This is a genomic window from Mesorhizobium sp. B2-4-12 (assembly GCF_006441575.1).
GTDB lineage: Bacteria > Pseudomonadota > Alphaproteobacteria > Rhizobiales > Rhizobiaceae > Mesorhizobium.
In genome coordinates this window covers 1-57,671 of the sequence record NZ_VFVC01000021.1, presented here as the reverse complement: position 1 = coordinate 57,671, position 57,671 = coordinate 1, and the positions used below count along the sequence as shown (strand labels likewise).

46 protein-coding genes, 2 tRNA genes and 1 pseudogene (1 of these 49 running past the window's edge) are annotated in these 57,671 nt (G+C 63.0%); 24 read left to right on the top strand and 25 right to left on the bottom strand.

The annotated features are described in order from the left end of the window. The 4 genes from hisD to FJ934_RS14645 all read right to left on the bottom strand — a co-directional run. On the bottom strand, positions 1-975 hold the 5' portion of the coding sequence (hisD, locus tag FJ934_RS14660; protein WP_140610321.1) for a histidinol dehydrogenase. It extends 318 nt beyond the left edge of the window; only the first 975 of its 1,293 coding nucleotides appear in the window; it begins with the start codon at positions 973-975; its stop codon lies off the left edge, out of view. Between the two features lie 7 nt (positions 976-982). Then, positions 983-1,417 carry a DUF2948 family protein gene (locus FJ934_RS14655; protein WP_140610320.1) on the bottom strand — a complete coding sequence of 145 codons (435 nt, stop codon included), beginning with the start codon at positions 1,415-1,417 and terminating at the stop codon, positions 983-985. 327 nt (positions 1,418-1,744) lie between these two features. Then, positions 1,745-3,037, bottom strand: coding sequence for a UDP-N-acetylglucosamine 1-carboxyvinyltransferase (murA, locus tag FJ934_RS14650; protein ID WP_140610319.1), 1,293 nt, complete (start codon positions 3,035-3,037; stop codon positions 1,745-1,747). A 128-nt stretch (positions 3,038-3,165) separates the two neighbouring features. Then, entirely contained in the window at positions 3,166-3,342 is a 177-nt protein-coding gene (locus tag FJ934_RS14645; protein ID WP_140610318.1) for a hypothetical protein, read from the bottom strand. Positions 3,343-3,503: 161 nt separating this feature from the next. On the opposite strand from FJ934_RS14645, the gene FJ934_RS14640 reads away from it, so the two are divergent. The 4 genes from FJ934_RS14640 (at position 3,504) to FJ934_RS14625 (ending at position 8,383) form a co-directional block, all read left to right on the top strand. Continuing rightward, positions 3,504-3,578, top strand: a tRNA-Thr gene (locus FJ934_RS14640). 181 nt (positions 3,579-3,759) lie between these two features. Further along, a complete protein-coding gene (locus tag FJ934_RS14635) occupies positions 3,760-4,902 on the top strand; it encodes a hypothetical protein (protein WP_140610317.1) in 1,143 nt (380 codons plus the stop codon). 209 nt (positions 4,903-5,111) lie between these two features. Then, positions 5,112-6,791: a DUF882 domain-containing protein gene (locus tag FJ934_RS14630; RefSeq protein ID WP_140610316.1), complete on the top strand. Its 1,680-nt coding sequence runs from the start codon at positions 5,112-5,114 to the stop codon at positions 6,789-6,791. 197 nt (positions 6,792-6,988) lie between these two features. After that, positions 6,989-8,383: a multicopper oxidase family protein gene (locus tag FJ934_RS14625; protein WP_140610315.1), complete on the top strand. Its 1,395-nt coding sequence runs from the start codon at positions 6,989-6,991 to the stop codon at positions 8,381-8,383. Positions 8,384-8,419: 36 nt separating this feature from the next. Here the strand turns inward: FJ934_RS14625 and FJ934_RS14620 are convergent, their stop codons facing one another. Then, a complete protein-coding gene (locus FJ934_RS14620) occupies positions 8,420-8,668 on the bottom strand; it encodes a PTS galactitol transporter subunit IIB (RefSeq protein ID WP_246671514.1) in 249 nt (82 codons plus the stop codon). A gap of 83 nt (positions 8,669-8,751) precedes the next feature. Here FJ934_RS14620 and FJ934_RS14615 point away from each other — a divergent pair, with 83 nt between their 5' ends. Further along, entirely contained in the window at positions 8,752-10,068 is a 1,317-nt protein-coding gene (locus tag FJ934_RS14615) for an NAD(P)H-dependent oxidoreductase (protein WP_140610314.1), read from the top strand. 3 nt (positions 10,069-10,071) lie between these two features. On the opposite strand, the gene proC is transcribed toward FJ934_RS14615, so the two are convergent. Next, a complete protein-coding gene (proC, locus tag FJ934_RS14610; RefSeq protein WP_140610313.1) occupies positions 10,072-10,887 on the bottom strand; it encodes a pyrroline-5-carboxylate reductase in 816 nt (271 codons plus the stop codon). 293 nt (positions 10,888-11,180) lie between these two features. Here proC and FJ934_RS14605 point away from each other — a divergent pair, with 293 nt between their 5' ends. From FJ934_RS14605 to FJ934_RS14590, 4 genes are all read left to right on the top strand, one after another. Then, positions 11,181-12,257, top strand: a complete 1,077-nt coding sequence (locus tag FJ934_RS14605) for a GNVR domain-containing protein (RefSeq protein ID WP_140610312.1) — start codon at positions 11,181-11,183, stop codon at positions 12,255-12,257. A 180-nt stretch (positions 12,258-12,437) separates the two neighbouring features. Further along, on the top strand, positions 12,438-13,337 hold the full coding sequence (folD, locus tag FJ934_RS14600; protein WP_140610311.1) for a bifunctional methylenetetrahydrofolate dehydrogenase/methenyltetrahydrofolate cyclohydrolase FolD: 900 nt from the start codon (positions 12,438-12,440) through the stop codon (positions 13,335-13,337). 27 nt (positions 13,338-13,364) lie between these two features. Continuing rightward, positions 13,365-14,363, top strand: coding sequence for a GlxA family transcriptional regulator (locus FJ934_RS14595; RefSeq protein WP_115144991.1), 999 nt, complete (start codon positions 13,365-13,367; stop codon positions 14,361-14,363). A 128-nt stretch (positions 14,364-14,491) separates the two neighbouring features. Beyond that, a complete protein-coding gene (locus FJ934_RS14590; RefSeq protein WP_140610310.1) occupies positions 14,492-16,150 on the top strand; it encodes a VWA domain-containing protein in 1,659 nt (552 codons plus the stop codon). Positions 16,151-16,219: 69 nt separating this feature from the next. On the opposite strand, the gene edd is transcribed toward FJ934_RS14590, so the two are convergent. The 3 genes from edd to zwf form a co-directional block, all read right to left on the bottom strand. After that, a complete protein-coding gene (edd, locus tag FJ934_RS14585; RefSeq protein ID WP_140610309.1) occupies positions 16,220-18,043 on the bottom strand; it encodes a phosphogluconate dehydratase in 1,824 nt (607 codons plus the stop codon). 73 nt (positions 18,044-18,116) lie between these two features. Next, positions 18,117-18,833, bottom strand: coding sequence for a 6-phosphogluconolactonase (gene pgl / locus FJ934_RS14580; RefSeq protein WP_140610308.1), 717 nt, complete (start codon positions 18,831-18,833; stop codon positions 18,117-18,119). After that, positions 18,815-20,284: a glucose-6-phosphate dehydrogenase gene (zwf, locus tag FJ934_RS14575; protein ID WP_140610307.1), complete on the bottom strand. Its 1,470-nt coding sequence runs from the start codon at positions 20,282-20,284 to the stop codon at positions 18,815-18,817. The genes pgl and zwf overlap by 19 nt, the downstream gene beginning before the upstream one ends. Before the next feature lie 310 nt (positions 20,285-20,594). Between zwf and FJ934_RS14570 the strand changes: the two genes are divergently transcribed. Both FJ934_RS14570 and FJ934_RS14565 read left to right on the top strand, forming a co-directional pair. Then, positions 20,595-21,341, top strand: coding sequence for an SDR family oxidoreductase (locus FJ934_RS14570; protein WP_140610355.1), 747 nt, complete (start codon positions 20,595-20,597; stop codon positions 21,339-21,341). A 113-nt stretch (positions 21,342-21,454) separates the two neighbouring features. Continuing rightward, positions 21,455-22,759: a Mur ligase family protein gene (locus FJ934_RS14565; protein ID WP_140610306.1), complete on the top strand. Its 1,305-nt coding sequence runs from the start codon at positions 21,455-21,457 to the stop codon at positions 22,757-22,759. Positions 22,760-22,809: 50 nt separating this feature from the next. Here the strand turns inward: FJ934_RS14565 and FJ934_RS14560 are convergent, their stop codons facing one another. The 8 genes from FJ934_RS14560 to FJ934_RS14525 all read right to left on the bottom strand — a co-directional run bounded on the left by FJ934_RS14560 (position 22,810) and on the right by FJ934_RS14525 (position 29,087). Next, positions 22,810-23,682 (bottom strand): SH3 domain-containing protein, encoded by an 873-nt coding sequence (locus FJ934_RS14560; RefSeq protein ID WP_181165624.1) that lies wholly within the window; start codon positions 23,680-23,682, stop codon positions 22,810-22,812. A gap of 377 nt (positions 23,683-24,059) precedes the next feature. Then, positions 24,060-25,346, bottom strand: a complete 1,287-nt coding sequence (locus tag FJ934_RS14555; protein WP_140610304.1) for an FAD-binding oxidoreductase — start codon at positions 25,344-25,346, stop codon at positions 24,060-24,062. Between the two features lie 36 nt (positions 25,347-25,382). Beyond that, a complete protein-coding gene (locus tag FJ934_RS14550) occupies positions 25,383-25,748 on the bottom strand; it encodes a four helix bundle protein (protein WP_140610303.1) in 366 nt (121 codons plus the stop codon). 40 nt (positions 25,749-25,788) lie between these two features. Continuing rightward, a complete protein-coding gene (locus tag FJ934_RS14545) occupies positions 25,789-27,225 on the bottom strand; it encodes a glutamine synthetase family protein (protein ID WP_181165623.1) in 1,437 nt (478 codons plus the stop codon). Positions 27,226-27,320: 95 nt separating this feature from the next. Then, positions 27,321-27,701 (bottom strand): hypothetical protein, encoded by a 381-nt coding sequence (locus FJ934_RS14540; protein WP_140610302.1) that lies wholly within the window; start codon positions 27,699-27,701, stop codon positions 27,321-27,323. Then, positions 27,667-28,263: an ATP-grasp fold amidoligase family protein gene (locus FJ934_RS14535; RefSeq protein WP_348642490.1), complete on the bottom strand. Its 597-nt coding sequence runs from the start codon at positions 28,261-28,263 to the stop codon at positions 27,667-27,669. Before FJ934_RS14535 ends, FJ934_RS14540 begins: the two co-directional genes overlap by 35 nt. Positions 28,264-28,280: 17 nt before the next feature. Then, positions 28,281-28,802, bottom strand: coding sequence for a hypothetical protein (locus tag FJ934_RS14530; protein WP_140610300.1), 522 nt, complete (start codon positions 28,800-28,802; stop codon positions 28,281-28,283). 15 nt (positions 28,803-28,817) lie between these two features. After that, positions 28,818-29,087, bottom strand: a complete 270-nt coding sequence (locus FJ934_RS14525) for a hypothetical protein (protein ID WP_140610299.1) — start codon at positions 29,085-29,087, stop codon at positions 28,818-28,820. An 88-nt stretch (positions 29,088-29,175) separates the two neighbouring features. Here FJ934_RS14525 and FJ934_RS14520 point away from each other — a divergent pair, with 88 nt between their 5' ends. Further along, positions 29,176-29,883 carry an HAD family hydrolase gene (locus FJ934_RS14520; protein WP_140610298.1) on the top strand — a complete coding sequence of 236 codons (708 nt, stop codon included), beginning with the start codon at positions 29,176-29,178 and terminating at the stop codon, positions 29,881-29,883. Positions 29,884-29,954: 71 nt separating this feature from the next. On the opposite strand, the gene FJ934_RS14515 is transcribed toward FJ934_RS14520, so the two are convergent. From FJ934_RS14515 to aceA, 3 genes are all read right to left on the bottom strand, one after another. Continuing rightward, on the bottom strand, positions 29,955-30,359 hold the full coding sequence (locus FJ934_RS14515) for a response regulator (protein ID WP_226890701.1): 405 nt from the start codon (positions 30,357-30,359) through the stop codon (positions 29,955-29,957). A 276-nt stretch (positions 30,360-30,635) separates the two neighbouring features. Next, positions 30,636-30,878, bottom strand: coding sequence for a hypothetical protein (locus tag FJ934_RS14510; RefSeq protein ID WP_006202762.1), 243 nt, complete (start codon positions 30,876-30,878; stop codon positions 30,636-30,638). A gap of 57 nt (positions 30,879-30,935) precedes the next feature. Continuing rightward, entirely contained in the window at positions 30,936-32,225 is a 1,290-nt protein-coding gene (aceA, locus tag FJ934_RS14505; protein WP_140610296.1) for an isocitrate lyase, read from the bottom strand. Positions 32,226-32,460: 235 nt separating this feature from the next. Between aceA and FJ934_RS14500 the strand changes: the two genes are divergently transcribed. The 6 genes from FJ934_RS14500 to FJ934_RS14475 all read left to right on the top strand — a co-directional run bounded on the left by FJ934_RS14500 (position 32,461) and on the right by FJ934_RS14475 (position 39,430). Beyond that, a complete protein-coding gene (locus FJ934_RS14500; RefSeq protein ID WP_140610295.1) occupies positions 32,461-33,906 on the top strand; it encodes an XRE family transcriptional regulator in 1,446 nt (481 codons plus the stop codon). Positions 33,907-34,058: 152 nt separating this feature from the next. Further along, positions 34,059-35,012, top strand: coding sequence for a DMT family transporter (locus FJ934_RS14495; RefSeq protein WP_140610294.1), 954 nt, complete (start codon positions 34,059-34,061; stop codon positions 35,010-35,012). A gap of 312 nt (positions 35,013-35,324) precedes the next feature. After that, positions 35,325-36,422, top strand: a complete 1,098-nt coding sequence (locus FJ934_RS14490; protein WP_140610293.1) for a polyamine ABC transporter substrate-binding protein — start codon at positions 35,325-35,327, stop codon at positions 36,420-36,422. A 74-nt stretch (positions 36,423-36,496) separates the two neighbouring features. After that, positions 36,497-37,636: an ABC transporter ATP-binding protein gene (locus FJ934_RS14485; RefSeq protein ID WP_140610292.1), complete on the top strand. Its 1,140-nt coding sequence runs from the start codon at positions 36,497-36,499 to the stop codon at positions 37,634-37,636. A gap of 10 nt (positions 37,637-37,646) precedes the next feature. Further along, entirely contained in the window at positions 37,647-38,615 is a 969-nt protein-coding gene (locus tag FJ934_RS14480; protein ID WP_140610291.1) for an ABC transporter permease subunit, read from the top strand. Beyond that, the gene (locus tag FJ934_RS14475; RefSeq protein ID WP_140610290.1) at positions 38,612-39,430 is read left to right on the top strand and encodes an ABC transporter permease subunit; all 819 of its coding nucleotides are present in this window, start codon (positions 38,612-38,614) and stop codon (positions 39,428-39,430) included. The genes FJ934_RS14480 and FJ934_RS14475 overlap by 4 nt, the downstream gene beginning before the upstream one ends. 120 nt (positions 39,431-39,550) lie before the next feature. On the opposite strand, the gene FJ934_RS14470 is transcribed toward FJ934_RS14475, so the two are convergent. Further along, positions 39,551-41,401: an AsmA family protein gene (locus FJ934_RS14470; RefSeq protein WP_140610289.1), complete on the bottom strand. Its 1,851-nt coding sequence runs from the start codon at positions 41,399-41,401 to the stop codon at positions 39,551-39,553. Positions 41,402-41,678: 277 nt separating this feature from the next. On the opposite strand from FJ934_RS14470, the gene FJ934_RS14465 reads away from it, so the two are divergent. Next, positions 41,679-43,649 carry an acetoacetate--CoA ligase gene (locus FJ934_RS14465; protein WP_140610288.1) on the top strand — a complete coding sequence of 657 codons (1,971 nt, stop codon included), beginning with the start codon at positions 41,679-41,681 and terminating at the stop codon, positions 43,647-43,649. A gap of 245 nt (positions 43,650-43,894) precedes the next feature. Here the strand turns inward: FJ934_RS14465 and FJ934_RS14460 are convergent, their stop codons facing one another. After that, positions 43,895-47,782, bottom strand: a complete 3,888-nt coding sequence (locus tag FJ934_RS14460) for a PAS domain S-box protein (protein WP_140610287.1) — start codon at positions 47,780-47,782, stop codon at positions 43,895-43,897. A 249-nt stretch (positions 47,783-48,031) separates the two neighbouring features. On the opposite strand from FJ934_RS14460, the gene FJ934_RS14455 reads away from it, so the two are divergent. The 5 genes and pseudogenes from FJ934_RS14455 to FJ934_RS14435 all read left to right on the top strand — a co-directional run bounded on the left by FJ934_RS14455 (position 48,032) and on the right by FJ934_RS14435 (position 51,004). Continuing rightward, on the top strand, positions 48,032-48,490 hold the full coding sequence (locus FJ934_RS14455) for a phasin (RefSeq protein ID WP_140610286.1): 459 nt from the start codon (positions 48,032-48,034) through the stop codon (positions 48,488-48,490). A 344-nt stretch (positions 48,491-48,834) separates the two neighbouring features. Continuing rightward, a tRNA-His gene (locus FJ934_RS14450) sits at positions 48,835-48,911 on the top strand. Positions 48,912-49,062: 151 nt separating this feature from the next. Continuing rightward, positions 49,063-49,305 (top strand): annotated as a pseudogene (locus FJ934_RS28395) (integrase); the annotation flags it as partial. A gap of 174 nt (positions 49,306-49,479) precedes the next feature. After that, positions 49,480-50,196: a CDP-diacylglycerol diphosphatase gene (locus FJ934_RS14440; RefSeq protein WP_181165622.1), complete on the top strand. Its 717-nt coding sequence runs from the start codon at positions 49,480-49,482 to the stop codon at positions 50,194-50,196. Between the two features lie 88 nt (positions 50,197-50,284). Further along, positions 50,285-51,004 (top strand): DUF3363 domain-containing protein, encoded by a 720-nt coding sequence (locus FJ934_RS14435; RefSeq protein WP_181165621.1) that lies wholly within the window; start codon positions 50,285-50,287, stop codon positions 51,002-51,004. Here the strand turns inward: FJ934_RS14435 and FJ934_RS14430 are convergent. From FJ934_RS14430 to FJ934_RS14420, 3 genes are all read right to left on the bottom strand, one after another. Then, a complete protein-coding gene (locus FJ934_RS14430) occupies positions 50,980-52,317 on the bottom strand; it encodes an HlyD family type I secretion periplasmic adaptor subunit (protein WP_140610283.1) in 1,338 nt (445 codons plus the stop codon). The two genes, FJ934_RS14435 and FJ934_RS14430, sit on opposite strands and share 25 nt — an antisense overlap. A gap of 19 nt (positions 52,318-52,336) precedes the next feature. Next, on the bottom strand, positions 52,337-54,031 hold the full coding sequence (locus FJ934_RS14425; protein ID WP_140610353.1) for a type I secretion system permease/ATPase: 1,695 nt from the start codon (positions 54,029-54,031) through the stop codon (positions 52,337-52,339). Positions 54,032-54,214: 183 nt separating this feature from the next. Then, positions 54,215-57,649 (bottom strand): Ig-like domain-containing protein, encoded by a 3,435-nt coding sequence (locus tag FJ934_RS14420; RefSeq protein ID WP_181165620.1) that lies wholly within the window; start codon positions 57,647-57,649, stop codon positions 54,215-54,217. Positions 57,650-57,671 lie beyond the last annotated feature (22 nt).

Sequence of the window (57,671 nt, the reverse complement as noted above, 5' to 3'; positions counted from 1 at the left end):
CGCGATGCGGTCGACCAGCGGCAGTGCGGCCTCGATGGTCGGAACTTCGATCACCGCGCCGAAATCACGCCAGCTCGCCGCGGCCGTCTCGCCGCGCGGCAGGCTCTGCAACTGGCGTTCGACGGCCCGTTCGACCGCCTTGCCGAAGGCCGGATCGTCGGTGATCAGGATCGATTGCGCCGATACATCGTGTTCTGCCTGGGCCAGCAGATCGGCGGCGATCCAGTCCGGATCGTTGTCGCCGTCGGCCACCACGAGCACCTCCGAGGGGCCGGCGATCATGTCGATACCGACCGTGCCGAAAACCTGCCGCTTGGCCGCCGCCACATAGGCATTGCCGGGGCCGACGACCTTGGCCACCGGACGGATCGTTTCGGTGCCATAGGCAAGGGCCGCGATCGCCTGCGCTCCGCCGACCCGGTAGATTTCGGAAACGCCTGATATGTCGGCCGCCACCAGCACCAGCGGCGGTATGGCGCCGCCGGAGGCAGGCACGCAGATGGCGATGCGTTCGACGCCGGCAACCTTGGCCGGTATGGCATTCATCAGCACGGAGCTTGGATAGCTTGCGGTGCCGCCCGGCACATAGAGGCCGACGGCTTCGATCGCCGTCCAGCGCCAGCCGAGCTCGACGCCCGCGCCATCCGTGTAGCGATTGTCCTTCGGAAGTTGCTGCTCATGATAGGCGTGGATCCGGTCGCGCGCGAATTCCAGCGCCTTTATCGTCCCCCTATCGGCGCCCTCATAGGCGCTGGCGATTTCTTCCTTCGTTACGGCAATGCCGATGCTTTTGAGGTCGGCGCGGTCGAATCGGCTGGAATAGTCGATCAGCGCCGCGTCGCCCTCGGCGCGTACCCGCGCGATGATCTCGCGCACCGCGGCCTCGACGTCGGCGGACACTTCCCGCTTGGTGGTGAGGAAGGCGGCGAAACGCTGCTCGAAATCGGCGTCGGAGTGGCGAAGCGTGATGGCCATGAGACGCTCAAGCCCTGTGCACGGGACGTGACGTGGCTTCCCACGCGCCGCCGATGTCGGCAAGGCGGGCCTCGATGCACTCGACATCGAGCATGATGGTGCCGCCGCCTGAAAAGATCAGCTCGACGATGCCCGCGGGCTTGCTGATCTCGATGAAGCTGATGGCCAGCAGGGACAGCACCTCGGCCGGCTTGTCGCGGGCAATGCCGTTGGTCTTGGCGCCCAGCACCCGGTCGAAATGCAGCACCGCCTGGCGCCGCTCGTTATGCTGGCGAAACAGGCCTGACTTCGCCTCCCAGACGAAGCGGTTCATGGTCAGCACGAAACGCTTGGCCGACGGCAGATATTGGAGGTCGGAAACTTTCATCACGGCATCCTGGACATGGGCCGAGACGATGCCCAGGTCCTGGTCGTCGAGCGCGATAAGCTTGAGGGCATTCATGCGGATTTCGCACCTGAAAGTTGACTGTTCAGCCTTCTGTTAGAGCATGATCCCAAAAAGTGGAAATCGGTTTTTGGCAAAGATCATGCTCAGACAAAACAGGCTCTAGGCGGTCTTTTCGAAGCACGCAACCGCGATAGGGGTTCTGCGCCAGGACAATCGCCTCAGCTTTGCATTGCCCCTCATCGTCCTGCCGGGCACTTCTCCCCCGTATAGAGACGGGGAGAAGGACGCATCTCGATCGCGGATGCCGACAGGCAAATGAGGGCGGCGCCGACGCGACAATTGCCCATTAGACGCCGCCTTGAAGCGGCTGCCTTGGGCTCCCTAAGCGGAAATCCGCTCGATCACCGCGCCGCAATTGGACAGCTTTTCCTCCAGCCGCTCGAAGCCGCGGTCGAGATGGTAGACCCGGTTGACCGTGGTCTCGCCTTCGGCCGCCAGGCCGGCGATGACCAGCGACACCGAGGCGCGAAGATCGGTCGCCATCACCGGTGCGCCTTTCAGCTTGGCCACGCCGTCGACGATCGCCGTCTGGCCGGAAAGCGTGATGTGGGCGCCGAGCCGGGCCAGTTCCTGGACATGCATGAAGCGGTTCTCGAAGATGGTCTCGGTGATGCGCGACTTGCCTTTGGCCATGGTCATCAGGCCCATGAACTGCGCCTGCAGGTCGGTCGGGAAGGCCGGGAAGGGCGCCGTCGTCACGTCGACAGGCGAAATGCCGGCGCCATTGCGCTTAACGCGGATGCCGGAATTGGTCTGCGTGATCTCGGCGCCGGTCTGCGAAATCACGTCCAGCGCGGTCTGCAAAAGCTCGGGGCGCGCGCCTTCGAGCACGACGTCGCCGCCGGTCATGGCGACCGCCATGGCATAGGTGCCGGTCTCGATGCGGTCGGGAATGACGCGCACGCGGGCGCCCGACAACGCTTCGACGCCATCGATGGTGATAACAGGCGTGCCGGCGCCGGAAATTTTCGCGCCCATGGCGTTGAGGCATTCGGCGAGGTTAACGATCTCGGGTTCGCAGGCGGCGTTTTCAAGCACCGTTTCGCCCATGGCCAGCGATGCCGCCATCATCAGCACATGGGTGGCGCCGACCGACACCTTCGGGAACACATAGCGGTTGCCGACAAGGCGGCCATTGCGGGTCTTGGCGATGACATAGCCGGTGTCGACGTCGATGTCCGCGCCCAGCGCCTGCAGGCCTTCGAGGAACAGGTCGACCGGGCGCGTGCCGATGGCGCAGCCGCCCGGCAGCGACACCTTGGCCTCGCCCATGCGGGCCAGCAGCGGCCCGATCACCCAGAACGACGCCCGCATCTTCGACACCAGCTCGTAAGGCGCCGTGGTGTCGACGATGTTGCGGGCCGAGAAGTTGATGGTGCGCGAATAGCCCTCATTCTGCTTCTCGCGGCGGCCATTGACGGAATAGTCGACGCCGTGATTGCCGAGGATGCGGATCAGCTGCTCGACATCGGCCAGATGCGGCACGTTTTCCAAGGTCAGCGTGTCGTCGGTCAAAAGCGAGGCGATCATCAGCGGCAGGGCTGCGTTTTTCGCGCCCGATATCGGAATGCTTCCGGCAAGCTCGTTGCCGCCGACAATTCTGATGCGATCCATTGGAGAACGTCCCTCTCGGCCAAAAAGGCCGCTTCAATCGTTTGAGTGTCGGCCCGTCTAGACCATCGGCCGGTCTGGTTCAAGAAATAGGATTTCGCCCGCTGCGCCCCAAGAATGGCCGATTTGAGTTAATCTTTTTGCATTTCCTTGGAAGCGGTGAGCCCGTCCGGCCGCTGGTCGGCCTCGCCGGTGCGGCGCGAGCGCGACTGCGCTTTGCGCTTCTGCAGATTGGCGCGCAACTGCTCGGCAAGCCTGGTTTTGCGGTCCGTGCCGCTGTTTTTCGGTGGAATTGTCTTGCCGCTCATCGTCCCGTCCCGGCCGGCGACCGGCCAAACCGATATTCAGGGATAGCCAAGATTGTGGCGCCGCCATGTCATTGAAAGCTATCCGGCAAAGGCTTTCACAGAAGCGTTGTTCTTGGCCTTGCGCTTGTCGGTTCGATATGGCAGAAGCCCCGCCATCGGCGGCTGCGGTAGCTCAGTGGTAGAGCACTCCCTTGGTAAGGGAGAGGTCGAGAGTTCAATCCTCTCTCGCAGCACCAGTCTATCTCCGAATCCCGAATTTACCCGCTTTGACGCCGGCGTGCGTCGCACCAGCGCTGTTTGGCGCCCGCGATCCTGCCCGTCTGCCTTCCTCGCGCCAGCAAACCGATCTTTCACGCGCCAACGGCTTGTCGCGCGCGCCCGTCGATGGCTAAATAAACGCTCACAGGGGAAGGGAGCATGGCACTTCACCTTTCGGCGGATGCCCCGGCTTTAGTCGCAGCCGCGCCGCAAAAACATCTCTTTGGCCCGTTCATCGACTTTTTCATGCTTGGCGGAAGCGCGCTTCTGATCCTGCCGGTCCTGTATTTTGTGCCGCTCAGATACGAAGCTGCCGTGACGCTGACGATGTTCTTGCTTTCCCATCTCATAAACCAGCCGCACTTTGGTCATTCATACCAGATCTTCTATCGCAATTTCGCGCGCAAGGTGTGCGGCGACGGCTACAGCCGCAATCTGCAGATCCGCTATATTTTGGCGGGCATCGTCGTCCCGCTGGCGATGATTGCCTTCTTTGCCTATGGCTCATTGACGGGGAACACCCGGCTGCTCGGCTATGCGACCAACGCGATGGGCTTTTTCGTGGGCTGGCACTACGTCAAGCAGGGCTACGGCATGCTGATGGTGGATGCCGTGCTGAAGCGCAAATTCTTCGGCGATCAGGACAAGAAGGTGTTGCTGGTCAACGGCTATGCCGTGTGGCTGTTCGCATGGCTTCAGACAAACGTGGTCATCACCCAGAGGCAGTTCTGGGGTTTGGACTACTACACCTTCGCGGTCCCGCCGTGGCTCATCACCATCGCCATGTCGATCGCCGCCGCCTCCTCGGCGGCAACCGCCGTGATGTTCATCAATCGCTGGCGCAAGCACGGTGGCGCGCTGCCCTATAATGGCGTTGTCGCCTATGTCGTGTCCCTCTATGCCTGGATCCTGTTCGTGACATTGAACCCGCTCTGGCTGCTCGTCGTGCCGGCGATGCATTCCTTGCAATATCTGGCGGTGGTCTGGCGCTATCAGACCAATGTCGAGCGCGACCGTGCCGATGCCGTCGAGAAGCCGGCATTGAAGCTCCTGTCCATTTTTGGGCCGCTATACAGGCTGCGCGTGCTGGCGTTCATCATCGTGGGCGCAATTCTGGGAGCGCTCGGTTTCTGGCTGGTGCCGATGGCGCTGGCCGACCTCATTCCTTACGACAAGGCAGTGCTCGGCTCGTCGCTTTTCCTCTTCATCGCCTGGATATTCATCAACGTGCACCACTATTTCCTGGACAATGTGATGTGGCGGCGCGGCAATCCGGAAGTCTCGAAATATCTGTTTCGCTGAAGCAGGTTCATTGCGGGCATCCGCTCCTGCGGGACAGCCATTCCGGGCACGAACACGATTCGTTAACCAAGATGCTGTTCATCGGCGTGGTGTGGGACGGATGGCCCATCTGCGTGGTCAAGCCTGCTTGTCAGGTCGAGAGCTTCGAAAGAAGGCTCCGCATCAGGGGAAGACGTTAAATCGCCCGAAACAAGAACAATGTGCAAGGCATGAACGTGATTGAAAGCGAACAGAATGGCGCCTCCCATCGTTGGACATGGCTGCCGGCCATTGCAGTCGCGTTCCTTTGCATGTGCGTCACCACTGCATTCGCGGAGACGCGCGCCCTGAAGATCCAACATCTCCATACGTGCGAGAAGGCCGAGATCGTCTTCAAGCGCAACGGGCGCTACGATCAGGCGGGATTGAAGAAGATCAATTTCATGCTGCGCGACTGGCGCCGAAACGAGCCGACCAGGATGGATCCGCGCCTGCTCGACCTTGTCTGGCAGGCCTATCGGGCCAGCGGCTCGACGGCCTACATCCATGTCGTCAGCGCCTATCGTTCGCCGGCGACCAACGCCATGCTGCGCGGCCGCTCGAAGGGCGTGGCCCGGGAAAGCCAGCACATGGTCGGCCGCGCGATGGACTTCTTCCTGCCGGATGTGCCGCTGAAGAAGCTGCGCGACATCAGCCTCAGGATGCAGGGCGGCGGTGTCGGTTATTATCCGACCTCCGGTTCGCCTTTCATCCATATGGATGTCGGCAATGTGCGGCATTGGCCGGGCATCAGCCGTCAGGAACTCGCCAGGGTTTTCCCGAACGGCAACACGCTGCATGTGCCGAGCGACGGCAAGCCGCTGCCCGGCTACGAGCAGGCGTTTGCCGCCTACAAATCGCGCAAGGCAGCCGGCACGCCCAACATCGAGCTGGCAAGCGCCGACAGCGGCGAGCGCAGGCCGGCACGTGGCCTGCTGGCGACGCTTTTGGGTCGCGGCGCGGACGAGGCGGATGATGTCGCGGAAGCGGTGCCGGCGCCACGCAAGCCGGCCAAATCCGTTGAGCCGAAGTCCATTGAACCGAAGTCCGTTGAAACCAGGCCGGCCGGACAGGGTATCACCATCGTGCCGCCGCAGGCGGCCCAGCGGGCGGATATCCAGACGGCTTCCGCCGCTCCGGCTGAAGAACCGCCAGTCGAGCAGCAGGCGAAAACGCCTGAAGCGATCGTCATGGCGATGGCGCCCAGCGCGGTGCCTCTGCCGGCCTTCGCACGGCGCGCCACTTCTATCGCGAGTGTTCCGGTCCCCGAAACGCCGACCCGCGAAACCGTACCGTTCGTGACAGCCAGCGCTTCCGCGGCTCGGGCTGAACTATCGGCTGCCAAGCCGGCGGCAGCCGATGCCGAAATTTCCTTGGGCAACACGAATGCCGCTGCCGCAACCGCCGCGCCGGACGTGGTGTCGCTCAATATCCCCTTGCCGACATGGCGGCCGCGGACAAGCGCCGGGCCTCGGCCGGAGGCCGGATCCGGCGATGTCATCGCTGCCTTGCTGGCAAGGCATCATGCCGGCCCCGATGGACTGGCCGGCCAGCGGCTACCGGTCTCCGCGTCGAAACCCGAAGATCGCGTCGGGGCGAGCCCCAAGGCCGACCGTGTCCAGCCACGCGGTGGCGCCAAAGCCCCGCCTGTCATTGTGCCCGCTGCGTCGGCCGGCCGGCCGTTCGGGGCGGGTCGCGAGATCGCCGGCAAGGTGGGTTCGGCAGCGGCGCCTGTCATTGCCGCCAATTTCATCCGTACGGCGCCCGAGCACGTCTATCTCGACGGGTTCCAGCCGCGAGGAAAGACGTCCGACCACCGCCGCTTCACCGGCTCCGCGGTGAAGTTCCTGCCCATCGCCAGCTTCAAATAGGTCGACGAACGCACGCGTTGGACGTGGCATGCATATGTATGTGCGCGATACCGGACCGCTTCGATCCGATCTTCGCCTGCTTCGAAACGATGGCTCAGGCAATCGCCATGTGCAATGTGTCGGCATTTGCGCCGGTGGCTCGCCTGTGATCCAAGGCGGCACTGGATGCGGGTTCACCCCTGTGGTTGGAGCGCTGAATGACTCTACTCACACGTCGCGGGCTTCTCAAAACGGCCGCGGTTGCCGGTGCGAGCGGTGTCGGGCTTGCCGCCATCGGCAGGCTCGACGGCTGGGCCGCCGCGGCGCCTGAACCGGTGGTGCTGCAGACGGCGAAAATCCAGGCGCAGCTGATGGGCATTGGCCCGACGAGGAATGTGCTGACCTATGGCAGCGCCGGCATGCCGCCGGTGCTCAGGATGAAAAAGGGCGAGCCCTTCGCCGCGCGCCTGGTCAACGCCATCGACGATCCGACAACCATCCACTGGCACGGCATCCGCCTGCCGAACAAGATGGATGGCGTGCCGTTCCTGGTCCAGCCCTACGTCTACACCGGCGATCATTTCGACTACGCCTTCACGCCTCCCGACGCCGGCACCTTCTGGTACCACCCGCATTGCAACACGCTGGAGCAGATGGGCCAGGGCCTGACCGGCGTGATCGTGGTCGAGAACCCGAACGATCCGAAATTCGACGCCGAATTTGTCCTCAACCTGCGCGACTGGCGGCTCGGCGACGATGGCCAGTTCATCGACCAGTTCCGGCCGCGCGATGCCGCCAGAACCGGCACCTACGGCACGGTGCGCACCGCCAACTGGCACGACCAGCCGCAATATGACGCGCCGGCCGGCGGGCTGGTGCGGCTGCGCGTCGCCATCACCGATGTCACCCGCATCTACGCCTTCCGAGTCGATGGAGCGGAGGCTGACGTCATGGCACTCGACGGCAACCCGGTGCCTGAGCGTTTTTTGCCCGATGCCCTGCTGCTTGGCCCGGGACAGCGCATGGAACTCGCCATCCGCATGCCGGACGAGGAGGGCGCTGTCGTCAGCCTGCGGGATGTCAGGGGCACGAAGCCCAAAATCCTGACGACCCTGCGCGCGGCGGGCAGCTCGCTCAGGCGAGACATCCGCGATATTGCGCCGCTGGAGGTCAATCCGGTGGCGGATGTCGATCTGACCAGCGCGCAGCATATTTCCCTGGCGCTCAGCGCCACGGCGGAAAACATTCCGAGCAACGGTATCTGCGGTTCGCTCGGCTACGGTTTCTGGGCGATCAACAAGGTGCCGTGGCCAGGCGACACGCCGGACCCGACCGCGCCGCTGGCCGAACTGAAGCTCGGCAAAAGCTATGTCATCGACATGGAGAACCTGACGCCGCAATCGCATCCGATGCATCTGCACGGCATGAGCTTCAAGGTGCTGTCGTCGTCGACACGACCGGTTCAACCGCTGATTTCGGATACTTATCTCATCCAGCCCAACGAGAAGGTGAGCCTGGGCTTCGTCGCCGACAATCTGGGCGACTGGCTGCTGCACTGCCACATCATTGAGCACCAGAAATCGGGCATGACGAGCTACGTCAGGGTGGTTTGAGGCCAAGCCCGTCGCCAGGACCGCGTCGTCGGCGCCCTACTTGCGCAGCTCCGCTTCGATCTCGTCGAGCACCTTGTCCTTGCCGATGCCGGTGAGGAAGGCGAGGCCCTTGATGACCGGCTTGGTCACCGAAGCCGAGATCGGCGTGGTGGCGACGATGAAGTCGACGCCGTCCGCCAGCCCCGGTACTTCGGTCGCCTTTGCCTGCTGGGCGTTGAAGGTCAGGCCCTTTGGGCCAATCGACCAAAGCGAAGGCGCGTTTTCTCGGTCAATTTCGGCTGAAATGCCGGGCGAGGCCGGTTTCGTTGGCACAGATGGCCGGCCCCTGCTAATCCGGCGAGCAATCAAGAAGCTGTGGACATCCCTGCATGACCAACGTCGCCTTGACCGGGCTTGCCCGTGATCTCGCCAGCCGTGCCGCCGAGGATCGCCCGGTGCGCATCGGCGTCATCGGCTCGGGCGAAATGGGCACCGACCTAGTCACGCAAGGCATGCTGATGCCTGGCATCTCCGTTTGCGCCGTCTCCACCCGCCGTCCGCACACGGCGCGTGACGCCATCCGCATCGCCTATGGCGACGAGGCGATGGCGGTCGAGGCCGACACCGCATCGAAAGTCACCGGCGCCATCGAGAGCGGCAGGATCGCCATCACCTCCAACGAGATGCTGGTCACCAATCCCCTGATCGATGTCGTCATCGACGCCACCGGCAAGCCTGGCGTCGCCGCCGATTTCGACCTGATGGCGATGGAGCATGGCAAGCATCTGGTGATGATGAATGTCGAGGCCGACGTCACCATCGGCTGCTACCTCAAGCAGCAGGCCGACCGGCTTGGCGTCGTCTATTCGGTCGGCGCCGGCGACGAGCCGTCGAGTTGCATGGAGTTGATCGAGTTCGCCTCCGCCCTTGGCCTGACGATCGTCTCGGCCGGCAAGGGCAAGAACAACCCACTCAACCGCGACGCCGTGCCCGACGACTATCGCGAGGAAGCGATCCGTCGCAACATGAACCCGCGCATGCTGGTCGAGTTCGTCGACGGCTCCAAGACCATGGTCGAGATGTGCGCGATCGCCAACGCCACCGGCCTGGTGCCTGATGTGCCCGGCATGCACGGCCCCAAGGCCGACCGCGACGACCTCGCCAAAGTGCTGATCCCGCGCCAGGATGGCGGGCTCCTCACCAAAAAGGGCGTCGTCGACTACACCATCGGCAAGGGCGTGGCGCCCGGTGTCTTCGTCATTGTCGAGGCGACGCATCCGCGCATTATCGAGCGCATGGACGATTTGCATATCGGCCATGGCCCCTACTACAGCCTGTTCCGGCCCTATCATCTGACGTCGCTGGAAGTGCCGCTGACCGCCGCCCGCATCGTGCTTTCCGGCAAGCCAGACATGGTGCCGCTGCCAAGGCCCGTCGCCGAAGTCTGTGCCGTCGCCAAGCGGGACCTGACCCCCGGCGAGACCTTCGATGCGATCGGCGAGACCTGCTACCGGTCCTGGACCATGACCGTCGGCGAAGCCCGCGCCCGGTGCGCCGTGCCGGTCGGCCTGCTCGAGGGTGGCAAGGTGTTGAAGCCGGTCGGCAAAGGCGAATTGCTGACCACTGACAATGCCGCCCCCGACCAGACGACGAAGCTGTTCGCCTTGCGCCGGCTGCAGGATGAGATGCTTTACGGCGCGGGTTGAGGGTTACTTCCCCAGTTCGATCGACCGCAGCCGCGCCGCCTCGACGGCCTCTATCAGCAGGTTGGTCAGCCGGTCTTCGCCCATCAGCACAGCCAGCGCTGCCGCTGTCGTCCCGTTCGGGCTGGTCACCTGCTGGCGCAGCACGCCCGGTTCCTCGTTGCTTTCGGCGGCGAGCGAGGCGGCGCCATGGACGGTCTGCATGGCGAGCAGCCTGGCGGTTGCCGGGGGCAAGCCGGCCTTCTCGGCGGCCACGGTCAGCGCCTCGATGAAATGGAAGATATAGGCCGGACCCGATCCGGAGACGGCGGTCACTGCGTCCATCAGGCCTTCATCATCGATGGTGGCCACTTCGCCGCTGGCCGACAGCAGGTCGACGACGAAACGCTTGGCATCGTCGGATACCAGGGGGTTGGAAAACACCACCATCATGCCCTTGCCGATCGCCGCCGGCGTGTTGGGCATGCAGCGCACGATCGGCGCGCGGCTGCCCAGGATCTCCTCGAAGGTGGCGACCGGCGTGCCGGCGGCGATGCTGACGAAAGTCGTGCGGCCGTCGCCGAAACGCTTGTAGGCGGCGGTGACGTCGCGGATCACCTGCGGCTTCACCGCGACGACGACGAGATCAGGCACGGCGTCGGCTGGAATGCCGCCGGCATCCGCTGCCGTGCCGCAGCCGAGTGCGGCGGCGCGGTTGCGCAAATCGGCATTGGGCTCGACCACGAAAACCGTCGACGGCGAAAGCTTGCCGGATTTCAGCCAGCCCGAGAGCATCGCGTAACCCATATTGCCGCAGCCGGCGAGAATGAGCCTGATCGTCATGGAACCCTCCCAAGGAAGGCTCTGCATAGACGTTCGCGCCTCAGCGGGAAAGCCCTGTCAGCACGGACGCGATGATCGCGCATCGCGATCGTTCGTGTGCTGGGAGCGATAGGCGGGAAAGCTTAGCGTGCCATTCCGAGGACCGAATGCACTGCCATCCAGTGCTTGAGGTTATGAAAAGCTTATGCACTGGCCTGCCAAAGTTAACCTTTTGTTTCCTATGCTTGTTTAGCGTGGCTTAACGAATGGCCGACCGCCGCCGCCAGGCGGCCAAAGAGTGAAGCTCCAAGATAATGGTCGACAGGGAAAACCGTGAAGACTGGAGGCGCGAGCGTTCATTGCTGGCGCTCGGCCAGGCCATACGCGGTGAGGACGGCAAGGACGCGTCCCTGGTCTCGATAGGGGACCGAGCGGATCCGGCATGGCGCGAAGACGCCGCCACGCGCCATCGCCTGGCCCGTTCACGGCGGGAGGCGCGGACGGACCCGACACTGCCGGCCGTCGAAACAGAGCGTCTCCGGCCGGACGGACAGCCGGGAGCGACTGCACAGCACGACGACCTCGTGTCGATGCGCCAACTGGAGCGTGAGGCCGCCGCCAAGCGCACCGTCTATGAACAGTTCCTGCTGCGCGCCAAGGAAACCGGCGAACAGAAGGACATCAACACCGCCAACATGAATGTGATCTCCAAGGCGTTCGCGCCGCTCGAGGCGAAGGGCCCTTCGCGTGCCTTGATTGCGCTAGCCGGCCTGCTCCCGGGTGTTGCCTCCGGTGTCGGCCGTGCGTTGATGGCGAGGCTGCGCAATGCCCTGTCCCGCAAGCCATCCGACGAGGCTGACGACGGCATTTCCAGCGCGTTAGCCGGCTTTGGTGAAAACGCGCGGGGGGCGGATGCCGCCATGCCCTCCGGCCACCCGAATCCGGATTCAGTCTTCATGCCTCGGCCAGTGGTGTCGGACTATCCGCGGCCGTTTCCCCCAGGCTTCGATACGACTTATTCCAGGCCGATGGGGCCGCCGTCGCGGTCACCCCTGCTGCCGCTGCAATCGGTCTATCCGACTCCGCCGCCCTATCCCCATGCACAGCAGGCGGGGTATCCGCGGATGCGGCCGTGGCAGGCGCGATCGCCGGTAGGCTACCCCTACACTCAGGCCATGGCAGCACCCTATGCCGGGCACATACCGTATCCACCGCAGCCCCCCGCATCGCCGCAACCGTCGGCCTACCCCGTGCAGCCGCCGGTAGAACCCTCGCAAGTCGAGGAAGGTGCCGAACAGGCGCCGATCGACGAAATTCGCGCCAGCCTGCGGGAGTTCCGCGAAGCGGTCCGCGAACTCGCCGAGAGCCGCGCCCGCCGCCGCTACTTCTGAGCCACAAGATAGGTTGCCGAGGCCGAACAAAACCATTCCGGTTTCGCGTAAACGGCATGGGACGGCGCTTTGACGGGATTGCGTGCCCGAATTTTCGTGACAATGCCGCGCTGCATATTGCCGGCGCCGCATTGTGTTTTCTGAACGTGGCGTTGGGCGAAACGGTGTTGAGGGTGGTTCATGGCTGAAGTGATCGACGGAAAAAGCGTTGCCGAAGACGTGGTGCGGACGGTGAAGACCCTGACCGCCGAGCTGGTCGCCAAAGGCAATGCCAAACCCGGTCTGGCCGTGGTCATCGTTGGCGAGGATCCGGCGAGCCAGGTCTATGTCGCATCCAAATCCCGCACCGCCAAGGAATGCGGCTTTCATTCGCTGCAACACACGCTGCCGGCCGAGACCTCCGAGCAAGCGCTGCTTGAGATCATCGGGGAGCTCAACGCCGATCCTGAGATCAACGGCATCCTGGTGCAGCTTCCGCTGCCTGCCCATATCGACGCCGGCAAGATCATCCAGGCCATCGCGCCACAGAAGGACGTCGACGGCTTCCATTTCATCAATGTCGGCAAGCTCGGCACCGGCGAACTCGACACGGCTTTTGTTCCCTGCACGCCCGCGGGCTCGATGCTTCTGATCGAGCGCGTGCGCGGCAAGGATTTGTCCGGCCTCAACGCCGTCGTCGTCGGCCGTTCCAACATCGTCGGCAAGCCGATGGCCAATCTGCTGCTTGCCGCCAACTGCACCGTCACCATCGCCCACAGCCGCACCAAGGACCTGCCGGCGCTCGCCCGCACGGCCGATATCCTTGTCGCCGCCGTCGGTCGCCCGGAGATGATCAAGGGGCATTGGGTGAAGCCCGGCGCCACCGTCATTGATGTCGGCATCAACCGCGTTCCCGCGCCCGAGAAAGGCGAGGGCAAGTCGCGCCTCGTCGGCGATGTCGCCTATGCCGAAGCGGCCAAGATGGCAGGCGCCATCACGCCGGTGCCAGGTGGAGTCGGGCCGATGACCATTGCCATGCTGATGGCCAATACGTTAGCTTCGGCCTACCTTGCGGCCGGGTTGAAACGGCCCTCCTTCTGAGCCGGGTTGACCCTGAAAGCCGCAGCTTTGCCTAACCCCACCATTTCCCCGGAACGGCCGGTCACGACTGATCCTGTTCAGGGCGGCCGGCAGTTCGCCTTCCTGCTGGTCGACAAGTTTTCCATGTTCTCGCTGGCGGCCGCGATCGACACGTTCCGCTCGGCGAACCGTCTGCTTGGTCGCGATTTCTATGGCTGGACCACGGTGTCGGCCGACGGCGATCCGGTGATGGCGTCCAACGGCCTGCCGCTGAAGATCGACTACAGCGTCGCCGACCTGCCGCCGGTCGACATCCTCTTCGTCTCGGTCGGCCTGACGACGGAATTCCCCGGCAAGAGCAAGGTTCTGGCGGCGTTGCGCAGTTGGGGCCGGCGCGGCAATGCGCTTGGCGCGCTGTCAGTCGGATCCTACCTGCTGGCCGAGGCCGGCCAGCTCGACGGTTATCGCTGCACCATCCATTGGGAAAACCGCGCCGGCTTCATGGAGCGTTTCCCCGATATCAATTGCACCGGCAATGTCTTCGAGATCGACCGCAAGCGCTACACCTGCGCCGGCGGCACCACCTCGATCGACCTGATGCTCGAGATCGTGCGCGGCGATTTCGGCTCGAACCTCGCCAATGGCGTTGCCAACCAATTCCAGCATGAGCGCATCCGCTCGGCTGGCGACCGGCAGCGCGTCGGGCCGGAGCGCGACCTGACCGGCAAGTCGGAGAAGCTGCGGCGCATCGTCGAACTGATGGCCGATCACCTCGACGAGCCGCTCTCGGCGGTGCAGCTTGCCAAGTCGGCCGGCCTTTCGGTGCGCCAGGTGGAGCGCCTGTTCCTGCGCCACCTCAATGTCACCCCCGGCCGCTACTACATGCGGTTGCGGCTGGAGCGGGCACGCGAATTGCTGCGCCAGACCAACATGCCGATCCTAGATGTGGCGATCGCGACCGGCTTCACCTCGCATTCCTATTTTGCCCAGAGCTACCGGCTGCAGTTTGGCCGGCCGCCTTCCGAAGAGCGCCGCACCACCTACTGAGCCGCTTCGCGGCGATGCCCCACCCGACGCCGGGCGCATGAGCGACTTGGCGCGTGCCGGGCTTGTGTCCGGACGCGGTGTCCAATAGCTTCCCGGTGCGGACGAGGGGGCTAACTCAGGAGATTTCGATGGCGGTATTTGCGCGAGGCGTCGCTGCGGCGATCCTCCTGTTTGTCATGACGACGGCCGGCTTCACCGCCAACCGCGTCATCATCATCCTCGATGCTTCCGGCTCGATGTGGGCGCAAATCGGCGGCAAGCCCAAGCTCGAAATCGCTCGTGAATCGCTGAGGACCGTGCTTCAATCGGTTCCCGCCGACGAAGAAATCGGCTTCATGGCCTATGGCCATCGCGAGAAGGGCAGCTGCGAGGACATCCAGCTGATCGTGCCGCCTCAGGCAGGCTCGGCAAGCGCCATCACCGACGCTGCCGACAGTCTGAAATTTCTCGGCAAGACGCCGTTGACGGCTGCCGTCAAGCAAGCGGCCGAAGCCCTGAAATACACCGAGGACAAGGCGACCGTCGTCCTCATCACCGATGGGCTCGAGACTTGCGGCGGCGACCCCTGCGCGCTCGGCAAGGAGTTGAAGGCATCCGGCGTCGATTTCACCGCCGACGTCGTCGGCTTCGGCCTGACCGCTGACGAAGGCAAGCAGATTGCTTGCCTCGCCGACAACACGGGCGGCAAGTACATCCAGGCCTCCGACGGGAAGGCGCTGCAGGAAGCCCTGGTCCAAACCGTCGCCGCACCGGCGCCGGCACCCGCGCCTGAGCCAGCGCCAGCTCCCGCGCCGGCACCCGCGAAATCCGAGTTCAATTTTCAGCCGAGCGTGGTGATGGCCGAAGGTGGCGAGCCGATCACCGACGGCAACGCCTGGGAGATCTACAAGGCGAAGTCGGACGGTTCACGCGGCGATTCCGTCACCACCGAATATGGCGCCTACAACGGCAATCTCGACCCCGGTGACTATGTTGTCGTGGCGCGTGATGACGAAGCCAAGGTGGAGCAGAAGATCAAGATCGAGGCCGGCCAGATCTACAAGCCGCTCTTCACCTTGAACGCGGGCACCGTGTTCATCCATCCCAAGGCCTATCAAGGCGCCGATATCAGCAGCGAAGCCCGTCTGGATTTTGCCTATCCGGGCGGCAGCACCACCCACTATGGCGACTCAAAGGTCGTTGTCCCGGCGGGTGAACAGAAGGTCACGGTTCAGATCGGCAGCGGCTCGGTGACGGAGACCATTCAGCTGGCCGCCGGACGGACAATTGAAAAGGATGTCGTGGTCGGCGTCGGCCATGCCGTCCTCAATGCCTACTACACGTCAGGCGGCGACAAGGCCGGCAACTCAGGCATCGGCTTCGAGATCGTCAAGGCGAAGAAGAAGATCGATGGCAGCCGCGACAGCGTCGAACATTCCTATGGCCCCGACAGCAAGTTCTGGCTGCCGCCCGATGACTATGTGGCGGTCACCACGCTTGATCTTGCCGTCGTCGAGCAGCCCTTCAGCATCAAGACCGGCGACAATCAGGACGTCAAGGTGATGCTCGATGCGGGCGTGCTGGCCATGTCCGCGCCTGGTGCCTATTCGATCGAGGTGCTGTCGTCGAAAAAGGATATCGAGGGCAAGCGCAAGTCACTCGGCCTGAGTTATGGCGACACCTGGCAGCAGACCGTTCCAGCCGGCGACTATGTGGTTGTCCGTCACATGTCCGACGAAGGCCACGACAAGGAAATGCCGGTGACAGTGAAAGCCGGCGAACGCGCCGAGATCACGGCCCAGCCGTAATCGCCTCCACTGGCAGGAAAAAGGGCGGCCTGGAGCCGCGCTTTTTCCTTGAAGGGACGGAACCGGAGCTCAGGCCGTTCCGAACGCGCTGGCGCCGTGATCGGCGCGGCCCACCAACTGCCGGAAGCCCGCGAACAACTGGCGGCCGAAGCCGAATTCGTTGCCGATGAGATCGGCTTCGGCGGCACGGCGCAGCGCGAATTCCGTCCCCGGCACCAGCACCTCCAGCGTTCCGGCATCGGCGTCGAGGCGGATGATGTCGCCGTCATGGATCCTGGCGATCGGCCCGTCCTCGACCGCTTCCGGCGTCACATGGATCGCCGCCGGCACCTTGCCGGAAGCGCCTGACATCCGTCCGTCGGTCACCAGCGCGACGCGCTGGCCGCGATCCTGCAGGATGCCGAGCACGGTGGTCAGCTTGTGCAGTTCCGGCATGCCGTTGGCCTTCGGCCCCTGGAAGCGGATGACGGCAATAAAGTCGCCGGTCAGCGTGCCCGCCTTGAACGCTTCGTTCAGGCCCTGCTGGCTGTCGAACACCTTGGCCGGCGCCTCGATGATGCGCCGTTCCGGCTTGACCGCGGAGGTCTTGATCACGGCGTGGCCGAGATTGCCCGAAAGCACCTTCAGGCCGCCCGTCGGCTGGAATGCCTTCTTGAACGGCGCAAGCACTTTTTCGTCGCCGCTGGCACGGGGTGCGGCTTCACGCACCACGCTGCCGTCGGCGCCGAGTTTCGCCTCGATCGCATAGGGCCGCAGGCCCTCGCCCCACACGGTCTGCACATCCTCGTGCAGGATGCCCTCGTCGAGCAGTTCGCGGATCAGGAAGCCGAGCCCGCCGGCGGCATGGAAATGGTTCACGTCGGCAAGGCCGTTCGGATAGACGCGTGCCAAAAGCGGCACTGCTTCCGAGAGGTCTGAAATATCCTGCCACGTCAGCGCGATGCCGGCTGCAGCCGCCATCGCGATCAGGTGGATCGTGTGATTGGTCGAGCCGCCGGTGGCGTGCAGGCCGACGACGCCGTTGACGACGGAACGCTCGTCGATCATGCGCCCGACCGGCGTATAGGCATTGCCGAGCGCGGTGATCGCCAGCGCCCGCTTCGTCGCCTCACGGGTCAACGCCTCGCGCAGCGGCGTGCCGGGATTGACGAAGGAGGCGCCGGGCGTGTGCAGGCCCATGATCTCCATCAGCATCTGGTTGGAATTCGCCGTGCCGTAGAAAGTGCAGGTGCCCGGCCCATGATAGGATTTGGATTCCGCCTCGAGCAGTTCGGGCCGTCCGACCTTGCCTTCGGCATAGAGTTGGCGGACCTTGGCTTTCTCGTCATTGGGCAACCCAGTCGTCATCGGCCCCGCCGGAATGAAAACCGCCGGCAAATGGCCGAAGGTCAGTGCCGCGATAACCAGTCCGGGCACGATCTTGTCGCAGACGCCGAGATAGACGGCGGCATCGAACATGTTGTGCGACAGGCCGATCGCGGCGGCCATGGCAATCACGTCGCGCGAAAACAGCGACAACTCCATGCCGGGCTGGCCTTGTGTGACGCCATCGCACATTGCCGGCACGCCGCCGGCCACCTGGGCGATGCCGCCGGCCTCGCGCGCGGCCTCCTTGATCAGGGCAGGGTAGGTCTCGAACGGCTGATGCGCCGACAGCATGTCGTTGTAGGAGGTGATGATGCCGAGATTGGGCACCTTGTCGGCGCCGAGCGCCAGCTTTTCCGAAGGGCTGCAGACCGCAAAGCCATGGGCAAGGTTGCCGCAGGACAGCACCGACCGGTTGGCGGTCTGGTTCGATGCGCCGGCGATGCGGCCGAGATAGGCCTCGCGGCCTGCTTTCGAACGTTGGCGGATGCGCTCGGTGATGGCTTCGATGTCGCGTCTTGCGGTCATGGCATCAGGTCCTTTCAGGCGAGGTCCCGGAAACATCCTCCCGCCGTTTGCCGGGACCACTTCAAACGTGAAATCAGGGCGCCCAGAAAACCTCTACGGGTCTGGGAGCGGCATCGAGTACGGCGCGTATCGGCTTGCGCGGCTCGGTCGCGACTGCGCCGTCGAAAGCGGTGCGTTTGTCCTCGTCCTCTATGTGCAGCGCGATGAAGCCGGCATCGATGATGCGTGCCAGCGAGAGCGTCAGCCGTGGCTCGCCGGCGCTTGCCGCGTGAACCGGCAGGATGATCCTGTCGGTAGCCGGGTCGAGCAACTTCGGCAGATCGTCGGCATCGGGAAAGAACGAGGCGGTGTGGCCGTCCGGCCCCATGCCAAGCACCACGACATCGAGCGGCCAGGGCAGGGACCGCAATGCCGCATCGTCGGATGCCGCCGCAGCCTCGATGCCGGCGGCCTCATGATAGAGCGGCACGAAACGGGCCGCTTTGGCCGCGTTCTGCAGCAGATTGGCGGCCACCAGCCCGGCATTGGAGCGGGGCGAGGAGGCCGGCACGAAACGCTCGTCGACCAGCGTCACGATCACCTTGTCCCAGGCGATCGGCGCCGCCGAGAGCGCGGCAAAGAATTTTGCCGGCGTCGTGCCGCCGGAGACAGCCAGCAGCGCAGTGCCGCGCTCGTCGAGCGCCTTGGTCAGGCGATCGGCAACGCGTCCGGCCAGTGCCGCCGCCAGTGCCGGGCGGTCGGGAAAGGCGTTCCAGTTGTAGCTGGTGCTGTTCAATTGCTCTCGTGCCATGTCCGCCCGTCACGTTCGATCAGTGCTATCGAGGCCGACGGGCCCCAGGTGCCTGCCGTATAGCCTTGCGCCTCCTGCCTGGCGCTTTCCCAGGCATTCTGGATCGGGTCGATCCACTTCCAGGCGGCCTCCACTTCGTCGCGGCGCATGAACAGCGTCTGGTTGCCACGGATGACATCCATGATCAGCCGCTCATAGGCGTCGGGCGCGCGGCCGTCGAAAGATTGCGCGAAGCTCATGTCGAGCGAGATCTGGCGCAGCCGCATGCCGCCCGGGCCCGGATCCTTGATCATGATGAACTGCTTGACGCCTTCGTCCGGCTGCAGCCGGATGACCAGCTGGTTGGCGAAGATGGGGCCGGCACTGTCGCCGAAGATCGAATAGGGGATCGGCTTGAATTCGATGACGATTTCCGAGACGCGGGTCGCCAGCCGCTTGCCGGTCCTGAGGTAGAAGGGAACGCCGGCCCATCGCCAGTTGCCGATTTCGGCCCTGATGGCGACGAAGGTCTCGGTGGTGCTGTCCTTGCCGAGTTCCTCGACATATCCCTTGACCGGACCGCCGGCGGACGCACCGGCGCGATACTGGCCGCGTACCGTGTGCTTCGGCGCTTCGTTGCCGTTGATGCGTTTGAGCGCCCTCAGCACCTTCAGCTTCTCGTCGCGCACGGCGTCCGCGTCCATCGAGGACGGCGTTTCCATGGCAACCAGGCACAGGAGCTGCAGCATGTGGTTCTGCACCATGTCGCGCAGCGCGCCGGCCTTGTCGTAGTAGGTGACGCGGTCCTCCAGTCCCACGGTCTCGGCGACGGTGATCTGCACATGGTCGATCTGAGCGGAATTCCACAAAGGCTCGTACAGAGCATTGGCAAAGCGCAGCGCCATCAGGTTCTGCACCGTCTCCTTGCCGAGATAGTGATCGATGCGGAAGATCTGGCTTTCGTGGAAATCGTCGCCCACGGCGTCGTTGAGCGCGCGCGCCGAGGCAAGGTCGCGGCCGATCGGCTTCTCCAGCACGATGCGCGAGTTCGGCGTGATCAGCTTGTGCTCCTTGAGCTGGTGCGAGATATCGCCGAACAGCGCCGGCGCCACCGCCAGATAGAAGGCACGGATGCGATCGCTGTCGCCGATCGCCTTTTTCAACTTGTCGAAGCCGGCGCCGTTGGTCGCGTCCGCCGCGACGTAGGTTAGCCTGGCCAGGAATGTTGCCAGTTCCTTCGGGTCGATGTCTGCTGGCTTCACATGGTCCGAGATCGCCTGCTTGGCAAAGGCCCGGAATTCCTCGTCGCTCATCTTCGAGCGCGACGTGCCGATGATGCGCGTCGGCTCCGAGAATTGATGGTCGCGCTGGCGATAGTAGAGCGACGGCAGAAGCTTGCGCTCCGACAGGTCGCCGGTACCGCCGAAGATGATGAAGTCGAAAGGGTCGACGGGGATGATCTGGCTGGTCATGGTCTGTCCGCTTTGACGCCGCTCGCGAGTACGCGGCTGGTATATTCTAATCGATTTAAATTTTCCAGTGCCATGGTGTCACATCAAGGACCAATCGCTGGATAATGCGTGGGTCCACATGTGCGCTTGACACTGGCGACAGCCGGAGTCTTGTCGGTGAACGAAGACTCCAGAAGCTTTCGCAGTTGCAGCATAGAACGTGAATGTGACGAAAGCTAAGGGAGAAATCTCGCGGTGTGGACCGCATCGGCCGTCAGCCTATTGTGCAAGCTGGGGAATGATCTCGAGGACATCAATGAGCGGGAAAAGCATGCGTCTGGAAAACAAGGTTGCCGTCATCACCGGCGCGGCCTCGGGCTTTGGCGAAGGCATGGCCAGGCGCTTTGCCGAGGAGGGCGCCAGGGTCGTTGTCGCCGATCTCAACGCCAAGGGCGCGGAGCGCGTCGCCGGCGAGATCGGCGAGGCGGCGATCTGGACGCAGACCGACGTTTCGCTGCGCTCTGAATTCGACGAGATGGTCTATGCCGCCAGAAGCGCCTTCGGCCGCATCGACATCATGGTCAACAATGCAGGATTCACGCATCGCAACGGCGACATGCTCAAGGTCGACGAGGAAACCTTCGACCTGATCACGGCCGTCAACATGAAGGCGATCTACCATGCCGCCCTTGCGGTCGTGCCGATCATGGAGCGGCAAGGTGGCGGCGTCATCCTGACCACGGCCTCCACCGCGGGGCTGCGGCCACGGCCTGGTCTCACCTGGTACAATGCCTCGAAGGGCTGGGCGATCACCGCCACCAAGTCTATGGCGGTGGAACTGGCGCCGAAGAACATCCGCGTCAACTGCCTCTGCCCGGTCGCCGGCGAGACGGGCATGCTGGAGAAGTTCATGGGCGTCGATACGCCCGAAATCCGCGAGACATTCCGCGCCTCGATTCCGCTCGGCCGGCTGTCGACGCCGCTCGATATCGCCAATGCGGCACTGTGGTTGGCATCGGACGAAGCCGCTTTCATCACCGGCGTGGCGCTGGAGGTCGATGGCGGCCGCTGCATCTGAAGCGCATCTTCGACAAGCCAGGCAATGGCATCGTCGATTCGACCGCAACCGGCTTCGATTTGACTTGAGGTTCCCACCGCTTAGAGTTCTTTCGGAGGCTAGGGGCCGATGCGATGAACGCGAGATTGCGGAAAGTTCGCGAAAACCTGCGGCAGCGCGTCAGGACCTACAGGGCAAGGCGCGCCCGCGCGAAAAGCAAGGCGACCTTCATCGGCGTCACCGGCAGTTCGGGAAAATCGACCGTCACGGCGCTGCTTGGGCATATATTGGCCGCCCATGGACCGACCTATGCGCGAGTTCTCGCCAACACCATCAAGTCGCTGGTCAGCACGCTCTACAAACGCATGAAGCGAGCGGGCGAGGTCGACTATGTCGTTTTCGAAGCCGGGGCCTTTGGCATCGATACGATCCGGCCAATGGCGGAAATGCTGCAGCCGCATGTGGCTATCGTCACCATGGTTCGCCTTGAGCATTTTGCCAGTTTCAGGACCGTGGAAAACATTGCCGTCGAAAAACGTGCAATGGTCGAGGCGTTGCGGCCGGATGGCCTTGCCGTCCTCAATGCCGACGACCCCCTGGTGGCTGGCATGGCTGAAGGCGCCAGATGCCGCGTCGTCACCTTCGGCACGTCGCAATTGGCCGATTATCGTGTGACGGATATCCACGCCGCCTACCCGGATCGGCTGACGCTTTCGATCCATTGGCGGGGAGGCGTACTTGGACTTAAAACGCCATTTCCAGCCGAACACTTCTGGTTGCCGACCGCTGCTGCCGTAGCGACGGCGCTCGAACTCGGCGTTCCGCCGGACAAGGTTGCCGCCCAGGTGGCGACTTTCCAGCCATTGGCAAATCGCTGTGCCGTGCTTGTCACCGAAAGCGGTCCGCAATTCGTTGTCGATGCCGCCAAGGCACCCTGGCACTCGATCAATCTTGCCTTGGATTTGATGGCCAAGGCGAGTGCTGGCCGAAAACGCATCGTGCTTGGCCAGATTTCGGATTACTCCGGCTCGACCAAGAAATACGCCTACGCCTACCAAACCGCGCGGGAAATCGCCGATCAGGTGATCTATAGCGGTGACAATGCCCATCGCTCGGGGGCGGGGCAGGCTGACCGCGACAGCGGCCGATTTGTCGAGCTTCGCACGGCGAAGGAAGTCTCTGACCACATCAAGCGCACGGCGGTGCCGGGTGAGCTTATACTCCTCAAAAGCTCTTCAAACCTTCACCTGGAGCGCGTGGCGCTCGCCTGGACGCATGATGTCAAATGCTGGATTCCCGTCTGCGGCAAGCGGGAGGGCTGCGACACTTGCGGCCTGTACGAAGTTCCTTTCGAGCAGCATGGCGACTATGTCAGGCAACGTAGGCGCGCCAAAAGATGGCAGCGCTTGCGACGCATGTTCGGCGGCAGGGCGCGATAGGGCCTATCCCCGGTAGCGGGCCGGCCGTGCTCACCGGACGTTCAGCAACGTCAGGCGCCAGTCTTGATATAGCTCTTGTAGACCCAGCCGGTCTTGCCGTTATAGACGATCTGGCACCACTTCTTGCAGCTCATCACCTGCACCGAGGTCTTGGCGGGCACCGTGACGATAGCGGCTGCATTCTTCTTCGGACTGCTGCGCATGGTCACCGGCCGGAGAATTCGCCCGGTGCCGGCCGCAGCTGCCTTGTGCGGCTTGGCCTTGTCCTTGCCGCCATTGTCCTCGGCGGCCGCCGGCTGCTGTTCCGGTATTTGCGGCTGAACCTCCGGAATGGCGGCAGTCTGTGCGCCATCGGGATTGCTGGCTGCTGCCGGTGCCGGCGCGGCAACCTTGGCCAGCTCGGTGGCGGCATCCTTATCGGCCGACGGTTGAGCAAACGCCGCCACGGCGGCGGTTTTGTCCGTCGGCTGTTCGGTCTTGCCTGCGGTCGGACCGGTGGAAGCCGGGGCGGGAGCCGATACGGTTTTTGCCTGCGAGCCGGTCCAGCGAGGGTCATTGGCCGCGAGCGCGGGAATGGCGGCCTCGGCGACAGCCACGGCCCGCGAAACCTGATCGGCCTTGTGCGTCACCTGCGGCACCGCCGCCGCGGCCACCGTCGTTCCCGACGGGGCGATCTTCGTCGTTTTCACCGGGTTGGCCGGAATCGTCTGTTCAGTGCTAGCGACCGCTTGCCGCTCGCTGGCCGGCAATGCCAGCCAGAGCGCGACCGCAGCCACGCCTAGCAGCGCGGCGGTGCCGATCGCGGCAATCACCAGATGCGAATTCGAACGGACTTCCTGCCAGAAGGACGGACGCATGTCGTAGCCGAACTGCATGGCGAAGCGCCGACGTTCCGGAGCACCGAAACTGAAGGGCTCTTTCACTCTTGCCACCTCCATAAGCGGGCCGGTGTTCTTTCGATCAAATCCCGCAAATCATGCGTTTGATCAGCATCGGTCCCAAAAACGCGGGAAGGCCCGCAACAATCCCCGAACATTCGCCCAGATGCGGACCTTTCGCCCGCGATTGTGGCATCAGTGCGCCATTGTGAGAGATTCTGCGCTTTTGCCGGGAATTCCGCAATGTCCCGCCCGGGCAACAAATATTACATGGATATTACAATATTATACGAGATCGTGATCGCATGGGGCCGTGGCGATCCCAAGCGCACAGCGTCGAAAAGGGTCCAGTCGACGCCCCTTGGCCCCTATTTTCGTGAGTGTCGTTCCTCCCAAAGCGGGCCGCGTTCAGGCGATTTGCATCAGATCCTGTCGCGCAGCGCAAACCAGTTGAGCGCCAGGAAAAGCAGCGGCGCGCGCAGACGGCGGCCGCCGGGAAATGGCGGAATTTTCAGGTCCTCGATCAGTTTCAGCCGGTCGCGATTGCCGGCGACGGTCTCGGCGTAGAGCTTGCCGAAGAAGTTCGACAGCATGACGCCATGGCCGGAATAGCCGCCAGCCGAGATCACATTCGGCATCACTTCGCGCACGAATGGTTTTCTCGGCATCGTGATGCCGACATAGCCGCCCCAGCCATGGGTAATCTCGACATCGCTCAGCGCCGGATAGAGTTCGGCGATCTGACGGCGGATATGGATGTGGATATCCTTTGGGTCGTTGACGCCATAAATCTCGCGTCCGCCGAACAGCAGCCGGCCGTCCGCCGATTTGCGGAAATAGCGCACGACGAAGCGCGAATCATCGACCGACTCGCCGCCCGGCAGAACTTCTGAATCCGCTCCCAAGGGCACGGTCGCTCCGATGAACGACCCGATCGGCATGATGTGTGCGGCGCTTACCGGCTCGAGCGTACCACCATAGGCGTTAACGGCGATCAGGCATTTCTGAGCGCTCACCGTACCTCTCGGCGTCGAAACCTTGACCTTGCCACCAGCGGAAATGATGCCGGTCGAAGGTGTCCCTTCGAAGAGCCGCGCGCCGGTCTTTGCCGCCACCCTGGCCGTGCCGATCACCAGCTTCATGGGATGGATATGGCCGGTGCCGGTATCGCGCGTGCCGCCGAAATAGGCGGTCGAGCCCAGCCGCTCCGCCGTTTCCTTGGCATCCATGAACGAGATGTGCGGGTAGGAGAAACGTTTGGCCATGATCTCGGCATGCGCCTTGTAGTCGTCGACATAGCGCGGCTTGTGCGCCACCGAAAGCTGGCCCGGCACGTAGTCGATCTCGATCTGGTTGGCGGCGGCGAATTCAAGCAGATGCGCCTTCGCCTCCTCGGCAAGATCGAACAGCGCCTTGGCGCGGGACAAGCCGTATTCGGCCTCGAGATCCTCGGCCCAGGCGCGCTGTCCGGTGCCAAGCTGGCCGCCATTGCGTCCGGACGCGCCGTCGCCGAAGCGGTACGCTTCGATCAGGACGACATTAGTTCCTGCCTTGGCCAGATGCGTCGCCGCCGACAGACCAGTGAAACCGCCGCCGATGATGACCACGTCGCAGCTCCGGTCACCGTCCAGCGCCGGATATTCAGGCCGTGGCCCGGCCGTATCCTCATACCAGGAACGGCCGGGGGAAATCGGGGATTGGTAAGGCATGATGCTCACAGTAGGGCAGTAGGGCAGTAGGTAGAGCTATTCTGGCGACAATTTGCGGATCAGAAGCCGCAAGAGCGTTCCCACGCTCTCACTCCGAGTCATCAACGGTTCGGTTGCCTTATGGGAGGTGATTCCGACGCGCTGTGCGATCAGCAAATGGGTCTCCAATTCTTTGAGCGATCCCTGCGCAATCCTGAGAAATTGCTGATAGGAAGCTCGGCTTTCTCGCCCATAACCCCCGGCGATATTGGCAGGCACGGAAGTGGCTGCCCTGCGCAGCTGAGCTGTCAATCCATAGAGCTCTTCTTTCGGCCAGGCTTTTGTCGTTTCGTAGATTGAGACGACAAGATCCATGGCTTGCTGCCAGACGACCAAATCTCTGTAAGATTCGATCTTCGCCATAGTCTTCCCCTACTGCCCTACTGCCTTACTCCCTATTTCCCTAAACATTCAGCAGCAGATATTCCCTCTCCCACGGACTGATCACCTCCATGAAGGTCTCGAATTCCGCCCGCTTGATCGCGGCGTAGGTAGCGGCGAAGGACTTACCCAGGATCGCGCCGAGTTCTTCGTCGCTTTCGAACAGGTCGACGGCTTCGAGCAGGCTGCGCGGCAGGTCGATCTCGTCGGCATTGGCGGTGGTCAGCACCGGCGGTTCGGCCTTGATCTTCCTGGTGATGCCGATCAGCCCGCAGGCAAGCGAAGCCGCCAGGGCCAGGTAGGGGTTGGCGTCGGAGGACGGGATGCGGTTTTCGACGCGTCGCGCCGCCGGGTCGGAACGCGGTACGCGGAACGCCGTGGTGCGGTTGTCATAGCCCCACTTGTTGTTGACCGGAGCCGAGGCCGCCTGTGTCAGCCGGCGATAGGAATTGACATAGGGCGCGAACATCACCAGCGCGTTCGGCACATGCTTCTGCATGCCGCCGATGAAATGGAAGAAGTCCTCGGTTTCCGAGCCGTCCTCGGCCGAAAATATGTTCCGGCCCGTCTTCTTGTCGATGATCGACTGGTGGATATGCATGGCCGAGCCCGGCTGGCCCTGGATCGGCTTGGCCATGAAGGTCGCATAAATCTCATGTTTCAGCGCCGCCTCGCGAATGGTGCGCTTGAACATGAACACCTGGTCGGCAAGCTCGACAGGATCGCCATGGCGCAGGTTGATCTCGAGTTGGCCCGCACCCTCTTCATGGATGAGCGTATCGATCTCCAGGCCTTGTCCTTCGGAGAAATGGTAGATGTCGTCGATCAGTTCGTCGAATTCGTTGACGCCGGCGATCGAATAGCCGGCGCCGCCGCCGATCGCGCGCCCCGAACGGCCGACAGGTGGGGTCAGCGGATAATCCGGATCCGGATTCTTGCGCACGAGGTAGAATTCGATCTCGGGCGCTACCACTGGCTTCAGCCCGAGCTTGTCATAGGCCGCAATGACGCGCTTCAGCACGTTGCGCGGCGTGAACTCCACCGAGCGGCCATCCTGATGCACGAGGTCACAGATGACGGCGGCCGTCGGATCCTCCTCCCAAGGCACCACCGTCAGCGTCGACAGGTCGGGCATCAGTTTGAGGTCGCCGTCATCCTCGGGATAGTGGAAGCCGTTGCCGTCCTCGGGATAACCGCCGGAAATCGTCGTCATGAAAACGGCAGAAGGCAGGGCCAGCGAGGTGTTGGAGGTGAATTTCTTCGACGGCATCATCTTGCCGCGTGCGACCCCAGCCTGGTCAGGCGTGATGCATTCGATGTCCTCGATGCCGCGCCATTCAAGCCAGGCGCTGACTTCCTTCCAGTTCTTGACGCCACGTTGGCTCTTCACGAAGGCAGGCGTGCGGACACGTCCTCCGCGGCTCGACGGACGGACTTCCTTTTTTGCAGGCGGCATCATTCACCAGATTGAGTTGCGGATTTCGGAGTATAGCCGTGCGGCACGACGGAAGGGAAGGGGAGCAGGTGAAAGGACCTGGGTGTGGAAGGTCGCCGTCATGCGGGCTTGCCGGGCAGGGTCTCCAGCCAGCGGCGCAAGGCCGCTGCGTAGAGCCTGCGCCATCCGCGCTGCGGCGTGGTTAGAAACCAGGATTGACGCAGATCCCACTTTTCGCCGCATAAGTCTCTGAGCCTGGTATTAATGATGCCCTTGCCGGACAGCGGATAGACGGAGAATTCGGAAAAGAAGATGTCGCCGTTCTTCTCATAGAAATCACAGCGCATATGATCGAATGTCGCGGTCAGCGTTTCGGCGATCGCGCGCATGCGCACAAATGAGGCCGGCAGGTCGATAAGCACCCACTGCTTGCCGCTGCCGTCAGGTGGTGGAGCATAGATGCCGTCACGATCGAAATGACACTTCGTTGCCATGTTCATCCCGGCGCGCGGCATAGACATATGCCGTCATGCCGTTCGAAACATGGAATTTGTATTCCAGACGGATCGGCTGGCCGTCCTCCAGCAGCATTTCCTCTACGAACACTTTTCGCTCGGCGCCTTTGTAGCCCCACTCGCCGAACTTCCTGCCATAGCGGCGGCGCATCCAGCGCGATGTTCTTCGCGTCAGCTTGGCTTTGTCCGCGCGACCGTTGCGGATCATGATGTTCCAGCGGCAGCCGTGATTGGCCTTGACCACCACGTCACCGGCCAGCAGCTCAGACGGAATCTCTCTCGCATCGCGCCCGGACCACAGGACCTTGGCGCTGCGAAGTTCAGGGCATGTGGACAGGGCATATGCCTTCGAAGCGAGCTTGTCGCACGCCGTGGCGAAGAAGGGATTGTGGTCGAAGATCTTGCGCCACAGGAATTTGTCGACGTAGGTAGACGGCCTCGCCGGATGGGGCAACATGCCGCTATGGTTGAATGTGCGCATGCAGATCGCTGGATGGCGCAGAAAGCACCATGCTCTCGCCAGGTGCAATATCGCTCGGTCGCTCATCCGCAACGATGGCATGCTTACCTCTGAGGTTCGTGCGTGACCGCTGCGCGTCGTCTCACGAACACGTCCCTGGTCATGTTGCGCGAGATACTGGTGCGACCGATGACTTCGAGGCGGGGGTCGAGCTCTCGTTCGGCGCTTTCCGACCAGAGCAGGGCGAAGGAACAGGGCTCCCACAGAATGATTTGCACACCATCCGGCGCGGTGTCCGCAATGCGCGACACAACGGCGGCCTTTGGTGAAACCATGCTGGCGACATAGACGATCTGCGCTGCGCCATAATCATAGTGGCAACCGTTGCAAAGCTCCGCACGCAAGCGCGTATAGTTCAGCTTCGCCGCGAGCCTGTTCGCGGTCTCCACCGCCTCGGGGACAATGTCGAGACCGACAATTTCAGGAACCGTTGTCTGGTCGTGAATGCGGAACATGGTAAATGGCCGTCCGCCGCAGCCGACCATGATAGCGCGATGGCAGTCATCGAAATTGGCGTGATCGAACACTTCATCGAGGCGTTTGTAGGCATCTTTCGAAGACAGCACGCCAATGTCGGTCTTCTATGCCGCGATCTGTCCGAAAGACTCTCCGCTCTGCAGGTCCTGCTGCAACATCTGCGCGATTTCTGCGACGTCCTGCGCATGGACCATGTCGGCGAAAATCTGGGTCAGGGCCGGTCGGTAGGCGAAGAATTCCGGATGGCTGTCGAGCAGCGCCTCGCTCGCATCGGGGCCCATGGCGACGCCGAGGTCGCGAATGCTGTTGATCACTTCGGTGGGCGTGCGGTCCCACAAGCTCTGCAAAAGCCGCTCGAGGTCAACCTTCTGCATGTGCCACACGCTTTATGTTCCTCTTGCTAGCAGCGCCTGATAACGACGTCCATATCGCCACCTTCATCACGCTGGAACCGTCACGATCATGCAGTCCTTGACCACGATAGGCTTCGACGCCGACGATACGCTTTGGCAGAACGAACAATTCTTCCGCATGACGGAGAAGCGCTTCGCGGCCATGCTTGCCGATCATGGCGAGGAGAAGCAAATTTCAGCCCGATTGCTCGAGGCCGAACGGCGCAACCTTGCCGTTTATGGTTTCGGCATCAAGGGATTTACGCTGTCGATGATCGAGACGGCGATCGAGGTCACCGATGGGCGCGTGCCGGCTGCGGTCATATCGGAAATTCTCGATGCCGGTCGTGAGATGCTGAACCATCCGATCGAGCCTTTGCCGCACGCGCGTGAGACGGTGGAGAAGCTTGCCGGCACATTCCGCCTCGTGCTGATCACCAAGGGCGACCTTTTCGACCAGGAGCGCAAGCTGGCCGGGTCCGGCCTTGGCGATCTGTTCGACGCGGTCGAGATCGTCAGCGACAAGAGTGCCGCGACCTATGCGCGCCTCTTCAGCCGCCACGGTGACGGTCCCGCAAAGAGCATGATGGTCGGCAATTCGCTGAAGTCGGACGTGGTGCCGGCCATCGAGGCCGGCGGCTGGGGTGTCCATGTGCCGCACGAACTGACCTGGGTGCTCGAGCATGTCGAGGCGCCCGTCGCCGAGCCGCGGTTCCGTCAGATAGCCGATCTTGGACTGTTGCCCGCACTGGTCGAAAGCATCGGGAAATCGGGCTGATCGCCGCCTCAACTCTTTGTTTTTGCGCAATTCCGTACGGAAAAACGTTGCGCACTTTCCCAGGAATTGCTCTACCGGCTGATCAGGCGATCGATCACCGGCTGCAGCCGCTCAGGCGTGATCGGCTTGGCGACCACGACGTCGACGATGCTCGACAGGCCCAGGCTCTCGGGCGTGCCATTCTTGGTTGAAAGCAGGATCACGGGAGGAAGCGAGTTCCCCGAAGTCCGCCGCAACGTTTCGATGCCGGACATCAGATTGTCGCAGTCCTTGTTGTCGGAGCCGCCGTCCAGCACAATCACGCCGGGTACGAGCGACCGCAAGATCCTCGCCGCCGTATCGGGCGATTCCGAGATTGGTCTGAGCCCGGAACGCTCGACAATCTTCGATACCACCACACGGTTGATAGGCGATTTCCCGACGACGAGCACTTGCGAGCGATCGCGGATCGTCTCGGCGCTGGAATGCCGGCTAATCTGATTCGGATGTTTTGTGGTCTCGCCCTCACGATTCACTGGGCACCCAAGTCGGCCAAGTTCGCCCCCATTTCAATGCAGAGTTGAAATCTGGGGACAATTGGCGTGAGATCGTGGCTCATGTCAAGTTGAAATAAAAGGCCTCTGGTTTGCCCCTGAAAACAATGGATTCAAGCAACAGTACTGTACTGAACTGTCCAGAATCTGATTGCGTAAAAATAAAATTCACCTGCGCACACTGTGCGCAGGTGAAGGGTCGGTTCGAACGATTTCCGATCAGCCATGGCTCTGCTGTGTGACGATCACCGGGATCAGCAGATCGCCCCAATTGCCGTCGCCGCCATGGTGCCTTGCCGAGCGCACCAGCTCCACCGAGACGCCCGCCTCGACCGCCTTCATCACCGACTGGTTGAGCCTGTGCAGATCGTTGGCGAGCATGCGGATCGTCGCCTGCTGGTCGACGCTCATCGTCGTCGATTGCTCTTCCGCCCGTTCCTTGACGCGGCTTATCGATGCCATTGGTCTTCTCCTGTGCTTGAAGCCCTGTTGGGCGTTTCCTCGGTGTTTTCTGATCCGCTATTCCGCGGCCGGTTTGAACTGTGCGTGCTCGGTCGATTCATGCATGGCGGTGGTCGACGACTTGCCGCCGGTGATCGCCATCGACACCGCATCGAAATAGCCGGTGCCGACCTCGCGCTGGTGCTTGGTCGCGGTGTAACCATTGGCCTCGGCGGCGAACTCGGCTTCCTGCAGTTCGGAATAGGCCGCCATTTGCCTCGCCTTGTAGCCGCGCGCCAGTTCGAACATGCCGTAGTTGAGCTGGTGGAAGCCGGCCAGCGTGATGAACTGGAACTTGTAACCCATGGCGCCGAGCTCCCTCTGGAACTTGGCGATCGTGGCGTCGTCGAGATTCTTCTTCCAGTTGAACGATGGCGAGCAATTATAGGCCAGCAACTTGCCCGGATGGTGCTTGCGCACGCCCTCGGCGAACTTTTTGGCCTGTGCCAGGTCGGGCTTCGAGGTTTCGCACCAGATCAGGTCCGCATGGGGCGCATAGGCGACGGCCCGCGCGATACAAGGTTCGATGCCGTTCCTGACCTGGTAGAAACCTTCGACGGTGCGCCCGGCGTCGTAGTCGACGAAGGGCTGGTCGCGCTCGTCGATGTCGGAAGTCAGAAGCTTCGCGGCTTCCGCATCGGTGCGCGCCACGACCAGCGTCGGCGTGCCCATCACGTCGGCTGCCAACCGCGCGGCGTTGAGGTTGCGGATATGCGCTGCCGTCGGGATCAGCACCTTGCCGCCGAGATGGCCGCACTTCTTTTCCGATGCCAGCTGGTCCTCATAGTGGACGCCGGCGGCACCCGCCTCGATGAACGCCTTCATGATCTCGAAGGCGTTGAGCGGCCCGCCGAAGCCGGCTTCCGCGTCGGCGACGATAGGCGCGAACCAGGTCTCGACCGAAAGGCCATTGCCTTCGGAGGTTTCGATCTGGTCGGCGCGCTGCAGCGTTCGGTTGATGCGCTTGACGAGTTCCGGCGCGGCGTTGGCCGGATAAAGCGACTGGTCGGGATACATCGCCGAGGCGGTGTTGGCGTCGGCCGCGACCTGCCAACCTGACAGGTAGATTGCCTTCAGCCCGGCGCGCACCTGCTGCATGGCCTGGTTGCCCGACATGGCGCCGAGGGCGTTGACGAAGTCTTCCTCGTGGATGAGCTTCCACAGCCGGTTGGCCCCCATTTCGGCGAGGCTCTGGCGGATCTGCACCGAACCGCGCAGCCGCTTCACGTCCTCCGGCGAATAGGGACGTTCGATGCCGTCGAAGCGACCTTCCGGCGCCGATGGAACGAGGTTGTAAAAATCAGTCATGGACCACTCCGGAGGATTGCTGCACGATGTCGGAACGCCATTTTCTGAGGCGCTGCTATGTGACTGAATTTACATTGCAGCGCAAAATGAGCCAGAAAAATCAGGAAGTTCAGCCAAATATAAGGGAAAATCTGTATTGCGTTTGACAGGAAGGCGCTGTAAATTTGTCAATATTGTAAAAGCAGGAAGGTGAGGTCGTTGCGAGTATCGTGTAAAACCCTGTCAAGGACGGATAATGGCTGACCAGAAGATTTTCGCCGGACCGCGCATCCGCCGCATCCGCAATGCCAAGAGCCTGACCCAGACGGCGATGGCCGAGGGGCTCGGCATCTCGCCCTCCTATCTCAACCTGATCGAGCGCAACCAGCGGCCGCTGACGGTGCAGCTTATCCTTAAGCTGGCATCCGTCTACAAGGTCGACCCGCATGAGCTGCAGGGCGAGGCTAGGGGGTCGGTCGCGGCCTTGAAGGAGGTGTTCACCGATCCGCTGCTGGTCGGCGAATTGCCTGGAGACCAGGAGCTGATCGAGCTTGCGGAGGCGGCGCCCAATGCCTCGGCTGCGGTCATAAAACTGTTCCGCGCCTATCGCGAGCAGGCCGAGCGGCTCTCCGACCTCAACGAGCTTCTGGCGCGGGAGGGGCGGGCGACGGCGCTTTCCGGCGCTCGCCTGCCGATCGACGAGGTGCACGAGACCTTCGAGCGGCGGCCGAACCATTTCGCCGCGCTCGAGGAGGAGGCCGAGGCGTTCACTGCGGTGCTCGATCCCGGTGACGATCTGTTCGGTGCGCTCAAGGCCTGGCTGAAGCGCGAATACGGCATCGTGGTCAAGGTGCTGCCGGTCGCCACCATGCCCAATTGGCGCCGCCGCTATGATCGCCATTCGCAGCGCCTGTTCCTGTCCGAGCGGCTGTCGCCGTTCGACCAGTTGCGCGAAGTGGCGATGGAGGCCTGTCTGATCCGCATGACGGTCGCGGTCGCCGGCGAGATCCAGGCGCTCAAACTGAGCACGGACGAAGCCCGCAGGCTCGCCCGTTTCGAGCTCGGCCGTTATGCCGCGCATGCGCTGATGATGCCCTATCAGGCCTTTCACGCTGCCGCCATTCGCGCTCGCTATGACATCGACGTCCTGCGCTCCCGTTTTGGCGTCTCCTTCGAGCAGGCGGCGAACCGGCTCACCATGCTGCAGCGGCCAGGTGCGCCGGGCGTGCCGTTCTTCATGCTTGAGGTCGACAATGCCGGGAACCGCTTTCGCAGAGCCGGCAGCCAGGGCTTTCCGCACAGCCGCTTCGGCGGCGGCTGCCCCAAGCTGCCCGTGCATGCCGCCTTCACCCAGCCGGGCCAGATCTTCGTCGAGGCGGTGGAAATGCCCGACGGCGCCGAGTTTCTGTGCATTGCCCGCACGCTGGAAGGCCCGCAGGGTGCGTTCTCCGAGCGTCCGCGCCGCACCGCTCTGCTGCTCGGTTGCGACATCGGCTTTCGCGACGACATCGTCTATGGCGCGGCACTGCCCGGCGCGGCTGCCGGGAAGTCGGGACCAGGCACTGTCGTGGCGACGCCTGTCGGGCCCGCCTGCCGGCTCTGCGAACGCGTCGGCTGTCTGGCGCGTGCCGAACCGCCGGTGACACGTCCGCTCGGCCTCGACGAGATGGTGACCGGCCTGAGTGCCTTCGACTTCCAGTAACGCGGTGGATTCCGATAGAGCGGTCGTGAGGTGCCACAATCGTCGCCGGGCTCTGGATCACGCCCGGCCCGCGCCTTTGCGTTACGCGAACGGAGTATATTTTGTTGTCCCTTGCGCATCGTCCCGTCCACAAAAGCTCGACAGTCGCGCCCATGACAGACGCAGCATCATCACGGAGCCTTGTTGCATCGACCGCCTCGCAGCGCGAGGAGCGCATCGGCTTCCTGCTGGTGTTCCTGTCGGCGCTGATGTGGAGTTTCGGCGGCACAATCGCCCGCTTCATCACTGCCGGCGACACCTGGACGGTGGTGTTCTGGCGCTCCATGTGGGCCGCCGCCTTCCTGCTCTGCTTCATGGTCTGGCGTGACGGTCGGCGCGGCATGCTGAAATCGTTCCGCGACATGGGCCTGCCCGGCCTCGCGGTCGGGTTCTGCTTCGCCATCGCGTCGACCGCCTTCGTCGTGGCTCTCGCCTACACCACCGTCGCCAACATCCTTTTGATGCAGGCCGGCGTGCCGCTTCTGGCGGCGCTGTTTGCCTGGGCTCTGTTTCGCGAACGGGTTGGTGTCGTGACGTGGGTGGCGATCGCCGCCGTCATCGCCGGCGTCGCCATCATGGTGTCGGAATCGCTCGATGGCGCTGTGTCGCCCATAGGCGACGGGCTGGCGTTGCTGATCGCATTCATGTTCTCGATCGCCACCGTCATCACCCGGCGCTTCGCCAGTGTGCGCATGACGCCGGCGACCTGTCTCGGCACGATCCTGGCCGCGGGCTTTGCCGCCTCACAGGCCTCGACCTTCTCGGTCTCGCCCGGTGACATGGGTTTTCTGTTCGCCTTCGGCGTGGTCAATCTCGGCATTGGCCTCGCCTTCTTCGCCACCGGCGCGCGCCTGATCCCGGCGGCAATCGCGGCGCTGCTCGGCACATTCGAGCCTATTCTTGGGCCGATATGGGTCTGGCTCATCCATTCCGAAGTGCCGTCCGGACGTACCATCATTGGCGGCGCGGTGGTGGTCACGGCACTGCTTGTCCATATCGGGTTTGAATTCAAGCGCCAGGCGCGGCCGCGGCGAGCAGGGGTTACCGGGGTGCCGTCGCCTAATTGATGCCGCCACCGATGCTTTGCCATTGACAACGTTGATGCCGCCCGGGCAGGCTGTGAACACGGCAACAACAAGACAGGCGTATCTTGCCAAGTCTCCCCGGCAACCCGATCGAGACCGGACCCTATTTCTGTATTTCTGTCCGAACGGCGGCGAAAGCTTCTGACGGCGCCGCGATTCCTCCCGGCCGGGGGCAATCGCGTGGCCATGATCGGCGCTTGTTGTCTCCTGGAAAGCTCAATAGTCTGAAGCAAATGCCCGGTCGCGTGCACGTCGCGACGAGCCGGCGATGGAACACTCACCAAGGAGAATAGCATGATCCGCAAAGCGCTCTGGCTTTCGGCGACCTCGATATTTCTGGCACTTCTGACGCCCGCAGGACATGCCGAGGACCGCGTCGTCAATGTCTTCAACTGGTCCGACTATATCGACCCGACGATCATCGACGACTTCACCAAGAAGACCGGCATCAAGGTCGTTTACGACACCTTCGATTCCAATGAGATCCTGGAAACCAAACTGCTTGCCGGCGGCAGCGGTTATGACGTCGTCGTGCCGAGCGGCAATTTCCTTGCCCGCCAGATCCAGGCCGGCGTGTTCCAGAAGCTCGACAAGTCGAAACTGCCGAATATTTCCAACATGTGGAACACCATTCTGGAACGAACCGCCAAATACGATCCCGGCAACGAGTATTCGATCAACTACATGTGGGGCACGGTCGGTATTGGCTACAACGTCAAAAAGGTGCAGGCGGCGCTCGGCACCGACAAAATCGACAGCTGGGACGTCTTTTTCAATCCTGACAGCCTGAAGAAGCTCAGCGATTGCGGCGTCCACGTGCTCGATTCTCCGGCCGACATCATACCAGCCGCGTTGGAATATCTTGGCCTCGATCCAAACAGCACGTCCGCCGACGACATCGCAAAGGCCGAAGAGACCCTGCTGAAGATCCGGCCCTATATCCGCAAGTTCCATTCTTCCGAATACATCAATGCCTTGGCCAATGGCGATATCTGCCTAGCCATTGGTTTCTCGGGTGACGTGTTCCAGGCTCGCAGCCGCGCGGAAGAAGCCAAGCAGGGTGTCGAAATCGGCTATTCGGTGCCGAAGGAGGGGGCCCAGATTTGGTTCGACCAGATGGCGATACCGGCCGATGCGCCGCATGTCGCCGAGGCGCATGAATTCATCAACTACATGATGACGCCGGACGTGATCGCCAAATCATCGAACGCCGTGCTCTACGCCAACGGCAACAAGGCGTCGCAGCAGTTCATCGACAAGGCGCTGCTTAGCGACCCGGCCGTCTATCCGGACGATGCGACCTTGCAGAAACTCTACACGGTCTCACCATACGATCCCAAGACCCAGCGCGTCATCACGCGTACTTGGACCAAGATCGTCACCGGCCAGTAAGTCATGGGATACGGCCCCGGCAGCCAACTGCCGGGGCCGCCTTTCCTTGGGAATTTTGAAGCACGGAGTTGGAAATGAAATCGCTTGGCAGCATCCGCAGGGATTTCGCGCCATGGAACGACCCGAACGCCAAGCCATACATCCAGTTCGACAACGTCACCAAGAAGTTCGGTGATTTCACCGCCGTCAACAATTTGTCGCTGACCATTTTCGAGCGCGAATTCTTTGCACTGCTCGGCGCGTCGGGTTGCGGAAAGTCGACGCTGCTCAGGATGCTTGCCGGTTTCGAGGAACCGTCGGCCGGGCGCATCCTGCTCGATGGTCAGGATCTGCGCGGCATTCCGCCCTATCGCCGGCCGGTCAACATGATGTTCCAGTCCTATGCCCTGTTCCCGCATATGACGGTGGAGAACAACATTGCCTTTGGCCTGAAGCAAGAAGGCATGGCCAAGCCCGATGTCGAAAAGCGCGTCGCCGAGATGCTGAAGCTGGTCAAGCTCGAGCAGTTCGCCAAGCGCAAGCCGCACCAGCTCTCCGGAGGCCAGCGCCAGCGCGTCGCGCTTGCCCGCTCGGTCGCCAAGCGGCCGAAGGTGCTGCTGCTCGACGAGCCGCTCGGCGCGCTCGACAAGAAGCTGCGCGAGGAAACCCAGTTCGAACTGATGGACCTGCAGCAGGAGCTTGGTCTGACCTTCGTCGTCGTCACCCACGACCAGGAAGAAGCGATGACCATGGCCGACCGCATCGCCATCATGGACAAAGGCGAAGTGATGCAGGTCGCGACGCCGGCGGAGGTTTACGAGGCCCCGACGTCGCGCTTCGTGGCGCATTTCGTTGGCAACGTGAACATGTTCGAAGGCAAGGTTGCCGAGCGGACCGACAAGACAACACGCATCACCGGCGCGACCGGAGCTCAGATCGTCGTCGAGAATGGCACCGCCGCCGCGACAGGCGCGGACATCATCTTCGCCGTCAGGCCGGAGAAGATCAGGGTGTCGTCGAAGAAGCCGGCCGATGCCGTCAACGCATTGGAGGGCGAAGTCTACGACATCGCCTATCTCGGCGACATGACCGTCTATCACGTCAGGCTGGACGACGGGCAGCTCGTGCGGGCAAGCGCCCTGAACGCGGCGCGCGTGAGCGAGGATCCGCTGACGTGGAACGACCGCGCCTGGGTGTCCTTCCGGCCCGACGCCGGCGTCGTGCTGACACGGTAAGGGGGCTGATATGTCCAACATCGCTGTCACCGATGCCGCCGTGCCATCCACCGGCGGCCAGCCGTTTGGGGCACGGCTGGCCGCCGGTTTCGTCAACCGGCTCGTCATCATCGTCCCCTATTTGTGGCTGCTGTTCTTCTTCCTCATCCCCTTCGTCATCGTCTTCAAGATTTCGCTGTCGCAGACGGCGATCGCCATGCCGCCCTATACGCCGGTGCTCGACTTCAGCGACGGCGTCTCCGGCTTCTTCGTCGGGTTCCGTGACCTGAACTTCGACAATTATGTCTGGCTGACGCAGGACGCGCTCTATTTCAAGGCCTATGTCACCAGCCTGATCATCGCCGCCATTTCGACCGTGCTGACGCTGCTGGTTGGCTACCCGATCGCCTATGGCATGGCACGTGCGCCGGCCACCATCCGCCCGACATTGCTGATGCTGGTCATCCTGCCGTTCTGGACGTCGTTCCTGATCCGCGTTTATGCCTGGATCGGCATCCTGAAGCCCGAAGGCCTGCTCAACCAGCTGCTCTTGTCGCTGCACATCATCAACCAGCCGCTGGTGATCCTCAACACCTATACGGCGATATTCATCGGCATCGTCTATTCCTATCTGCCGTTCATGGTGCTGCCGCTCTATTCGTCGCTGGAAAAGATGGACTATTCGCTGATCGAGGCGGCCAAGGATCTCGGCTGCCCGCCGACATCAGCCTTCTGGAAGATAACCTTCCCGCTGTCGCTTCCCGGCGTTATTGCCGGCTGCCTGCTGGTCTTCATCCCGGCCGTCGGCGAGTTCGTCATCCCCGATCTGCTCGGCGGGTCGCAGACGCTGATGATCGGCAAGACCTTGTGGAACGAGTTCTTCGCCAACCGTGACTGGCCGGTATCTTCGGCCGTGGCCGTCATCCTGCTGTTGCTGCTGACCGTGCCGATCATGCTTTTTCAACGAGCGCAGGCGCGTGCCCAGGAGCAGGATAAATGAACGCCACCTGGAGCCGCTTCAACGTCAGCTCGATCGTGCTTGGGTTTGCTTTCCTGTACCTGCCGATCGTGCTGCTCATCGTCTTCTCCTTCAATGAATCCAAGCTCGTCACCGTCTGGGGCGGCTTCTCGACCAAGTGGTACGTGTCGCTGTTCCACAATCAGGGCCTGATGGACGCCACTTGGGTGACGGCGCGCGTCGGTGTCATTTCGGCGACGGTGGCGACCGTGCTCGGCACGCTGGCGGCACTTACCCTGACGCGCTACACGCGGTTCAGGGGCAGGGTGCTGTTTTCCGGTATGGTCTTTGCGCCGCTCGTCATGCCGGAGGTGATCACCGGCCTGTCTCTGCTGCTGCTCTTCGTTGCCGTCGGCCTCGACCGTGGCTTCTTCACCGTGACGCTGGCCCACATCACGCTCACAATGTGCTTCGTGGCGGTCGTTGTGCAATCGCGCCTGGTTTCTTTCGACCGTTCGTTGGAGGAGGCGGCGATGGATCTCGGCGCCACGCCGGCGAAGACCTTCTTCCAGATCACGCTGCCGGTCATCATGCCGGCGATCGTCTCCGGCTGGATGCTGGCCTTCACGCTGTCGCTCGACGATCTGGTTATCGCCAGCTTCACCTCCGGGCCGGGCGCCACCACGCTGCCGATGAAGATCTACAGCCAGGTCCGCCTCGGGGTGACGCCGGAGATCAATGCCGCCTGCACGATCCTGATCGCCGTTGTAGCGGTCGGCGTCATCGTCGCTTCGATCGCCAACAAGCGGCGTGAAGTGCAGCGCCAACTCGACGAGCGCGCCGCGCAGCGCGGGTGAGGGAGACGGAAGCCGAAGCTGGAGCCGTTCACCGTTTCATGGAAACAGCGAACCGCTCCGACTTTTGTTTTGTTTTGACGCAATTCCAGGAAACCCGCTTCGCACTTTCCTGGAATTGCCCTATTCGCCAGAGACGCCACGGCTTATCGGTGAAATGAACGGCGTGCTCCACGTTCCGCCGACGAAGAAGGACGACTGGTTCGGCCCCTGCTGGCCGTTCTTCTGCGCTGCCTGGTCAGGCTGAATGACGCCGCCGGACAGCGCCAGCCCGCGCCCCGCATAGGAGGCGATTCCGGAAAGCCAGATTTTGTATTTCGCCGAATTGGCCTCGGCCTTGTCCAGCCTCGCCACGCCTCTCGAAATGGTTGCCTTCACTTCGGCGCCGTCGATCGGCAGCGTTCCGTCCGAGACATCGTCCAGCGCGAAGAAGCCGCCCTGTTCGGTATGCTTGAGAAAGGCCGGCAGGTTGAATTTGCTGAGCGCGCCGGGGCCGAAGGTCGCCGTCACCGAGCCGTCGGCGTTTTCGAAGATGGAATCCCAGGTCCTGCCCGGTCCCTTGAGGATGACCGAAACGGTGCCCGTGCCGACCGGCACCAGCCGGGTCATCCCGGCCGCCGTGCCGAACGCACCGCCATCGACATCGGAAGCAAGCAGCCGGATCTCGACCTGGGTGCCTTCGGGCTTGCGGTCGAACCGAAGGCTGCTCTGGATGTTGCCGCCAAAGGCCGAGGCATCGGAGATGTCGAAGACGGAAAGACCATCCTTGACCTGGGCGGTGGCGGCCACATCGGCGAGCTGGATGCTGCCCGCCGTGGCATGCGCGGCCGACAGCCTGAGATCGAGGTTGACCCGGTCGGCAAAACTCGTGTCGGCATCACTAGGTCCAGCTCCGCTCGCCGGCCCCAGCGGCGTGAAGGCGGACAGGAATGATCTGAGATCGAGCGTGTCGAAGGCGAGCGTGCCGGAGATCACTGGCTGTGCATCGCCAAGTGACAGGTCCAGCGCGCCCATACCGGGGTTGTTGTCCAGCGCCAGCGCGGTGTTTTCGAACTTGACACGTCCGGCCGACGCAGTGACCTTACTCGAAATGCTGACGGAGCCGATCGCCGCGCTTGGCGCGATGCCGGTCTGAGACCATTCCAGCACGCGGCGCAGCGAGGGTGCTGCGAACTTCACCTGGCCGTCGAAATAGCCGTTCTCTGACATGCTGGCCATGCCGTCGAAGGAGAAGGTGGCGGGCGCGGCCTTGAAAGACAAGGTGAGCGGCGCCGTGCCGCCGGCAAACAGCACCAGCGGCTTCGGCGAAGCGGCATCCACGGTCACGCTTTCGCCGCGCCAGATCCCGGTTGCCGACAGTGTCGCGTTGCTGTTCATCGCCGCCCAGCTGGCCTGGCCATTAAGGCTGCTCAGGATTTCCACGTCCTTGCCGTTGACCGAAGCCACCATACGCCCATCCCTGAACTCGACCGTGCCGAAGGCATCGGCCGGCAGCTTGTCGAGGTCAGGCTTGGCGGGGTTGGCATTGACGACGCCGCGGGCGGTGTCGATGGAGCGTGCGATGCGGCCGCCGGTCGGTGCTGTGGGCAGGAACAGGCCGTTTTCCGTGCGCTGGACCCGGATCGTCGGCCGCACCAGCCGCGCCGTGGAGAACGCCACATCGCCCTGCAACGCCGCCATGGCCGAGAGGTCGACCTCGACCCGTTCGGCCTCGACGACTGGCGGTGCGTCGGTGTCCGTCCACTTTGACAGCGTCACATCGGTCAGGATCGCGCGGAATTTCGGCCAGACCTCGATGCGCGGTGAGCCGTCAATGGCAACCCGGAATCCACTCCAGGCGCTCATCTCCCAGGCGATGCGGTCGCGCACGATGCGCGTCGAGGCGATCAGGGGCAGGGCGGCGACCACCAGAGCGATGACGATCACGGCAGCGCCGATCGCCCATACTCCGCGGCGGATCAAGGATGATGGCATATCGCCCCGTATGCTTCCATTCCGATAAAATCATCCGACGGGTATAACCGCTGTCGTTACCACGACTCCCTGTCGCTACCACGACTCGCTGTCGGCACTACGACTCGCTGTCGGCACTACGACTTCCAGTCGTCACTACGACTTAGGGCTGACGCATTTCAAGTCTTTATGGCCCGGCGATGGCATTTGCGCACATCCTGGCGGTATCAGCCGAACAAAATCTTGCTCTGCTGCGCTGCGATATGCATAAGCGATGACGACCCTGGGAGGATCGATCATGGCTGCCGAAGTACCGCTCTGGACCCCGACGCAAGACCAGATTGACGCTTCGCCATTGACTGCTTTCATGAAGGCCGCGGAGGCGAAAGCCGGCACTGCATTCGCCTCCTATGCCGACCTTCATGCCTGGTCGATCGAGCATCGCGAGGCATTCTGGAACTTGGTCTGGGACTTCTGCGACGTTACAGGCGACAAGGGCGCCGGTGGGGGCGAGCGCGTGCTCGTCGATGGCGACAGGATGCCCGGCGCCGCCTTCTTCCCCGATGCGTCGCTGAATTTCGCCGAGAACCTGTTGAAGAAGACCGGCGCGGCCGAGGCGATAGTCTTTCGCGGCGAGGACAAGGTCGAGCGGCGGCTGTCATGGAACGAACTGCATGGCCTGGTCTCGTGCCTGCAGCAGCTCTTCGTCTCGCTCAGGGTCAAGAAGGGCGACCGCATCGCCGCGATGATGCCCAACATGCCCGAAACTGTCGCCGCCATGCTGGCCGCGGCCTCGATCGGCGCGGTGTGGTCATCCTGCTCCCCCGATTTTGGCGAGCAGGGCGTGCTCGACCGCTTCGGCCAGATCGAACCTGTGATCTTCATCGCGCCGGACGGCTACTGGTACAATGGCAAGGCGATCGAGGTCGCCGACAAGGTCGCGGCGGTCGCGGCCAAGCTTGGCAGTGTCCGAAAGGTTCTGCTCGTCGACTATCTCGGCACCTCGGCCGATGTGGCTGATACAATCGACAAGGCCGTGGCGATGGAAGAGGCGCTGTCGCCCTTCGCCGCGAAGGCCGTCACCTTCGAGCGGCTGCCGTTCGCGCATCCGCTCTACATCCTGTTTTCGTCGGGAACCACTGGCATTCCCAAATGCATCGTCCATTCGGCCGGCGGCACGCTGATCCAGCATGTCAAGGAACACCGCCTGCATGCCGGTCTCTTGGATGGCGACCGATTCTTCTATTTCACCACCTGCGGCTGGATGATGTGGAACTGGCTGGTGTCGGGGCTGGCCTCCGGTGCCGCACTGCTGCTTTACGACGGTTCGCCCTTCTATCCCGACGGCAACGTTCTGTTCGACTTCGCCGATGCCGAGAAGATGACCTTTTTCGGCACCTCGGCCAAATTCATCGATTCCGTGCGCAAGGCCGGTCTCAAGCCGATCCGCAGCCATGACCTGTCGAGCGTGCGCAGCATCTCCTCCACCGGTTCGCCGCTGTCGCCCGAGGATTTCCGCTTCGTCTACGACGGCATCAAGAAGGACGTGCATCTGGCTTCGGTTTCCGGCGGCACCGACATCGTCTCCTGCTTCGTGCTCGGCGTGCCGACCCAGCCGGTCTGGACCGGCGAGATCCAGGGCCCCGGCCTTGGCCTTGCCGTCGACGTCTGGAATGATGATGGCAAGCCGGTCAGGCAGGAGAAGGGCGAACTGGTCTGCACCAAGGCGTTCCCGTCCATGCCGATCGGCTTCTGGAACGATCCCGACGGCAAGAAGTACCAGGCGGCCTATTTCGAGCGCTTCGACAATGTCTGGTGCCATGGCGATTTCGCCGAATGGACTGTTCATGGTGGCATGATCATCCATGGCCGCTCCGACGCCACGCTCAATCCGGGCGGCGTGCGCATCGGCACGGCCGAGATCTACAACCAGGTCGAGCAGATGCCGGAGATCCTGGAAGCGCTGTGCATCGGCCAGGATTTCGACAATGACGTGCGCGTCGTGCTGTTCGTGCGGCTGGCCGCCGGCGTCCAGCTGGACGAGGACCTGGAAAAACGCATCCGCGCCAAGATCCGCGGCGGCGCGAGCCCTCGCCATGTCCCGGCCAGGATTGTCGCCGTAACAGACATTCCGCGCACCAAGTCGGGCAAGATCACCGAACTTGCCGTGCGCGACGTGGTGCATGGCCGCGCCATCAAGAACAAGGAAGCGCTCGCCAACCCGGAAGCGCTGGAACTGTTCAGGAACCTGCCACAGCTTGCCGAATGAGCCCAACCGGCATGGTTAATGAAATATGGCGCGCGAATTTACCTAGATTTCACGAGTGGTACACATTCGTAAATTTTCCGCGGCGCCGGTAAGGACTTGTTAAGGCCCGACGCCGATAGTCGCACCTAACTTGAGGGAGAAATCCCGTTCCTCGGCCCCAGAGGATCTGAATTCGCTCAAGCCCCCGTTGTGACAGCAATCCAATCCTTAAGGCGTCCTCCAGGGCGCCTTTTCTTTTGGATTTGCTACTCCGCCAGCACCCGGGTCGACGGGAAAGCGACCTCCACCAGCGTGCCTTCGCCAGGCGTCGAATTGATGGTGAAGCGGGCGCGGTTCGCTTCCACCATCGCCTTGGTCAGCGGCAGGCCAAGGCCGGTGCCGTCGCCGCGGCCACGCTTCAGGGCGTTGATCTGCTTGAACGGTTTCAGCGCCTGCTCGATCTCGGCCGGGCTCATGCCGATGCCGGTGTCGCGCACCCGCATCACGACGTCGCCCGAGGTCTCGTAGGCGGTCGAGACGATCACCTGGCCGCCAGCCTGAGTGTAGCGGATGGCGTTCGACAGGATGTTGAGCGCGATCTGGCGCACGCTGCGCAGGTCCGCCACCACTTCCGGCAGCCGAGAGGCGAAGCTGGAGCGGATGATGACGCGTTCGCGGTTGGCCTGCGGCTGCATCATAGCCACCGTCTCGGCCAGCGTGTCGTTGAGCGAAACGGCCTCGTAGGCCATCTCCTGCTGGCCGGCCTCGATCTTGGAGATATCCAGGAGGTCGTTAACCAGATCAAGCACATGATTGCCCGAGCGGTTGATGTCGCGCAGATAGTCGCGGTAGCGGTCATTGGCGACCGGCCCGAACTTCTCGTCGACCATCAGTTCTGAAAAGCCGATGATGGCGTTGAGCGGTGTGCGGATCTCGTGGCTGATGCGGGCGAGGAAGTCGGTCTTCTGCGAGGAGGCGCGCTCGGCCACCGCACGCGCCTGGGTGAGATCCTCTTCGGCCCGCTTCCACTGCGTGATGTCGCGCACGACGGCACAGAAGCCGCTGTCGTTGGGCAACCGGCCGATGGTCATGAACAGCGGGATGAAGCGGCCCTGCGCCTCGCGCCCGATCACCTCGCGGCCGTCGTTCAGGACGCTCGCCACGCCGGGCTCGGACAGTCCGCTGAGATAGTCGCGCGCCGCGCGCTGGCTTTCGATGGCAAACAGCGAGGCGAACGGTTTGCCGGTCACCTCGTCGCTATCAAAGCCGAACAGCGCCTCGGCCGGGCGGCTGATCGAGCGGATGGTGCCGTCGCTGCCGATCAGCACGACGCCGTCGGTGGCGGTGTCGATGATGGTGCGCATCTCGGCGATGCGTGCCTTGAGCTCGGAAATGTCGGGCTGCGTCTGTTGCTCGCCGACCACGTGCAGGGCCGCCGGCGCTTCGTCCTCGCCGGAACGGCGTACGACCAGCATCAGTGCCTTGCCGTCGCGCCAGGGAACCGAGCGCAGGATGGCGTCGATCGGGAATTCGTGTCCGTCGCGCGTCCTTAGCCGGAGCGCATGGTCACTGCCGTCGGAGGCGCCGTCATCCGCATAGGGATCGGCAAACAGCGCGCCCAGGCCGCCGGCATCCTCAAGGTCCTCGAGCGCGGCGTAACCGGTCAGGTTCAGGAACTCCTCGTTGGCATAGTGCAACTGGTCACCCGAATGGATGAGCAGGGGCACCGGCAGCTTGCCGAGCAACAAGGTATCAGGAGCCTTGCTTTCGTCTCCGACGGAAAAGGCGGACGGCAAGAACCCACTGGCTTTGAGCGGCGGCACCTGCAGGCGTGGCCGTTCAGCCGGGCTCTCGGCGGCGCCGCTTGCGCTTTCGGTTGCATCGGCGGGCGCAACGGCCCGCTCATCGGCCATGGCGGCTTCCTCGCCGTCGGCCCAATCCTCATTGTCTTCGGCGTCGCGAAAATCGGCCGCCGTCATGCTGTCATCGTCGACAGCATCGGCTTTGGCAATGATCGGTTCGCCGCCGGTCGCGAGAATCTCGGCGGTCCTTGGTTCCGCCGCTGGGTCGGAAACCCGTGGCTGGTCGCTATTGTCCGCGACAGGGCCGGCTTCGTGACCCCGGCCGGCATAGTCAAGCAGCGAGCCTGCTTGATTGGACAAGCTGCTGGCGGGCTCCCTATGCGCTGCCTCGTCTGGTTGCGCACCGTCAAGCCGTGTCAAGTCCTCTTGATCCCCGGCATCGGTCTCGGATGGCTCGGCCGGTTCTGTATCGGGGGTCGACGCAACCTCGCCTGCCGCCATGGCCGGCGCTTCGGCCTCCGGCTTCGGGACCTCAGCTATTTCGGCCGGGGGTTCAGCGGGCGCCTTGGCCGCCGCTTCATCCGTGCCGGGCTTTTCCGCTTGCGGAGGCTCGGCCGGCGAACTGTCCTTCCTCAGCCGTTCGCCGATCTCGCGGAAGGCGCTTCGCTCCAGCGTCGACAATCCCTTATCGTTGGCTGGCTGCCGGTGTTCGGCCAACCGGATGACCTTGTCGGCGAAGCGCCGCTCCGGTTTTGGCACGATGGTCAGCGCCGGCACCTCGCCCTTGAACGGATCCGCCGCGTTGGGCTCCTCGGCCTTCGGTTCCTCGGCGGCAGGTTCGGCGGCTGGCGGTTCTGGCGCAGCCTGCGTCTCGCCATTGGGCACCAGCGCCATGCCGATCGCTTCCGGATCGACGACCGCGTCGCCACTACGGGCAACGCCGAAGCCGCGGAAGCCTTCGAAGGCGCGGCTGCGGCCATAGACCGGCAAAGCCGCCAGATCGACGGGGATCTTCATGTCGGTGCCGACGACTGGCCACAGCACGGAACGGCCCGACCACGTATCGCGCCGCTCCAGGAGGCCGGCGATCTCGCCCGACGCGTCGAGGCCGAAGGCCGCCGCGACATCCCTGAAGCGCCGGCCGATCACATCGGCGGCGGGCTTGCCGACAATGTCTGCGAATTCCGGCGACAGCGCGCTGAACCTGCCCTCGGCGTCGGTGCGCCAGACGAAGCGCATCGGCACCGCCGAACGGCCTATCGTGCGGGCGGCCGGGGTTGCGGTCGAGGCGGAAGGGAAGGTGGCCAGGACGCCGTCCGGCCCGTTCCTTTCCCCCGAAGCTCCGGCGACGGCCTGTCTGGTCCCGGTCTCCGGGGCCGGCGTGGCGGACTCGGGCCGATGATCGTCCTCGCCCGCATGGAAGTACCAATGATCGTGCTGTGGAGACGTGCCGCCGGTCGCCGGCTGGTCGCTGTTTGCCGCCACCGGTCCGGCCGGGCCCGCAACGTCGGTCGGCTTCGGGGCGCCTTCGGTGACGGCTTCAGAAGAGGTGGGTTCCTGCCTGGCCGCTTCTGCCTGTGGATCCGCCGCCGGCTCCTTGTTCGGATCTGGCCGGGATTGCACGGCGGGGGCACCCGCCGCCGCGTCGGAAGGCTCGTGCGCCGGCGTTCCGTCTGCGACGTCGGCGTCCTCGAGCCGATCCTCGTCGATCACTACCAGCAGATGCCGCTCCGGCGTCAGCCGGGCAAGGCCTGCCGGGTAGGAGGCCCTGCTGCCCGGAACCAGGCGCTTGACGATGCGGTCGCCCTCGGCAGCCACATCGGCCACCAGGGCCGCCAGCGTCGCGGGCTGGATGCCAAGCGCGGAAAACCCTTCCGAGGCCGCCTCGACATTGCCCTTGGCGTCGACGAAGGCGATGAAATGACCGTCTTCGGTGAAGCCACTGATCGCCCGGCTGGCGATCTCGGCAACACTTCGCGAGCCTGTCTGTCCCGCCGGCACCACCAGCATGATCGCCTTTTCGTCATCGGGCAGCGTCACGGCACTTGCAAGAAAGCCGACGGCGCGGCTGGTCATGCCGGTTGCCAGCCGCACCATGATGGCGCGATCGCTGCCGATCTCAGGAAAGCCGCTGGTCGCCATCACCTGGCGGCGGGCGATCAGCGGCAGCCGCGCCGAGGCGCCGATGATCGCCTCGATTTCGGGGTAGCCGAACACGGCTGCGCCCGGGCCATTGGCCCAGATCACCTGCTCCAGGTCGACCGACAGAATAGTGATCGCGTCGCCGGCGGCAAACCGCTCGCGGACCGCGTCGAGCACGGCGACGTCGAGGAAGGAGTATTCGGACGGCATGCGCTTGGCGGACCCTCACGGAGCGGCGAATTTGCAGTTAACGCTTTGTTAATAAAAGCCGGTGGCGCGAAGGTCCACAAGCCAGAACGTGCAAAGGCTGGAATTTGGGCTTTTGGTTAACGGCCGAAAGAATCTTTTTGTGCAGTGCAACAAAGATATTGCAATGCACAAAAAATGCCTTTATATTGCCATCATAGATGAACGAGACGGCTTTCTGTCAAAGCCGCTGCCGCTGAAAAAGGATGGAAAATGTCCAGGACCAAGACCGCCGAGACGATCGAAAACGTTGAATTCCCGAGCTTCGACGCTTCCAAGGCCACCGACCAGATGCGCGCTTTCGCCGAAAAGGGCGTTGAGCAGTCGAAAGAGGCCTATGCCAAGCTCAAGACCGGCGCCGAGGAGACCCAGAAAGCCCTGGAGTCGACCTACGAGACCGCCAAGACCGTTTCGAGCGACCTGTCGCTCAAGACCATCGCCGCGCTGCGCGCCAACGCCGAAGCCGGCTTTTCGCACCTCGAAGCCCTGATTGGCGCCAAGTCGCTGTCGGAAGTCGTCGAGCTGCAGACCGCCTTCCTGCGCAAGCGCGTCGAGATGACCGTCGAGCAGGCCAAGGACTTCCAGGCCGTCGCCTCCAAAGCGGCCGAGGACGTCTCCAAGCCGATCAAGACCGCCTTCGAGAAGGCCGTGAAGGACATTAAGGCTGCCTAATATTTGCACCTGATCGGAAAATGCAACGAAAGGACGCATTTCCCCGGATATGATCAAGCGTATGATGGCAGCCATCAACGAATACCCGGCGGGTGGAACCTCCTCCCTCCACCTCCGGGTGACCAGCCAGCACCTCCTCCCGCTGGCTCGTAACAGGAAAAGGCCGGCACCTCCTCCCGCCGGCCTTTTTCTTTGCCTTGTGCACGTAGTGCCGCTGTGGGGAAGTGGTCTTTGCTTTGCAAAAGCCTTGAATTAAAATCCATAAGCCCGTAAGGACGCATCGCCGAACGACAGAGCGGATCAAGTGGGACGGGGTTCCTGCAGAGATTTGTTCAGGCAAGTGTGCCGTTGTAGCTCAGCTGGTTAGAGCGCCGGATTGTGGATCCGGAGGTCGCTGGTTCGATCCCAGCCAACGGTACCATCGGCGCATCCCTCTATGTGGCTGATTTCATTGGATAAATCCTCCGATTTTGACGAGGGCATTGCCCCGTTTTGAACTTTTGTGCTACCTATTGTGCTACAAATGGTACGTTCAAGACATGGGAAGACGCCGCGAAGAGCAAGACCCTGACCGCTCTCGGCCTCCATTTCCAACCGACTGGATTCGCGACAAGATATTTGCACCTGGCGCGCTGGCGACGCTCAATGACGAGGCACGCGGTATCGTGCTTGCCTTTGCGGAAACGGGTGCCAGGCCAAGCGAACTCGCCAACCTCCACTTAGGCGTCATCCATCTCGATCATGAAGTGCCGCACATTTCGATCGAGCCACGCGACGACCCTAATGATCCGCGCGAGATCAAGACCGCTTCATCGTGCGCAAGGTGCCCCTGGTGCGGCCAAGTCAGCAAAGCCGGGCCAGCATCAAATTCACCCCACGCGCCCTGCGATCGTATGATGACCTGGGCCACGGTTCAGAGATGCTCGCCTGATCGGCACAGGTTTTGATAAGCAATGGCGGCCTTCGGCGGGAATAGGGGGCTTCGGCTAATGATGACATTGCTGGTCGCAGTGTCAGCTACCGCCGCCTACGCTTCCTTCAAACGAAAGGTATTGTGGGAGACGGTGCAGACCTGCGCCCTCACAACTGTACGTCTCGGGACAGCCTTTCCCTGCGAGGAGGTGACCCTGCCCAAGGATGGGACGTTTGGATCGGCCCTCATCAAATCACCGCTGCACCGAACCGAGTTTGTGCTGACCCCAATTTCGGCGGTTGCGGGCTTGGAGAGCCCACTTGCCCAATCCATTGCCGGCGCCCAGCTTTGGAGCGCGGCATGGGAGGCGCGACGGAAAGTTGAAGCGCAACTTGGACGTCGCCTGCCACGATCGGCCATAGGCCTGGCAGTCAATTCTCGGAACGAGCGGTCTCAGGACCAGTTACACATCCACGTCGATTGCTTGTCGAAATCGGTAGAAACGACGCTCGCTCTGAACGGTCCGAAGACAGGCGCGCCTTGGCAACCGTTTCCTGTGATATTGAAGCGGCGTCCCTATTGGATAATGGCGCTCGACGAGCCTGATCTGCGAACTGCCAACGTAATCGGCCTTGTTGTTGCTGGATTGCCTCACGGGCAACGCGCCATGTCTCACTTAAATGTCATCGTCGCCGGTGCAACGCTCGCTGATGCGAGGCCGGGCTTCTACATTTTGGCGAATTGGGAAAAGGCGGGCGAGCGCCTCCTCGATCACAGATGCACGTCGCGCTAAATCTGACGTCGGCGACGGGAACGGCTGCGCGCTCCTGTTCTCACCCGCGTTTGCTCCGCCACGGCGATCAGCGTACTGGCGATCGAGCATGATAAGAAGTGCATTCGTTTCTGCTCAACAGGCGAATTGGTCCATCCGCGCACGTGCGCGGCTCGAAGCGTTGCGGCGCGCCAGCATTGTCGAGCGCCTCAATGCCGACCATTGGAAGATCCCGAGCGACATCGCCGATCGCGGTGCTACCTACGACACCCGCAGCCACGGCAAGGACTTCATTGTCCGTACGCTTTCCTTCCTCGACCTCGACAGCCAGGTGACAAGCGACGGCGCGACTTGGCTCGACCCGGAACTGGCCTCGCCAAACCGGACCTCGCTGGCACAGGCAGGCTTCGGCCGGGAGGTGGCCGCATGCCTCGACCGACGCCGGCAAAGCCTCATCGATATGGGCTACGTCACCCGATCGGCCGAGGGCGGCGTCCGCGCCCCGCGCGACCTGCTCCAACGCCTTGAACAGGCCGAGATCGCCCGCGTCGGCCGTCGGATGGCGGCCGAGCGCGGGCTGAGCTTCATTCAAGCCAAGCCCCGGGGAATATGTCAGCGGCCGGCTTGCCGGCGCCGACCCGCCTCCGGCCGCTTTGCCATGATCGACGGCGGAGTGGGCTTCCAGCTAGTGCCTTGGCAGCCGACCCTCGACAGGCGCATTGGACAGCACTTAACCGGTATCGCTCGTGATGGAGCGGGGATTGGGATTGTGAGAGCGCACGACAAGACTTGGCGCAGCACACTTTACTTCTGGCGGAAGGAGGAATGAACCGACGCAAGAAGCGGGCTCAGGATATAGTCGAGAGCGGTGCGCTCCTCGGTAACGATCATCACCGAGGCCGGCATCCCCGGATAGAGCGCGATCTGCGGGGCTGCGGCCAGTTCGGCCGGATCGACCACAACATCGGCAACGTAGTAGGGGAATCCGGTTTTGCTGTCGGTGACGCGATCCGCCGAAATACGGGTGACGCGTCCGTGGATGACCGGTATGGAACGCTGCTTGTAAGATGTAAATCGCACTTCCGCCATCATGTCGGATCGCAGGCTTGATATGTCCTCGACGCGAACCTGCGCCTGGACGACCAGCGAGTTCCGCGTCGGCACGATGTCGAGGATCGTCTGCCCGGGGGCAACGACTGCGCCGGTTGAAAAGACGCTGAGGTTCATCACCTGGCCGTCATAGGGCGCGCGGACCACGGCGCGATCCACGGCGGCATGACTCGCAAACATTTTGGGCACAAGATCTGTCAATTGCGATTGCGTGTCGATCAGCATTGCCGAGAGCTTGGCGCGCCGTTCGTTGGTAAGCTGTGCGATCTGGCTCTCGAGCTCGGCCTTGTTCTGGCGATTCCCCGCGATCTCGCCGAGAGCCTGGTCGATCAGGCCCTGCAGTTCGGACGCGGAGCGGTCGAGCTCAAGGATGCGCGTGCGCGTCGTCAGCCCGGCCTTCAGCAGCTTATTGAGGTCCACCTTCTCGTCGGCGGTTGATTTGAGCTGCGCGCGATAGGATTCGACGCGCCCCTGCTTGCCGTCGATCTGCTCATCGAGTTCTGCGATACGCTTCTGCAGAATCTGTCGGGCGCCTGCCATCGAGGCGCGCTGGTTTTCGAGATCGGCGATCTGGCTGGCCATCGCGTCCTGCAGAAACACCTGATGCTCGACCGTGACGTCCTTCGGGAAAGCGACCGCCTCCTTGCCGTCCAGCTCCGCGCGGATGCGGGCATCCGTCGCGCGTAACAAAGCATATTGCTGGGAATAGAGGTTGAACTCGGACCGGTTCTTCGTGTCGTCCAGCACCAGCAATATGTCGCCGGTCTTGACGATGTCGCCGTCCTTGACGTGTATCTCCTTCACCGTGCCGCCATCGAAGTGCTGGACGCTCTTGCGGTTCCCCTCCACCTTGACGACCGCGTCCGCGAGCACCGCGCCGTTCAGCGGCGCAATGGCGGCCCAGCCGCCGAAAATGCCGAAAAAGGCAACGATGATCAAAAGGCCTACGAGAGTCGGCGCCTTAATCGAATCCGAGGCGGTGGGGCCGGTTTCGCCAGGCAGGCTGCGATATATGAAGGCGCCATCGCTCAACGATCTCTCCTGACCCGGCTCATTGCGTTGCCACTCCGATCGGAGCCGCGCGCTGGTTGAGCAGCGCCACGATCTCGTTCCGCATGCCGAAGGCTTCGACGGCGCCGTCACGTAACAGAAGGATTTTGTCGACATTCGCGATCGTCGAGGGCCGGTGCGACACGATGATCACTGTGCTGCCGCGGCGCTTGAGCTCAATCGCGCATTCGCTCAGCGCGCGGTCGCCGTCCGCGTCGAGATTGGAGCTCGGCTCGTCGAGAATGATCAGGTTCGGCGTTCCAAACACCGCCCGCGCAAGCGCAATACGCTGCCGGTAGCCGCCCGACAGAACGGCGCCGCCCTCGCCGATCTGCGTCTCGTAACCCTGCGGGAGGCGGATGATCATGTCATGCACCCCGGCCAAGCGGGCGGCCTCGATCACCTCCTGGTCGACATTGGTCTTGAAGCGCCCGATGTTGGCGGCGACCGTGTCGGAGAAGAGCTCGATGTCCTGCGGCAGGTAGCCGATATGGTCGCCGAGCGCGTCGCGACCCCAGTGCGTCATGTCGGCGCCGTCCAGTCTGACGGTTCCACGACTGGGCTGCATGACGCCAGCCAGGTGTCGTGCGAGGGTGGATTTGCCCGCGCCCGAGGGGCCGATGATTCCGAGCGCCTCGCCGGCCTCGAGCCGGAACGAGATGTCCCGCAGCAGAATCTTCTGCAGGCTGGGCAGCGCGTAGCTCACCTGCTCAACCGAGATCTTGCCTGTTGGCTTCGGCAGATTGAACGAACGGTCGTTGCGCGTATCGCTATCGACCAGCTTGCGAACCCTCGCCAGCGCACCGCGCGCCAGGACAAGGCTGCGCCACACGCCGACGATCTGCTCGACGGGCTGGAGACCCCGGCCCAGAAGAAGGCTTGCCGCGAAAATGGAACCGGCGCTGGTTTGCCGTTCGATGACCAGATAGGCGCCAAGGCCGAGGATGAGCGACTGCATGGTCAGCCGAAGAAACCGGATCAGTCCGGACATCAAGGCGGCGCGGTCGCTGGCGTCCGCCTGACGCCGAAGCGCCAGGTGTCGATCGCGTTCCCAGCGGCGGATGAGGCCGTCGAGCATGCCCATGGCGCGGACGACTTCCGCGTTCCTGAGGCTCATTTCGGTGAAGGCGTAGTTGGCGGTTGCCAGGTCGTTGGCCTGCTTAAGCGGCCCGCGCACCAGATATTCGTTGCTTACCGCCATTGCAACAAGCAACAGCGATGAGCCGAGCGCGAAGAATCCCAGCCAGGGATGCAGCAAGAATATGATGGCGATGTAGATGGGCGACCAGGGCAGGTCGAGCAGCGCATGGACACCGCTGCCGGTAATGACCTGCCGGAACGTGTCGAAGTCGCGGATCGGCTGGCTCTGCGATGAGCCCGGCGAGGAGGCTTCGAGCGAGTTGGCGACGACCTTCGCAGAAAGCAACCGGTCGAGGCGTGCGCTGGCGCGGGTCAGGATCCTGGCGCGCACCAGATCGAGGCCGGCTAGCGCAAGGAAGGCCGCCAGCAGCACGATCGTAAGCATCAGCAGCGTCGTTTCGCTGCCGCTGGTGACCACCCGATCATAGACCTGCAGCATATAGAGCGGCGAGGCCAGGTAGAGCAGGTTGATCGCTAGGCTGAACCCTGCCGCGACCAGGAAATAGTGGCGGCACGCCAGCAGCGCGTCCTTTACGATCTTGCTTTTGCTGTTCAGACTCAATGACCCAGCGGAGAACCGCCCCCTGTCCAATTGCACGCGCAGAACCGATGTTACTCCAGATCCTTCAGACGGCTACCCGGTCGGTTCTTTTTCCTGCCGTAAACGTTAATTCGTAAGCTGAATCTGCGACCCTCCGACCGAAGGTGAGCCGCGTGTGTTTGCGGCTCACCTTCAGGTTCACGCTATGACACCGCTCGCCGTCAGGCCATACTGAACCACCGTCCTGCCGGCCCCGTCGTCGACAAGCGTGAAGTTATGCGCATCGAAGATGCCGAGGAGGTGAAGCGTGGCATTGTGAGCGCCGTCCGTCACGGTCAACGTCCCTCCACTGCCGTTCGAGTCCGCCTGATAGGCCGCGGACGTTCCAGCGCCGAACAGGATGTCGCCGAGGTCGATCTTATCGTCGTTGGTGATGCCGCCAACCCTGCCGCTGAAGTCGAAGGAATCATCGAGTTGCAGCGTGCCAGCGGCATTCTGCGCGAAGGTCACATCCGTCGATGAGGCTGCGCCGAATTCCAGCTTCGACAGGTTGCCAATCGTGGCTTCGCCTGTGCCCGTGACCTGGCCCTCGATCGTGATGTTGCCGCCATTGGCCCAGAGCAGCCCGGAATTGGCGAGCGTGCCGGTGATCATCAGGCCGCCGGAACCCGTCGCTTCCAGCGTTCCCGAGTTGACGGTGGTGTTGGCGCCCGTGTCGATGACCAGCGCGTGGGTGCCGGTGGCGATGATCGTCCCCTGGTTGTTCAGGGACAACAGGCCGCCGCCCAGTTGGCCCGCGCCGGAGATGGTATTGTCGACATTGGTCAGGGTGACGTCCGCGCCAGTGCCGGAGATAATGTTCGAGTCGCTGTCGGACAGGACGATCTGCCCTCCGCCCTGCAGGGTGATGCCGTGCTGAATGAGCTGCAGCAGCGTGTCGCTACCTGCAGAGTCGAGCGAGATGAGCCCGCTGTTGTTGATCGTGCCGCTCAGCGGCAGCATGGCGCCGTCGCCGATCGTCATGGTGCCGGCGTTATTGACCACAGGCGTCTGGTCGAAGACGAAATTGCCGTCCGTGAGCGCATTCGAGTGGATGCCGTCCAGCGTGATCGACTGTCCGTCGCCGAGCGTGATCACCGCATTGCCGTTGCCGTCGTCGGCCATGTGGGCCTGGACGTCGGCGAAGCTCTGGAAGCCGGAATAGCCGATCAGGTCGATCTTGTCCGCGGCCGCGTCGAAGCTATGCACCATGTCGTTGCCGATTGGCTGCGAGAAGACGAAAAGGTCGTTGCCAAGAGAGCCGGTCAGCACGTCGTCACCGGACCAGGCGAAGATCGGCGAGCCCGGCGCATAGGCCTCGACGTTGTCCGCCACGATTGTCGTACCTGTTGTACCGTCCGTGTTGGTCCACGTCTCGGCCACATTGAGTACTGCAGCTCCGACGTAGTCGGCGGGCGTGGTGACGCTTAGAGATCCGACATCGATAGTGGCGATTGACCAGGAGCCATCCGCGTTATGAACAGCTCCGTTGAGAGTCCAACCGGCTGGCACCCCCGAAACGGTTACCTCGATTGATCCATAATTTTCAGTTGGGTTCGTCAATCCCAAATAGATAGGGTTTCCAGATGTGCCGGCGGGAGCCTGCGGTGTAATGGTGGTTTTATTCCCCGCAGCATCGGTTGCTACGATCGTCAAGTGGTCATTATTCGCCAAATTCGAGTTAGTGTAGCTCCAGTTTCCAGCGTTCAGTGTTGCCGTACCATTGGCCGCAGGATGCTCAGTATCTGAAATAGTAATCGAAAGTACACCAGACCCAGCGTCGCTGTAAGTCCCACCCAAGGTCTTGGCACTGGGGCTATAGCTCGTCTTTGCGACGCTTGGCGCACTTGTATCCACCTTGTAGCTGGCGTTGTCGGTCACCGAGGTGGCCGTCAAGGTCGCGCTGTTGCCGGCCGCATCCTTGATCGTGCCGCCGTTCAGGCTGAGCGCGTTGGCGTCTATGCTGATGCCGTTGGTATCGGTCTGGCCCGACTGGGTGGTGTAGGTGAACACCAGCGAGCTGCTGCCGCTGCCCGACGAGTAGTTGGCCTGCACCGTGGTACCACCGATGTTGAGCGCCAGCTGCGGCGTGCCCGTGACCGTCACGCTCTCGCTGAGCGCCACCGTCACGCTCACCACGTCGCCGGCGTTCAGATAGCTGTTCTGGATCCCGGTCGCGCTGGTGATCGCTTCGCTGCTGACAGTCGGAGCGCTCTCATCGACCGAGATCGCCTGGGTTGCCGTCGTCGCGGCGTTGCCTGCCGCGTCCGCGACATTGGCCTTGACCGTGTAGCCGCCGTCGGCCAACGCCTGCGCATCGGTCGCACTGACGTTGACCGACCAGACCCCGCTCGACACAGTCGACGTATAGGTGTCCTTCACGTTGTTCGAGCCGTCGACGATCGTGATCGTTGCAACCCGGCCGTTCACGCCGGAACCGCCATCCGAGGCGGTGCCGCTGATCGTGAAGCCCGCCGCCGCCTCGGTCTTGTTGACGGTGTTGTCGCCCGCGATCGGGCTCGTGATCGCAATCGTCGGCGCGGTTGTATCCACCTTGTAGCTGGCGTTGTCGGTCACCGAGGTGGCCGTCAAGGTCGCGCTGTTGCCCGCCGCATCCTTGATCGTGCCGCTGTTCAGGCTGAGCGCGTTGGCGTCGACGCTGATGCCGTTGGTATCGGCCTGACCCGACTGGGTGGTGTAGGTGAACACCAGCGAGCTGCTGCCGCTGCCCGACGAGTAGTTGGCCTGCACCGTGGTACCACCGATGTTGAGCGCCAGCTGCGGCGTACCCGTGACCGTCACGCTCTCGCTGAGCGCCACCGTCACGCTCACCACGTCGCCGGCGTTCAGATAGCTGTTCTGGATCCCCGTCGCGCTGGTGATCGCTTCGCTGCTGATGGTCGGCGCGGTCTCGTCGACGGCGAGCGAATGCGTCGCCTGCGTCGCCGGGTTGCCGGCGACATCGGAAACGTCGGCGGTCACCTGGTAGCTGCCGTCGGCCAGCGCGATGTGGGTGAGAGCGGCGGCCGGAACGGTCGCGGTCCAGGCGTTGCTGGTGACGACGGCGTCGTAGCTGTGGCCGTTGAGGCTGACGGTGACGTGCTGGCCGTCGTCGACGCCGGAGGTGGTGCCGCTGATCGCGAGCGGCGACTGGGCTTCCAGCGCGTTGAGGATATCGTCGCCGGCGATCTGGCTGATCGTGATGGTCGGCGCGGTCTCGTCGACGGCGAGCGAATGCGTCGCCTGCGTCGCCGGGTTGCCGGCGACATCGGAAACGTCGGCGGTCACCTGGTAGCTGCCGTCGGCCAGCGCGATGTGGGTGAGAGCGGCGGCCGGAACGGTCGCGGTCCAGGCGTTGCTGGTGACGACGGCGTCGTAGCTGTGGCCGTTGAGGCTGACGGTGACGTGCTGGCCGTCGTCGACGCCGGAGGTGGTGCCGCTGATCGCGAGCGGCGACTGGGCTTCCAGCGCGTTGAGGATATCGTCGCCGGCGATCTGGCTGATCGTGATGGTCGGCGCGGTCTCGTCGACGGCGAGCGAATGCGTCGCCTGCGTCGCCGGGTTGCCGGCGACATCGGAAACGTCGGCGGTCACCTGGTAGCTGCCGTCGGCCAGC

Excerpts from the sequence above, each read along its gene's own strand:
- FJ934_RS14455 (WP_140610286.1), top strand. The coding sequence starts at position 48,032 with ATGTCCAGGACCAAGACCGCCGAGACGATCGAAAACGTTGAATTCCCG.
- FJ934_RS14480 (WP_140610291.1), top strand. The coding sequence starts at position 37,647 with ATGTCCAACATCGCTGTCACCGATGCCGCCGTGCCATCCACCGGCGGC.
- FJ934_RS14520 (WP_140610298.1), top strand. The coding sequence starts at position 29,176 with ATGCAGTCCTTGACCACGATAGGCTTCGACGCCGACGATACGCTTTGG.
- FJ934_RS14615 (WP_140610314.1), top strand. The coding sequence starts at position 8,752 with ATGACCAACGTCGCCTTGACCGGGCTTGCCCGTGATCTCGCCAGCCGT.
- FJ934_RS14465 (WP_140610288.1), top strand. The coding sequence starts at position 41,679 with ATGGCTGCCGAAGTACCGCTCTGGACCCCGACGCAAGACCAGATTGAC.
- proC (WP_140610313.1), bottom strand. The coding sequence starts at position 10,887 with ATGACGATCAGGCTCATTCTCGCCGGCTGCGGCAATATGGGTTACGCG.
- FJ934_RS14475 (WP_140610290.1), top strand. The coding sequence starts at position 38,612 with ATGAACGCCACCTGGAGCCGCTTCAACGTCAGCTCGATCGTGCTTGGG.
- FJ934_RS14435 (WP_181165621.1), top strand. The coding sequence starts at position 50,285 with ATGATAAGAAGTGCATTCGTTTCTGCTCAACAGGCGAATTGGTCCATC.
- FJ934_RS14525 (WP_140610299.1), bottom strand. The coding sequence starts at position 29,087 with ATGCAGAAGGTTGACCTCGAGCGGCTTTTGCAGAGCTTGTGGGACCGC.
- FJ934_RS14460 (WP_140610287.1), bottom strand. The coding sequence starts at position 47,782 with ATGCCGTCCGAATACTCCTTCCTCGACGTCGCCGTGCTCGACGCGGTC.
- FJ934_RS14635 (WP_140610317.1), top strand. The coding sequence starts at position 3,760 with ATGGCACTTCACCTTTCGGCGGATGCCCCGGCTTTAGTCGCAGCCGCG.
- FJ934_RS14655 (WP_140610320.1), bottom strand. The coding sequence starts at position 1,417 with ATGAATGCCCTCAAGCTTATCGCGCTCGACGACCAGGACCTGGGCATC.
- edd (WP_140610309.1), bottom strand. The coding sequence starts at position 18,043 with ATGACCGCAAGACGCGACATCGAAGCCATCACCGAGCGCATCCGCCAA.
- pgl (WP_140610308.1), bottom strand. The coding sequence starts at position 18,833 with ATGGCACGAGAGCAATTGAACAGCACCAGCTACAACTGGAACGCCTTT.
- FJ934_RS14485 (WP_140610292.1), top strand. The coding sequence starts at position 36,497 with ATGAAATCGCTTGGCAGCATCCGCAGGGATTTCGCGCCATGGAACGAC.
- FJ934_RS14550 (WP_140610303.1), bottom strand. The coding sequence starts at position 25,748 with ATGGCGAAGATCGAATCTTACAGAGATTTGGTCGTCTGGCAGCAAGCC.
- FJ934_RS14545 (WP_181165623.1), bottom strand. The coding sequence starts at position 27,225 with ATGATGCCGCCTGCAAAAAAGGAAGTCCGTCCGTCGAGCCGCGGAGGA.
- FJ934_RS14605 (WP_140610312.1), top strand. The coding sequence starts at position 11,181 with ATGGTCGACAGGGAAAACCGTGAAGACTGGAGGCGCGAGCGTTCATTG.
- FJ934_RS14440 (WP_181165622.1), top strand. The coding sequence starts at position 49,480 with ATGATGACATTGCTGGTCGCAGTGTCAGCTACCGCCGCCTACGCTTCC.
- FJ934_RS14625 (WP_140610315.1), top strand. The coding sequence starts at position 6,989 with ATGACTCTACTCACACGTCGCGGGCTTCTCAAAACGGCCGCGGTTGCC.
- folD (WP_140610311.1), top strand. The coding sequence starts at position 12,438 with ATGGCTGAAGTGATCGACGGAAAAAGCGTTGCCGAAGACGTGGTGCGG.
- murA (WP_140610319.1), bottom strand. The coding sequence starts at position 3,037 with ATGGATCGCATCAGAATTGTCGGCGGCAACGAGCTTGCCGGAAGCATT.
- FJ934_RS14565 (WP_140610306.1), top strand. The coding sequence starts at position 21,455 with ATGAACGCGAGATTGCGGAAAGTTCGCGAAAACCTGCGGCAGCGCGTC.
- aceA (WP_140610296.1), bottom strand. The coding sequence starts at position 32,225 with ATGACTGATTTTTACAACCTCGTTCCATCGGCGCCGGAAGGTCGCTTC.
- zwf (WP_140610307.1), bottom strand. The coding sequence starts at position 20,284 with ATGACCAGCCAGATCATCCCCGTCGACCCTTTCGACTTCATCATCTTC.
- FJ934_RS14540 (WP_140610302.1), bottom strand. The coding sequence starts at position 27,701 with ATGAACATGGCAACGAAGTGTCATTTCGATCGTGACGGCATCTATGCT.
- FJ934_RS14555 (WP_140610304.1), bottom strand. The coding sequence starts at position 25,346 with ATGCCTTACCAATCCCCGATTTCCCCCGGCCGTTCCTGGTATGAGGAT.
- FJ934_RS14630 (WP_140610316.1), top strand. The coding sequence starts at position 5,112 with ATGAACGTGATTGAAAGCGAACAGAATGGCGCCTCCCATCGTTGGACA.
- FJ934_RS14470 (WP_140610289.1), bottom strand. The coding sequence starts at position 41,401 with ATGCCATCATCCTTGATCCGCCGCGGAGTATGGGCGATCGGCGCTGCC.
- FJ934_RS14590 (WP_140610310.1), top strand. The coding sequence starts at position 14,492 with ATGGCGGTATTTGCGCGAGGCGTCGCTGCGGCGATCCTCCTGTTTGTC.
- FJ934_RS14495 (WP_140610294.1), top strand. The coding sequence starts at position 34,059 with ATGACAGACGCAGCATCATCACGGAGCCTTGTTGCATCGACCGCCTCG.
- FJ934_RS14570 (WP_140610355.1), top strand. The coding sequence starts at position 20,595 with ATGCGTCTGGAAAACAAGGTTGCCGTCATCACCGGCGCGGCCTCGGGC.
- FJ934_RS14645 (WP_140610318.1), bottom strand. The coding sequence starts at position 3,342 with ATGAGCGGCAAGACAATTCCACCGAAAAACAGCGGCACGGACCGCAAA.
- FJ934_RS14490 (WP_140610293.1), top strand. The coding sequence starts at position 35,325 with ATGATCCGCAAAGCGCTCTGGCTTTCGGCGACCTCGATATTTCTGGCA.
- FJ934_RS14510 (WP_006202762.1), bottom strand. The coding sequence starts at position 30,878 with ATGGCATCGATAAGCCGCGTCAAGGAACGGGCGGAAGAGCAATCGACG.
- FJ934_RS14535 (WP_348642490.1), bottom strand. The coding sequence starts at position 28,263 with ATGAGCGACCGAGCGATATTGCACCTGGCGAGAGCATGGTGCTTTCTG.
- FJ934_RS14500 (WP_140610295.1), top strand. The coding sequence starts at position 32,461 with ATGGCTGACCAGAAGATTTTCGCCGGACCGCGCATCCGCCGCATCCGC.